General features: G+C 55.0%; 52 protein-coding genes and 1 tRNA gene (1 of these 53 only partly in view). 36 read left to right on the top strand and 17 right to left on the bottom strand.

Annotated features, from left to right (window positions below; translation table 11 throughout):
- From JSO19_RS03960 to JSO19_RS03945, 4 genes are all read left to right on the top strand, one after another.
- On the top strand, window positions 1-659 hold the 3' portion of the coding sequence (locus tag JSO19_RS03960; RefSeq protein ID WP_270909890.1) for a hypothetical protein. Its footprint begins 124 nt before the window's first position; only the last 659 of its 783 coding nucleotides appear in the window; its start codon lies off the left edge, out of view; it ends in the stop codon at window positions 657-659.
- A gap of 138 nt (window positions 660-797) precedes the next feature.
- A complete protein-coding gene (locus tag JSO19_RS03955) occupies window positions 798-1,592 on the top strand; it encodes a DUF2637 domain-containing protein (RefSeq protein WP_270909889.1) in 795 nt (264 codons plus the stop codon).
- Window positions 1,593-1,690: 98 nt separating this feature from the next.
- Window positions 1,691-3,202, top strand: coding sequence for a hypothetical protein (locus tag JSO19_RS03950; RefSeq protein ID WP_270909887.1), 1,512 nt, complete (start codon window positions 1,691-1,693; stop codon window positions 3,200-3,202).
- A gap of 189 nt (window positions 3,203-3,391) precedes the next feature.
- On the top strand, window positions 3,392-6,613 hold the full coding sequence (locus JSO19_RS03945; protein WP_270909885.1) for a hypothetical protein: 3,222 nt from the start codon (window positions 3,392-3,394) through the stop codon (window positions 6,611-6,613).
- Window positions 6,614-6,666: 53 nt separating this feature from the next.
- Here JSO19_RS03945 and JSO19_RS03940 read toward each other — a convergent pair whose 3' ends face one another.
- Entirely contained in the window at window positions 6,667-7,143 is a 477-nt protein-coding gene (locus tag JSO19_RS03940) for a hypothetical protein (protein ID WP_270909884.1), read from the bottom strand.
- Window positions 7,144-7,491: 348 nt separating this feature from the next.
- On the opposite strand from JSO19_RS03940, the gene JSO19_RS03935 reads away from it, so the two are divergent.
- The 18 genes from JSO19_RS03935 to JSO19_RS03850 all read left to right on the top strand — a co-directional run bounded on the left by JSO19_RS03935 (window position 7,492) and on the right by JSO19_RS03850 (window position 27,069).
- Window positions 7,492-7,899, top strand: a complete 408-nt coding sequence (locus JSO19_RS03935) for a hypothetical protein (RefSeq protein ID WP_270909883.1) — start codon at window positions 7,492-7,494, stop codon at window positions 7,897-7,899.
- Between the two features lie 75 nt (window positions 7,900-7,974).
- Entirely contained in the window at window positions 7,975-8,178 is a 204-nt protein-coding gene (locus JSO19_RS03930; RefSeq protein WP_270909881.1) for a hypothetical protein, read from the top strand.
- A gap of 9 nt (window positions 8,179-8,187) precedes the next feature.
- Window positions 8,188-8,562 carry a hypothetical protein gene (locus JSO19_RS03925; protein ID WP_270909879.1) on the top strand — a complete coding sequence of 125 codons (375 nt, stop codon included), beginning with the start codon at window positions 8,188-8,190 and terminating at the stop codon, window positions 8,560-8,562.
- 22 nt (window positions 8,563-8,584) lie between these two features.
- Window positions 8,585-8,956, top strand: a complete 372-nt coding sequence (locus JSO19_RS03920) for a hypothetical protein (protein WP_270909878.1) — start codon at window positions 8,585-8,587, stop codon at window positions 8,954-8,956.
- 831 nt (window positions 8,957-9,787) lie between these two features.
- Complete coding sequence (locus tag JSO19_RS03915; RefSeq protein WP_270909876.1) at window positions 9,788-10,561, top strand: DNA/RNA non-specific endonuclease; 774 nt, start codon at window positions 9,788-9,790, stop codon at window positions 10,559-10,561.
- Between the two features lie 160 nt (window positions 10,562-10,721).
- Window positions 10,722-11,030 (top strand): hypothetical protein, encoded by a 309-nt coding sequence (locus JSO19_RS03910; protein WP_270909874.1) that lies wholly within the window; start codon window positions 10,722-10,724, stop codon window positions 11,028-11,030.
- The gene (locus JSO19_RS03905) at window positions 11,020-11,559 is read left to right on the top strand and encodes a hypothetical protein (protein WP_270909872.1); all 540 of its coding nucleotides are present in this window, start codon (window positions 11,020-11,022) and stop codon (window positions 11,557-11,559) included. The genes JSO19_RS03910 and JSO19_RS03905 overlap by 11 nt, the downstream gene beginning before the upstream one ends.
- Entirely contained in the window at window positions 11,556-12,467 is a 912-nt protein-coding gene (locus JSO19_RS03900; protein ID WP_270909871.1) for a hypothetical protein, read from the top strand. The genes JSO19_RS03905 and JSO19_RS03900 overlap by 4 nt, the downstream gene beginning before the upstream one ends.
- A 779-nt stretch (window positions 12,468-13,246) precedes the next feature.
- On the top strand, window positions 13,247-13,567 hold the full coding sequence (locus tag JSO19_RS03895) for a hypothetical protein (RefSeq protein ID WP_270909870.1): 321 nt from the start codon (window positions 13,247-13,249) through the stop codon (window positions 13,565-13,567).
- Between the two features lie 75 nt (window positions 13,568-13,642).
- Window positions 13,643-14,905, top strand: coding sequence for a hypothetical protein (locus tag JSO19_RS03890; RefSeq protein ID WP_270909868.1), 1,263 nt, complete (start codon window positions 13,643-13,645; stop codon window positions 14,903-14,905).
- Window positions 14,902-16,404 (top strand): SCO6880 family protein, encoded by a 1,503-nt coding sequence (locus JSO19_RS03885; RefSeq protein ID WP_270909867.1) that lies wholly within the window; start codon window positions 14,902-14,904, stop codon window positions 16,402-16,404. Before JSO19_RS03890 ends, JSO19_RS03885 begins: the two co-directional genes overlap by 4 nt.
- Window positions 16,405-16,406: 2 nt before the next feature.
- Window positions 16,407-17,891, top strand: a complete 1,485-nt coding sequence (locus tag JSO19_RS03880; RefSeq protein WP_270909866.1) for a hypothetical protein — start codon at window positions 16,407-16,409, stop codon at window positions 17,889-17,891.
- Window positions 17,888-18,382: a hypothetical protein gene (locus JSO19_RS03875; protein ID WP_270909864.1), complete on the top strand. Its 495-nt coding sequence runs from the start codon at window positions 17,888-17,890 to the stop codon at window positions 18,380-18,382. Before JSO19_RS03880 ends, JSO19_RS03875 begins: the two co-directional genes overlap by 4 nt.
- A complete protein-coding gene (locus tag JSO19_RS03870; protein ID WP_270909863.1) occupies window positions 18,379-20,166 on the top strand; it encodes a type IV secretory system conjugative DNA transfer family protein in 1,788 nt (595 codons plus the stop codon). The genes JSO19_RS03875 and JSO19_RS03870 overlap by 4 nt, the downstream gene beginning before the upstream one ends.
- On the top strand, window positions 20,159-20,557 hold the full coding sequence (locus tag JSO19_RS03865; protein ID WP_270909861.1) for a hypothetical protein: 399 nt from the start codon (window positions 20,159-20,161) through the stop codon (window positions 20,555-20,557). Before JSO19_RS03870 ends, JSO19_RS03865 begins: the two co-directional genes overlap by 8 nt.
- A gap of 80 nt (window positions 20,558-20,637) precedes the next feature.
- Window positions 20,638-21,438, top strand: a complete 801-nt coding sequence (locus JSO19_RS03860) for a hypothetical protein (protein ID WP_270909859.1) — start codon at window positions 20,638-20,640, stop codon at window positions 21,436-21,438.
- Window positions 21,439-21,634: 196 nt separating this feature from the next.
- A complete protein-coding gene (locus JSO19_RS03855) occupies window positions 21,635-22,237 on the top strand; it encodes a hypothetical protein (protein ID WP_270909857.1) in 603 nt (200 codons plus the stop codon).
- A 182-nt stretch (window positions 22,238-22,419) separates the two neighbouring features.
- A complete protein-coding gene (locus tag JSO19_RS03850) occupies window positions 22,420-27,069 on the top strand; it encodes a helicase-related protein (protein WP_270909856.1) in 4,650 nt (1,549 codons plus the stop codon).
- Between the two features lie 46 nt (window positions 27,070-27,115).
- Here the strand turns inward: JSO19_RS03850 and mobF are convergent, their stop codons facing one another.
- Window positions 27,116-31,045 carry a MobF family relaxase gene (mobF, locus tag JSO19_RS03845; protein WP_270909854.1) on the bottom strand — a complete coding sequence of 1,310 codons (3,930 nt, stop codon included), beginning with the start codon at window positions 31,043-31,045 and terminating at the stop codon, window positions 27,116-27,118.
- Window positions 31,046-32,168: 1,123 nt separating this feature from the next.
- Between mobF and JSO19_RS03840 the strand changes: the two genes are divergently transcribed.
- From JSO19_RS03840 to JSO19_RS03810, 7 genes are all read left to right on the top strand, one after another.
- A complete protein-coding gene (locus JSO19_RS03840; protein WP_270909853.1) occupies window positions 32,169-33,182 on the top strand; it encodes a hypothetical protein in 1,014 nt (337 codons plus the stop codon).
- Window positions 33,179-33,670 (top strand): hypothetical protein, encoded by a 492-nt coding sequence (locus JSO19_RS03835; protein ID WP_270909852.1) that lies wholly within the window; start codon window positions 33,179-33,181, stop codon window positions 33,668-33,670. The genes JSO19_RS03840 and JSO19_RS03835 overlap by 4 nt, the downstream gene beginning before the upstream one ends.
- A complete protein-coding gene (locus JSO19_RS03830) occupies window positions 33,670-34,797 on the top strand; it encodes a hypothetical protein (protein ID WP_270909850.1) in 1,128 nt (375 codons plus the stop codon). The genes JSO19_RS03835 and JSO19_RS03830 overlap by 1 nt, the downstream gene beginning before the upstream one ends.
- A gap of 116 nt (window positions 34,798-34,913) precedes the next feature.
- Window positions 34,914-35,552, top strand: coding sequence for a hypothetical protein (locus JSO19_RS03825; RefSeq protein WP_270909849.1), 639 nt, complete (start codon window positions 34,914-34,916; stop codon window positions 35,550-35,552).
- A gap of 97 nt (window positions 35,553-35,649) precedes the next feature.
- The gene (locus JSO19_RS03820) at window positions 35,650-36,000 is read left to right on the top strand and encodes a hypothetical protein (protein ID WP_270909847.1); all 351 of its coding nucleotides are present in this window, start codon (window positions 35,650-35,652) and stop codon (window positions 35,998-36,000) included.
- A gap of 14 nt (window positions 36,001-36,014) precedes the next feature.
- Window positions 36,015-36,839, top strand: a complete 825-nt coding sequence (locus JSO19_RS03815) for a hypothetical protein (RefSeq protein ID WP_270909845.1) — start codon at window positions 36,015-36,017, stop codon at window positions 36,837-36,839.
- A gap of 56 nt (window positions 36,840-36,895) precedes the next feature.
- Window positions 36,896-37,579 carry an SOS response-associated peptidase gene (locus JSO19_RS03810; protein WP_256448957.1) on the top strand — a complete coding sequence of 228 codons (684 nt, stop codon included), beginning with the start codon at window positions 36,896-36,898 and terminating at the stop codon, window positions 37,577-37,579.
- 526 nt (window positions 37,580-38,105) lie between these two features.
- Here JSO19_RS03810 and JSO19_RS03805 read toward each other — a convergent pair.
- From JSO19_RS03805 to JSO19_RS03795, 3 genes are all read right to left on the bottom strand, one after another.
- Complete coding sequence (locus JSO19_RS03805; RefSeq protein WP_270909842.1) at window positions 38,106-38,477, bottom strand: hypothetical protein; 372 nt, start codon at window positions 38,475-38,477, stop codon at window positions 38,106-38,108.
- Between the two features lie 93 nt (window positions 38,478-38,570).
- Window positions 38,571-39,113 carry a hypothetical protein gene (locus JSO19_RS03800; protein WP_217132328.1) on the bottom strand — a complete coding sequence of 181 codons (543 nt, stop codon included), beginning with the start codon at window positions 39,111-39,113 and terminating at the stop codon, window positions 38,571-38,573.
- Between the two features lie 122 nt (window positions 39,114-39,235).
- Entirely contained in the window at window positions 39,236-39,916 is a 681-nt protein-coding gene (locus JSO19_RS03795; protein ID WP_270909841.1) for a response regulator, read from the bottom strand.
- Between the two features lie 348 nt (window positions 39,917-40,264).
- Here JSO19_RS03795 and JSO19_RS03790 point away from each other — a divergent pair, with 348 nt between their 5' ends.
- Entirely contained in the window at window positions 40,265-41,386 is a 1,122-nt protein-coding gene (locus JSO19_RS03790) for a sensor histidine kinase (protein WP_270909840.1), read from the top strand.
- Between the two features lie 103 nt (window positions 41,387-41,489).
- Here the strand turns inward: JSO19_RS03790 and nrdH are convergent, their stop codons facing one another.
- On the bottom strand, window positions 41,490-41,720 hold the full coding sequence (nrdH, locus tag JSO19_RS03785) for a glutaredoxin-like protein NrdH (RefSeq protein ID WP_217132323.1): 231 nt from the start codon (window positions 41,718-41,720) through the stop codon (window positions 41,490-41,492).
- Window positions 41,721-41,932: 212 nt separating this feature from the next.
- Window positions 41,933-42,862 carry a tyrosine-type recombinase/integrase gene (locus JSO19_RS03780; RefSeq protein WP_270909837.1) on the bottom strand — a complete coding sequence of 310 codons (930 nt, stop codon included), beginning with the start codon at window positions 42,860-42,862 and terminating at the stop codon, window positions 41,933-41,935.
- A gap of 91 nt (window positions 42,863-42,953) precedes the next feature.
- On the opposite strand from JSO19_RS03780, the gene JSO19_RS03775 reads away from it, so the two are divergent.
- Window positions 42,954-43,065: transfer RNA gene (locus JSO19_RS03775), tRNA-Ile, on the top strand.
- Between the two features lie 44 nt (window positions 43,066-43,109).
- On the opposite strand, the gene JSO19_RS03770 is transcribed toward JSO19_RS03775, so the two are convergent.
- Window positions 43,110-43,598 carry a hypothetical protein gene (locus tag JSO19_RS03770; protein WP_270909836.1) on the bottom strand — a complete coding sequence of 163 codons (489 nt, stop codon included), beginning with the start codon at window positions 43,596-43,598 and terminating at the stop codon, window positions 43,110-43,112.
- 291 nt (window positions 43,599-43,889) lie between these two features.
- On the opposite strand from JSO19_RS03770, the gene JSO19_RS03765 reads away from it, so the two are divergent.
- Both JSO19_RS03765 and JSO19_RS03760 read left to right on the top strand, forming a co-directional pair.
- The gene (locus tag JSO19_RS03765; RefSeq protein WP_270909835.1) at window positions 43,890-44,555 is read left to right on the top strand and encodes a hypothetical protein; all 666 of its coding nucleotides are present in this window, start codon (window positions 43,890-43,892) and stop codon (window positions 44,553-44,555) included.
- Window positions 44,556-44,649: 94 nt separating this feature from the next.
- Complete coding sequence (locus JSO19_RS03760) at window positions 44,650-44,868, top strand: hypothetical protein (RefSeq protein WP_270909834.1); 219 nt, start codon at window positions 44,650-44,652, stop codon at window positions 44,866-44,868.
- Between the two features lie 153 nt (window positions 44,869-45,021).
- Here the strand turns inward: JSO19_RS03760 and JSO19_RS03755 are convergent, their stop codons facing one another.
- Entirely contained in the window at window positions 45,022-46,683 is a 1,662-nt protein-coding gene (locus tag JSO19_RS03755) for an amidohydrolase (protein ID WP_270909833.1), read from the bottom strand.
- Between the two features lie 33 nt (window positions 46,684-46,716).
- Window positions 46,717-47,964, bottom strand: coding sequence for an MFS transporter (locus tag JSO19_RS03750; protein ID WP_270909832.1), 1,248 nt, complete (start codon window positions 47,962-47,964; stop codon window positions 46,717-46,719).
- Window positions 47,965-48,011: 47 nt separating this feature from the next.
- Between JSO19_RS03750 and JSO19_RS03745 the strand changes: the two genes are divergently transcribed.
- Window positions 48,012-48,713, top strand: coding sequence for a TetR/AcrR family transcriptional regulator C-terminal domain-containing protein (locus JSO19_RS03745; RefSeq protein WP_270909830.1), 702 nt, complete (start codon window positions 48,012-48,014; stop codon window positions 48,711-48,713).
- Between the two features lie 25 nt (window positions 48,714-48,738).
- On the opposite strand, the gene JSO19_RS03740 is transcribed toward JSO19_RS03745, so the two are convergent.
- Genes JSO19_RS03740 through JSO19_RS03720 form a run of 5 tightly spaced genes read right to left on the bottom strand, consistent with a single transcriptional unit; the run spans window position 48,739 to window position 51,953 of the window.
- The gene (locus JSO19_RS03740; RefSeq protein ID WP_270909828.1) at window positions 48,739-49,545 is read right to left on the bottom strand and encodes an ABC transporter permease; all 807 of its coding nucleotides are present in this window, start codon (window positions 49,543-49,545) and stop codon (window positions 48,739-48,741) included.
- Window positions 49,542-50,495 (bottom strand): ABC transporter ATP-binding protein, encoded by a 954-nt coding sequence (locus JSO19_RS03735; protein ID WP_270909826.1) that lies wholly within the window; start codon window positions 50,493-50,495, stop codon window positions 49,542-49,544. The genes JSO19_RS03740 and JSO19_RS03735 overlap by 4 nt, the downstream gene beginning before the upstream one ends.
- Entirely contained in the window at window positions 50,492-50,716 is a 225-nt protein-coding gene (locus JSO19_RS03730; RefSeq protein ID WP_270909825.1) for a helix-turn-helix transcriptional regulator, read from the bottom strand. Before JSO19_RS03730 ends, JSO19_RS03735 begins: the two co-directional genes overlap by 4 nt.
- Window positions 50,713-51,129, bottom strand: a complete 417-nt coding sequence (locus tag JSO19_RS03725) for a hypothetical protein (protein WP_270909824.1) — start codon at window positions 51,127-51,129, stop codon at window positions 50,713-50,715. The genes JSO19_RS03730 and JSO19_RS03725 overlap by 4 nt, the downstream gene beginning before the upstream one ends.
- On the bottom strand, window positions 51,126-51,953 hold the full coding sequence (locus tag JSO19_RS03720; RefSeq protein ID WP_270909823.1) for an ABC transporter permease: 828 nt from the start codon (window positions 51,951-51,953) through the stop codon (window positions 51,126-51,128). The genes JSO19_RS03725 and JSO19_RS03720 overlap by 4 nt, the downstream gene beginning before the upstream one ends.
- A 176-nt stretch (window positions 51,954-52,129) precedes the next feature.
- Here JSO19_RS03720 and JSO19_RS03715 point away from each other — a divergent pair, with 176 nt between their 5' ends.
- Complete coding sequence (locus tag JSO19_RS03715; RefSeq protein WP_270909822.1) at window positions 52,130-52,588, top strand: SdpI family protein; 459 nt, start codon at window positions 52,130-52,132, stop codon at window positions 52,586-52,588.
- Window positions 52,589-52,611: 23 nt separating this feature from the next.
- On the opposite strand, the gene JSO19_RS03710 is transcribed toward JSO19_RS03715, so the two are convergent.
- On the bottom strand, window positions 52,612-53,211 hold the full coding sequence (locus JSO19_RS03710) for a hypothetical protein (protein ID WP_270909821.1): 600 nt from the start codon (window positions 53,209-53,211) through the stop codon (window positions 52,612-52,614).
- A 160-nt stretch (window positions 53,212-53,371) separates the two neighbouring features.
- Window positions 53,372-55,504 (bottom strand): hypothetical protein, encoded by a 2,133-nt coding sequence (locus JSO19_RS03705; RefSeq protein WP_270909820.1) that lies wholly within the window; start codon window positions 55,502-55,504, stop codon window positions 53,372-53,374.
- 328 nt (window positions 55,505-55,832) lie between these two features.
- Between JSO19_RS03705 and JSO19_RS03700 the strand changes: the two genes are divergently transcribed.
- On the top strand, window positions 55,833-57,401 hold the full coding sequence (locus tag JSO19_RS03700; RefSeq protein WP_270909818.1) for a helix-turn-helix transcriptional regulator: 1,569 nt from the start codon (window positions 55,833-55,835) through the stop codon (window positions 57,399-57,401).
- Window positions 57,402-57,671: the final 270 nt, after the last annotated feature.

Below are 57,671 nucleotides of genomic sequence, written 5' to 3'. Positions count from 1 at the left end.
ATGCAGAGGGGCTCGTGAAGCGAGCCCGGCGTTGGGGGTATTCTTTTGAGCCCGATGAAGCGGTAAACATGTTGGTCGTGAACCTCCTCGAAGAGCTGGATCCTGATCGCTATGTTGCAGACTATGTGGCAGAAGCGGATAACCCTTTCGCGTACCTTGGCCGTTGCGCATTTCGTTCGTGGCTCCCAAAGGAATTTGGGGTGCGGGGCAACCAACTTGAAATACCTGAACTGTTACCAGATAGTGAAGCCTATGAGATAACGGAATTTGATTCTGGGCTTACTGACATTGGTGAAGTTGTTGAGCTTTGCCTGGAAGTGCTGCTGCCTCGGACCCCAAAGAAACTACACGGACAACTTGGTGATCTGGTCGCTTTTCTTGCGGTAAATCCGCCGCAGAGGCTCTCCTATGAGCACTTCGAGCGGCAAGCTGCGGCGAAATATTGCCCAAGCTTTAATGAAGCTCAGGTTTCGGCTGTGATGAACATCACCTGGGGTGGGCGGCCTAATCGGGCAGAAACGAGCCTCATGGGGCAGTTCTTGCTTGATGAGGAGTTCAAACCAGAAGACTCGCCCTCTCATTACCGGGCGCTGCGTTACTACCAAAAAATTATCGCGGCCCGTACTGACGGTTCACGATTTTTAGGGAAGGGAATCTAACATGACTGACTTCGAAATGTACCCCATGGCGATGACGCTCCTTGCAGGAATCCCTTTGCTCTTATCATTCGTCGTTGTCACCGTAACGGTAGCAGGGGTTCTTCCCGCGTCCACGGCAGCTGAGGAAGGAAATGAATCATGAAGAAGCCAGTCCGCACGTGGGCGACGCTCTTGACTCTCGGGTTACCGCTTCTCATTGTCGGGCTTGCCGCAATGATGATCACTTTCGCCACACTCATTGATGTTGCGCGAGTGAACGGCCTCCCATTTCCAGAGGTTTTCCCAGTGGTTGTCGATGTGGGCATGATCGCTTCGATGATCGTGGCAGCACAATTTCGACTCAAAGGGATTGACGGTAGGTGGCTTGCGTACTTGGCGTTTATCGTGCTCTCTTTGGTATCAGTTCTCGCGAACGCTAACCATGCACAACAAACCGCAGACATGGCCCTTACAACGCCTTGGGCCGCGTCACTCATCGGTGCAGTGCCGTCGGCTACGTTGCTTGTGATTACTCACTTGGTGATGAAACTCATTCCCGATGAGAAGGAACGGCAGAAGCTTTCCACGATTCGTGAAAAACAGCATCTTGCTCCTGCCCGACCACCTGTACAAGCTAAAGCCGCCGAACCAGCCTCTAAGCAGCCGTTACCGACGTTGGAGTCGGCAGCTGACTCAACTGAAGTGAAGGCAGAAACACCAGGTGGTGAAATCACTGTGCTGAGGCCATTGCCGTTAGCTGAAGAGAAAACAGATGAGGAAGTCGAGACGCTTGTACTTGAGTTCATCGAAACGAACGGAACTCGCCCTACCGGAAAAGTAGTCGGTGAATGGCTGGGTGGGAAATCTGCGAAAACAGGCCAACGGTTCATGCAGAAGATGGAACAGAACAATGTACTCAACGAAGGAATTCATCTTGTCGGTAGTCGCGCCTAGTCTAGAACTGGGGGAGTGGCACGACGGTTATCGAAGGGAAGAGCAGGACTAGTAATATGCAAACGCAAGTCGAGAAACGGCCCCAGGGAAAAGGGATCATGAATACCAAAGGCAAGAAACTCGTTGCGAGTTTCGCGGCAGCCGCCCTGGTACTCGGTGGTGGCGGTTGGTCGGCCTGGGCGATCACCGACTCGAACCGCACGAAGGCTTACGATGAGAACGTCGAGCAGGCACAGGAGCTTGCAGTCGAAGCGGACGCCCTGAATCAAACGCTTACGGAACTGACTTACCTCACGGTTGACGGCACCAAGAAGTTCGAGGGCTCTCACGTCAAGCAGATCACGACGCTCTCCAAGACCAGCGACAAGCTGATCAAGAAGGACACCCTTGAACCGGTCGTCAAAGCGGTGAAGGAACTCAACGAGCACTACACCTACACTGAGGAGAAGCCCGACAAGGGCAAGAAGTCTGACGAGAAGGCGGGTGCTGAGAAGTCGGATGACAAGTCTGACGAGCAGAAGCACCCCTTTGTCACAAACGATGTCAACGTTCTCTTCGATGAACTGAACAAGCAGTTCAAGGAGGACAAGAAGGTCACGTTTGCGTCTCCCGAAACCGTTGTCCCACCGAAGTCCTCGACCCAGCTTGATGCTCGCCCCACTGACGCGCAGATCGCTGAAGCTGAAAAGGCTGTTGAGTCAAACCAAAAGACGGTCGATGAACTGGGCGAGGCGATCAAGGGCTACGAGGCTCAACTCGATGAACTCGATGCTCGGGTTATCGCTGACGCTGCTCTTCTTGAGAAACCTGCTGAAGAGGCGCTGAAGAACGTCAATGATTTCATCAAGGGCTGGGACAAGGCCGATGACAAGACCAAGAAGGCGCTGAGCGCAACTACCAAGAAGTTCCAGGAAGTGCTGGGGCAGTACCAGTCTGGCGAGCTTGCCAAGCCGGAGAAGGACGACAAGTCCGACAAGAAGGACACCAAGAAGAAGGACGAGAAGGAAGAACAGCCTGAACCGACCATCTTCGATGAGTTCACCTACAAGCACGAGCCCACTGACGCGGTTCAGCTCGAACTGTCGATCGATCTTCGTGAGCAGTTCGTGAAGTTCATTAACGACATCGACGCATACAAGAAGTCGCACGACGAAAAGGTAGCGGTAGAAGCAGCGGCAGCGGCCGCAGCGGCTGGAGCAGCTGAATACCAAGACCCTTCGACCGGCACCTGGGTTCCGACTCCTGCTGCACCGAACTACGGTGGTGGCGGTAACGGCTACGCCGGTGGTAACACCTGGGGTGGCGGTGGCGGCTCTACTTGGGGCGGCGGCTCGACCGGCGGCGGTGGCGGCTGGTCAGGTGGAGGTAGCTCAGGCGGTGGTGGCGGTGGATACGTTCCCCCAGCTACTGGCGGTGGCGGCGGTGGGGGTGGCGTTAAGCCTCCCGCCGGTGGCGGTAACGCCGGTGGTGGGGGAGGCACACCTCCGCCACCACCTCCAGTGGCAACTTGCCCTCCACAACCTCCGAATACCTACTGGGGTGGGAGTACCTACACAACTGGTGGCATTACTTGCAAGAACTGGATTCCGAACGGTGACATTGAATGGTAGGTAAATGACCAACTAAGAAAGCCCTGCACGACATGTGCGGGGCTTTCTTAGTGCGCGGACCTTTGGTCTTGGTAAGTGGACAGGAAATCTTCTGTCGGTTTATCTAGATGAAAGGTATACAAGGTGAAAGCTACACCTTCTAGCCAACTGCCAAGACGGGAACGCCGAAAGCGTGGCACCCGTAAAGCAGTGGCATTGACTCTCGCTGGGCTCATGCTCGGCGGGACGTATGTCGGGGTCGATGACCTCATCAACGGCCTACCGCAAGCCGAAGCGCTTGAATACGGCCCGGGAATTCATGAGCCCTCCGTCGGAGGCTTTGCTGGCGGGTATACCCACGGCAATGGCACAACTCTTTACTGTCTTGAACTTGGCAAGCTGCCAGACATGGGCAACTCATCACCTGCGTTGAATCAGATGGGAACTATACCTGCGTACCAGGCTTCGTGGATTCAGCAGGGCAGCCAAGTTTTCAATAACGTTGGAGCCGGGGCGCTCAGCGCCGATTCAAGTCAGTACAAGCGACTGGCGTTCCTGATGGGCAAGTACGGCCAGACGAATAATAACCAGCAAGCTGCCGCACTCGCGTTGGCAATTTGGGAGATTCGTGGTGAGGTAGGGAAAACTGGCGACTACGATGCCCTCCTGAACGCCGAACGGCAGATGGCTGGATCAGGAGCAGCCTCGCAGGCCACGCAGATGGTCGCCGAGGCCGCACAGTGGCTTGCAGCCGGTGGAAACAACACTGGCGGTGCTACAGCGCAGCCAGAAGCCCCCGTATTTACCGGCACAGCCGCCTACAAGGGCGAACTCAAGGTGAAAAAGGGAACCACGAAGTTGACCCTCACGAACGCCGTTTTCACCCAAAACGGCAAGTCAACTATGACGTGGGGCGAAAACGGTCTTGAAGCTGACGCGACTTTTGCATGGGAGGGCACCCCACCAGCGGACGCTGAATGGAACCGCTATTACCGTGTGACTGCATCAGGTGAATACGTATACTTCACCCCAGGTTCATCGGTGATTTACGCGACACAGGGCAACCTGACTGACCAATCGACTGGTTACGCAACACCAGGTGAGCCTAAACGCAACACTGGTAAGTTCAAAGAGATCTATGTGGACCCTGATGCTTTGTGGGCGCCCACTTTGACTACCGAGGTTCCCTCAGAGTTCGTCAAGAAAGGCGAAGCGTTCGGGGACTCAGTGACGTTCAGCGCGGCCAAGGGTGACGCATTCAGTGCTTGGCGTTGGTACCTCGACTCGAAGGGCGATAAGAAGTACGCCCCGATTAAGGCAAAGGGTACCTTGTATGGCCCGATGCTGAGTGACCCTGCATTGAACCCTGCTGCCGATGCGCCTGCGGGGACACCGGTCGCGGGCACTGCCGAAGTGACGACTGACCTCAGCAAAGGCCCTGGAACTTATCAGATCAAGACGGATCTGAAAGCGAAGGAGTCGGGCTACTACACCTGGAAGTGGGATATCGATTGGAAGGACCAGTCGAAAGCAGTTACGAACCCTCCGGGAGAGCACCCCTCGATCCCCAAGGATTACTTCTTCACTGACGGATATGGGCAGGCCAAAGAAGGGCAGACAGTTCCGACCTCACTGGAGCTCTCAACTCAGCTGAGCGCTCCAAAGGTGGTCATCGGTGATTCGTTTACTGATGAAGTTGAGATTTCACTGGTTGACGGTGGCTGGCTTCGCGGAGCTGATGGTAAGCGACTTCCCTACGAACTCGTTGGGACCATCTATCTGCAAGACGGCAAGCCCGTCCAACAGGCGACTGCCCCGGCTGAGGCTACTGAGATGGCCAAGGTCAAGATGACGGCCGATGATACTGGAAAGTTTAAGTCGGAGACAATTGATGTCCCTTTGACAACTAAGCAGGATCATTTGACCGTGCAGTGGTGTGTAAAGGGTGCAGAGCAGCCTGGTGCGTCGAAGCATAAGGTCGAAGATTTCTGTGATGACTACGGGGTGCCCTCGGAAACAGCAAAGATTCTTCGCCCTGAAGTAACCACTCAGGCACAAGAAAGTGGCACTACGTACGGAAAGATCAAGGACACCGCTAAGGTCGACGGGGCGATGCCCAAGCTCCCTGCCAGCGTCGGCTTCACGGCCTACTTGAAGCCAGAAGCTGGTCAGCCGAAGTACGACACTGATTGGAATCCAGTGCTGGACGAGGACGGTGAACCTGTCCTTTGGACGGAAGCTGAAGTATCGAATCCTGAAGCCGTTTGTGAAGCACAGCCAGTCGCGAAAACGAAGCGTGTCAAGGTTGACGGAGTAGGGGAGTATGACTCGCCTACGGTCCGGGCTAAGAGTGAGGGTACGGTTTACTGGGTCGAAGACCTCGAAGTTGAAGACCCGAAGACCAAAAAGCCAGTCGAGCTTCACCGTGGCAAGTGTGGTCTTCCCAACGAGACGACCGTGGTAGAGAAGCCTAAGGTTACCACTCAAGCGCAGGAAATCGGTGCAGTTAAGGGTGACATTAAAGACACCGCTCTTGTTGAAGCGCCAGTGACTGAGCTTCCTCTTGAGATCGACTTTACGCTCTACCTCAAGCCTGAGGCAGGTCAGCCGAAGTACGACGAGAACTGGAAACCGGTACTCGACAAAGAAGGCAACCCTGTGCTGTGGCAGGAAGATGAAGTAGACGACCCAGCGGCAGTGTGTGAAGCGCAACCAGTCGCAAAGACTGATCGTGTTGAAGCCAGTGGCCCTGGCGAGTACGACTCGCCTACCGTTCGAGCTGAAACTGAGGGTACTGCTTACTGGGTAGAGGAACTCTTCGTTGAAGACCCGAAGACCAAGGAAAAAGTTTCCTTGCACCGTGGAGAGTGTGGCCTTCCTAACGAGACCACAGTGATCGAGAAGCCAAAGGTGAAGACGAAGGCTACGCCTGAGGCTAACGTTGGCGACAAGATCGAGGACACCGCTATTGTGACCGGCCCGCTCTCGGAACGTGAAGAAATTTCTTATGAAGTTACGTTCGAGGCGTACCACCGTGGTGAGGGAACAACTGCCAAGGTCGATGAGAAGCTCTGCACGGCAGGCACTAAGGTCTGGGAATCGAACAAGGCAACGCCCGTCACCACAGAGGGTGAGTACAAGTCAGAGAAGTGGAAGCTCAAGGAAGACCACATTGGTGAGATTCTGTGGGTTGAAACGCTGACTGAAATCGAAAAGACCGATAAGGGTGAGAAGCGGACCGAGATCCACCGTGGTGCATGTGGCGAGGTTGACGAGATCACCAAGGTTTCCCCTAAAGAGCAGCTCGCCTTTACCGGTGCTGTCGGTACCCCGCTGATTGTTGGTGCAGGTGCTGTTCTTCTCCTCGGCGGAGCAGCGATTGCGTTTGCTGCCCGACGTAAATCAACTCCCCTGGTTGATACCGATAACTAACGCAGAAAGGAATAACGACTAAGAGCCCCGGCCCCCTCCGGGGCTCTTAGCATTTATTCGGCAAGTCCAAGAAACATGCCGATGTTCTCTTCCCAGCATGACGGGTGCGTTCCGTGGCTGATGTGTTCACGCTCCTGAACAGGGAGCGTAGGGAATACCTCTTGAACGGGAGCTGCTGCTTTGAGCGCTTGCTCTGCATCTGAGGGGATATTGAACGTTGAAGTCAGGTGGCAGAATTGGCATTCTCTGCTGCGGTACTTCACGAGGGTCGGGGCTTCCCAATCTGTGCAGTCTGCGAAATCGACGGTCACCCATTTGTCCCAGCCGGGATCGAGGTGGCGGTTGAAGTGCGAAGTTGCTTCATAAGCGTTCTGGAAGAAGCCGGCGCATCGGCAATTCTCTTCCTCTGCACAGCCCGGCTCTACGGGGTCTGCTGCGTCTGAGCAGCCTGACTCGTGCGCGATCACTCGAGTAAGTTCGCCCTCTTCGTTGGTCTCGGCTTGTGCGAATACGATCTGCTTGAACATCATGTCTCCTTCTCAATCTCCCCTCACGTTTTTGCCGTGAAGGCACTTTGTGCCTCGGAGGGTGGAGCGATGGAGTGCAACTAACCGTGGAATACCGGAGCGAGCGTAGTGAGTGAGGATATGCCGCGAAAGTGGTTGCGCGGAGTCGCGGAGCCCGTAGAATGCCGCAGGCTTCACGGCGAAAGCGTCGGCGGCTTTGCCGACGAATAACAGTGTGGCCAGAGGCCACTCTTTGAAATCTTTTGGTCTGGCTCTGCGCGTTAGACCGCTTCTTGAAGATGAGCCAGATATCTGGAAGCGGCATAGGTATAGGGGAAAGCAAGAACTATGCCGTATGGAAGGAATTGAAGAATGATTTGGGAACTGCTCATGAATGCACCACGTCTCATCTTCATCCCAGTTTTTGGGCTTTTGTCGTTAGTGCTTTTTGTCCTTGCAGGGATAAACATCATGATGAAGTCGCGACGCGGAGAATCACGCCAATATCTCATCTCAAATCTTCGGGTCGCTCTTTGGAGTTTCTGGGGAATGGTATTGGCGCTCTCCTGCGAGTCTTTCTACACCAATGAAACTCCAGGATGGGTACAGGACGTTGCAACCGACATTCAAAGCCTATTCGCGACAGGCGGGTTCGTGGGCACCGCTGTGGGGCTAATGGCTCTCATAGCTATCCCATTCGTGGTGGTTCTCTTCTTGCTCCCGCTTGTGGAGGTTCCGGCACGCCTTCTGTCTCATGCTTTGGGCGGCGAAGGCAAGTAAAGCAGCGGGGCGGAATACGTTGAGGTATTCCGCCCCTTTGTGGCAGCGTCAGAGTCATGTGTGAAAGTTGTGAATATGGTTGAGGAATTGTTCGGCACGGGTCTTGTATGGCTATTTATCGGGCTTGTGCTGGTTATCGTCGTACCTTGGGGAGCGGGCGCCCTCGCTGACGAAATTAAGCACAGACGAGAGCAGCGGCGCTACGATGCCGAGGCCTACGAGCAGCTGCGCATTCGCCAGGAGTTTAAGCGCATCGTCGCTGAGGAAGAAGAGGGCTAGGTAGCAGGCATGAAGACCACTGAAATTCTTGCTAAGCCGGTAGTGACACTCCCCACTATTGGAAGTGTGGGAGGGCTCGCACTCTGGTTCGCATGGCCATACATTGCGTCTCAGGTGGCGCACTACCCGGCAGCATTCGGGCTTAGTTGGTCAGATACTGAGGCATCTGTTGTGTTCACAATCGCAACTGTACTCATCGCGGCTCTGGTAATCGGATCTCTCTTATCTGTCTTGATTAACCTTTGCCAGTCACTCAAGGAAGACTATGTTTTTCCCTGGATTATTTTTACCGTCAGGGCGTTAGCCGCGTTAGGTCTGTTGGCAGTGATTCTCTATCTTCCTTGGGTGCTAAACGTGAAATTAGGAATGCCTACGGGGCTTTAGCAGCCGTTTGAAAGGAACGAAAATGACAAACAGTGGAGAGAGAACAAGGCAGAAGGTTATGGGAAAGACACGAGGTTACTACGACGAACTGCGTCTCATGGGTAAGCCCGTTATTGTCCAAGGTGAGCCGCTACGGACTCCGTGGCCTATGACAGCGGCCGAAGGTTGGATGTTCTTCGCAACAAGCCTTCTGATCTTGATGGGCGGTTTCTGGCTGGCTTTTGTCGTCGGCGCTGAATTCATCGAGCCGTCGTTATACCGGCTCCTGCCGCCAACTCTCTTCGTGGCAGCGCTGTTCGTGGGGGCGGGGGTAGGCGGCCGGTTGCTTCGTCCGAAGAATATGCGTGAGCGTGAAGAATCAGCCCGCCTGCACCGGATCGACTCCGGCAGCTAACGCCCATTTTTGAGGGCAAAGAGAGGTAATCCGTCTCGGTTGCGCCGGTGTCAGAGGTGCAGGAGACAATAAGAACTATGACTCCTAGAAGGAATTAAGAATGATTATGGAATTGCTCATGAAGGTATCACCCGGTCTTTTTATCTATTCTTCTGTGATCGCATTATCGGTTTTTGTTTTGGCAGGGGCCTGGGAAGAAAAGATAGACATAGTTCATGGTGAAAAAGGCGAGTCTCTATTTCTCGTCGAAGCGTCTGACTCTCGCACCGTTAGAGGTGGTGACTCGGTGTCTACTCACGACTCGTTATTCACGGCACGCTGGCAGGCATTCTGGGCCGTTGTGCGGGGCGACAAAAACGTATCTATTAGAGGCACGCGATTCATAGAAATGCCTACGTGTCTTTAACGCCCACTGGACGGGAACGAAGCTGTGCAAGGCTTCAAAGATGACGCATCGGAGTGGCGACGCATCTTCACTGCAGACTTTGATTCCTAAAGGTCAGAACATGCGCGTTTGAGTCATTCTTTTCGGTATGGAAGATCTATTGAAAGGGGAACCCGCCCCAGCTAAACAAATTCTCCAGTGCGAAACGGAGACATGGAATTGCGCACCGTGTGCACCTAATGTTGGTGATCGAGTCGTGATAGGAGAATACGGTCGCAATTCTTCACGGAAGTTTCGCTTAATCGAACGTGATATGAGAACCGGAGACTGTACCGTATTGGACCTCGATACCGATGAAACTCAAAGCAGGGACATCTACGAGCTAGCGAAAGTGGGGCTTGGCGAGCCGCCCTTGTTAGGAGCTGATACTGGAGACGGTAGTAACGATGGTTGATGCCAAACACATTTCAGCGGTTAAACAGCTCAAGCTACTCCTGTCGATAGCAGCCCTTTGCGCTGTCGGAATTGCTGCTTATTGGAGTCCAGAGCTTCTCGGGGACGACCACGCTAGTGAAATAAACCATGGGTCTATTCGAGCGAAAACTGCTCACCTGAGTGAGGACTATGTGACAGAGATTGGACCGGCTGAACGTAGCTATGACCCCCTTACTCCAGGCGTGGTCGAGTATTGCCCTCTTGACCGGCTTACCAGGCCGGGGTGCGCGTTTGCCGACCTGACTTTGTCTCAGAGGCGTTTCGCGCAGGAAGAAGGGCGCCTGCCTATTCAAGTCGACCCTCCTGGCTGGCAGGGCAACAGAGAAGTGGCGATCCTCGCCCTAGAAAGCGTAGAAGGCTCTCGTGATTATCGAGGCTGGTTTTGGAACCGGTCTCATCTGATCGCAGATTCACTTGGAGGGTCGGCCGGCCCAGAAAACCTAATTTCTGGCACAAGAATGCAGAACGTTGGTTCCACGCAGACGGGTGGCATGTCATACACCGAGACTATTGCAAGGTCCTGGCTTGACAGCCAAACTGACGATTCGTGCCCCTTGTACTACGCCGCGACCCCTCAATACATAGGCGATGAGCTCGTGCCGCGCTCGGTGAAGGTCGACATGCGTTCATGCGACGGAACTATTGACATTGGCTTAACCGTTCTGAACATAGCGAATGGTTATGCCATTGACTACTCGACGGGAGAATTCACGGTCGACCAGTAGTCAGCTTTCGTTTGAGGGGAAGGGGTGCGCTTCGTCTTGTTTCTTTCGGTTGTTAGCTATCGAGAGGAAAGCCATGAAGCCAAGAAGGTGGCACAGAAGAACCAGGCGGCGTAAGGAAGCCAGACAATGGCTTGCTGAGGAGCTTCGAACACTTGATGTAGTGGAAGAACTGCGCAGCGCGGTCTTGCGGCGGAACGATTTCATGTCGGAGAACGTGTTGGAACGCTTTGAGAAGTATCTAATCGAGCCAGAGTCCGTATCCTATGCAGAACTCTCTGAACTCATGATGAATGTCCTCGGTTTACTTGTTGCGAGCGAAGTCTCCATTGTCCATCAATCGCGGTTGCTCGTTGTAGCGGATTTCACCAATGCTGTGGGGCTCGCTGGTATTGATCTTTGGCCAGCAGAACTAGCAATGCTGCGGTGGAGGCAGCAGCACATCCTTGGGAGTTGTGGCCGTGATTCGTGAACGCGGTGCGCGCCCGGCTGAGCCCGTATTCGATGAAGCAGGGCCGTCTTTGTCGCCTGCACCGGTTGATTGGTGGAGCTTGTCTGACGAAGAACGGCACGCTGAGCTACAAAGTCTTGTCCCATTTGTGTTGACGCTCGTCGAGCAGTTCGTGATTCCTGAAGCCGAGATTCCACGGTGCTGGTATCAGCATCAAGCATTGGTGCAAGAGCTTCTGGCAGTCAAACAATACCGCGAGCAGCAGTTTGATACCGTGGCCGCCCCACAAGGCCCCATCGACTTTCATTACAACCTTTACGCAATGGTGAGGCCACGGTTGAGGGCCTTTGTGCAAATGGTGGGATGCAACGCCGCGAAGCATAAACCGGACGAAAACATTTATCCGAGCTGGATGGTCCCTGGCAGCACAGATGTTGCTTCATGGCTTGCCGAAGTTCAGGAGTATTTCTATTCCGTTGAGATGAATCATGTCGGTGGTGCCACTGAGGATAAAGCAGGGGCTGAGATCAAAGGAGAACAAGCTCTATGAGCATTCAAGATAAGTGGCGATCCATGCCGAAGGGAAATCGTAGACTGCTCACCGTTGCGGTAGTCATGGTGGTCGTGGTCATGGTTGCTGGTTTGATCGGTTTAGGCGTGAAAAGTGGAAGCGAAGGAACGCCTAACGCTGATCCTGGTAGTGAACCTGCGAAAGAATCGGTTCCACAAGAATCGGAATCTGATGAGCGGCCCGCTGAAGACGATGAACCAAAGGAAGACACAGTTGCTGGCTCCGGAGTGAAAATCGATGACCGGGGTCTCGGGATCATGCCAGTAACGACAGACCCTGCAGAAGCAGCAGCTGCAGCGGCTCAGCTCGCATTTACTGTGAACCTCGCGAAAAATACCCGAGAGGAATTCTTCGACGAGGTGATTCAGCGTATGACACATCCAACCCCAACGTATAAAGGTGCCGAGGGAGAGGTACATACGATGGTGGTAGCTCAGCCGTTTGAAGAGACTCAACGAATGTACTGGGCCCCTGAAAAAGCGCTTCATGAGTTAGTTAATGGGGCTGGGCTGCAAGATGACCCGGAACGCTGGTGGTGGATTCTTGCAAACTCTACGGTGTACGAAAACCTGTCTTGGATCCCTGATCTTCAGATCACAGCAAAGCCTCTCGAAGTTCTCAGCGAGGCAGAGATGCTCGAGCTTTATCCAAAGGCAGTGCCGAAAATCAAAGACGAGACCGATATGACTCCAGACACACCTGGTGCAACGTTGTCGCAGTGGTGGGTATTACTGGAAGTCGACGGTATCCAAGGCGAAAGCGCGGCGCCTCGTTACCAATACCCGGCACATTTCGCTATCTACTGTGATGCCCCTGATGACGGAGGGGTATGCGGCGTCGCATACTCCATCGTCAGCGACTTTCCAGCAGAATGGCTGCGCCGGTAGCGGTAGCTGCCGCGTCGACGGCAGCTAAACACTGGAAAGCGATTCTCGGGATCATCGCTGTACTTTTGCTGGTCCCGGTCATCCTAATAGGGCTTGTAGTCACAAGTGTGTTCGCGGCTGAAACTGCCGCAGAAGAACAAGCCCCTGAGCAGAGCGTCAGCGCAACCGGTCCCGCAGTTATTGGATCGTGTGCACCGGACTGTGCTGGGGCAGACGGGCCGCAGACGCACGTGAGCGTAAAAAGAATGCTCGAAGTCGCTATGAGCGAAGTCGGTACCTCCCGGGCCACAGGACACAATATGCCTGGGGAGTGCATCGTGAGCGTTCGCAGATGGGTCGGAGCCGCTGGAGGTAACTTCGGGTGCTGCGGTGCGAGGGAAGGGCGAATCACGGCCGGGCTCCTCGAAGTGTCAGATGGTTCACTCCGTCCTGGAGATGTCGTCCAGTACGAAAGCTACGCGACTCCAAATGGGTACCCGTGGGGAGTGCACACCTATATGGTGCTTGCGGTTCATGGCGACGGTACACACGACATCATTGAATCAAATGTGCCTTTCGCTTCTGGACTGGTTGGCATCAGACAGAACCAGCGGTTAAACCCGCCACCAGGGTTCAGAGCAGTGGTGTGGCGAATCGCTGGCCAACCTGATGTGTGACAGAGGAACTCGCTCTGGAGGGGTACCACCTAAAGGTGGTGCCCCTCTTTCGTTTAAGTGGGTTTGTGCTGCGCGGTACCTCGCATCTTTCGGTGAACTCACTCACTGAAAGAAAGGTTCAATATGGACAAGCTTGTTCATGCACTCGAACGACAAGGAATTGTGGTTACAGCCGACGAGATGCCCGATATTTCACCAGATTTTGGTTTCCCTGGCGGTACACTCCTGAACCAAATTGCGTCTTGGATACTTGGTGGCGGGCTCGTTCTCGCATTTATCGCCCTTATCGTCCTTGTACTCCTGATCGTGTTCAAAGGCTTCGGAAACCAAGGTGCCCAACAGAAAGCAAGCGGGTTAGCCGTTCCGGTGTTCCTTGGGCTGGTCGTTTTGGGCAGCATCACCGCCGTGTACCACTTCATTATCGGCCTGGACTTGGGGCTGTAAATGTTGAGGGCTGAGGAACAAGACGGCTTAACAGTCGATTTCGACTGTGGGTTCGCCGACCTATGGTGCAAAGGAATGCAAAAGACCGGAAACGGGCTAGCCGACATGATCAACTGGCTTGCTGAGATTGTTCTTGTACCCTCAGCCCTCGATAACGAAGGCGGGATGTGGGAAACCGCTATGGGAGAGGCCGGCGTTTGGCTAGGGCTGTCCCTGATGCTTTCGTTCATGGTCCTCGTCGTTGGCCTTTCTATCGCGTTAGTCAAGCAGCGGAAAGATCTCATCGGGCGAGCTATCTTCGGTGGTCTGGGAACTTTCCCTGCAACGATGTTCGCATGGTGGCTGGTGTACCAGGCTCTCGACTTCGTCGACCAGTTCTCGGGTCACTTTACGAGCACACTGACCGGTGAAGACGGAGACGGAAGCATCGGGACACTGTTCCAAATGTTCGAGGGAGAAGCGAACTGGACAAACGGCCTAGTGTCCACCCTCGCTCCAGTTGGTAGCCCGATTCTTCGAATGTTGCTTTTGATGGTGATGCTCAGCATCGGACTGATTTTTGTATTTGTCGCGCTCGCATTTCGAGACTTTGTCTTGTTGCTCTTGATCGCATTTGCGCCACTGGCTTTCGTCGTTTTACCACTGAAGAACGGTGATGTCTGGCTGAAACGATGGGCATCTGCGGTGATTGCGATGTTGCTGGCAAAACCCATAGTCCTTGGCACTATGAAACTGGTGGTAGCTGGGTTCGGGAACGTCGATTCTCTTTGGTCGCCTCAGGGTATGAGCCTGTCAATCGGGCTCATCATCGTCTCGTTTATGCCGCTCATGCTGTTCACCTTCTTCAACTTTGTTGGAGGTAGTGACGCAGGCGATCAAGTAGGTAGCCGTGCAGCGCAAGGCACTAAGCAGCAGGTGCAACGAGTGCAGCAGATGGTGCCTACTAGGTTCCGTTCTCCAGGAGGCGGAGGTAGCGGAGGAACACCAAAGGCCGCTCCAACTGCTGGCGGCGGACCCGCTGGGGGCGGAAAGTCGAGCCCCAAGAGTGATTCATCGAGCAGCGGTTCGCCACAGGGGAAGAAAGAAACGCCTAAGGCCGCTGGAGCACAGGGTGTTAAAAAAGACTCTCCCAATGGGCCAAAGCCGCCAAGCGGCAGTGGCAGCGGGCACAGAGTCCCAGAGCAGCCAAAACACGGGCCTGGCGGAGGATCTACACCACCCCCTGCGCCGACGAGGCCGCAAAGCCAGCCCGCATCACCGCCACCACCGAAGGCTGCGCCAGACCAACCTCGTTGGACCCCGCCTGCAAACCCCAACCAGCCTGGAAATAAACGATGACTACTAATTACACCTCACAGCCGATGAGCTTTAGTCGGCTGCCGTCACAAGGCCTCGTTTATGGCATCAGTGCAGCGGGGTTTACCGGGCTGACGGTTGCTGTCTTGTGGACAGGGATCATGGTTATCGCGAAAGGCTTTCTCGTCGCTTTACTGTTTCTGCCACTGACTGGCGGGCTGGCAGCTTTATCCCTTCTGAAAATGCATGGAGAAGCGTTGATTACGCACGTTGGACGTGAACTTGGAGGAAACATGCGAAAACTACTTGGAGCCACGAAATACCGAGCGAGACCGGAAGCGAAAAAGATTGAGCCTGAGGCTGCTCTCGATATTCCAGGTCGCCAAGGTCGGCTTTTTGTGTATGAAACCGATACCGGAGCTTGTGTCGTTTGGGACGCTCTAAAACAGACAGCAACGATAACTTGTCTTATCGCCACTGCTGGTATGGGGCTTCCACAGGTGGGGGTTCCATCGACCCTTGAAGAAGGGGAAAGAGATTGGCTCATCTTTGAGTGGGCTAAAGTTCTTGGCTCCTTTACCCAAAAAGAACACATCGTGCGAGTAACAACGCTCGAGCAAACAAGACCAGGAACCGTCGCGGCCGAGCAACGTTATTTCGATGAACGCGGAAAACAGGGCACTGCAGCACAGGCGTCTTATTTGCATGCTTTGGAGTTAGCACGGGAACAGGTGGTGCTGCACCGCACGCAACTTGCGATCACTTTTCGGCTTGCAGGACATGTCAACGACCTCGTGAAAGGGTACGGCGGAGGCAAACGTGGCATGTTGAAACTCGCCGAGCTCGAAATGCAGACTGTCCACGAAGCTCTTCTGCAAGCAGGCTTTAGCCGAGTTGCGTGGATTAATGCTCGCGAATGGGGAGCCTGGGGTCGCAGCATCATTGACCCTGCTTCGCAAGAAGCTGTGGACGTTCGAACCGGCACCGAGCATGAAGGGGTCGCACCGCACGCAGCAACCCCGATGCTTCTTGAAGAGCATCGAAACTATGTTGAAACTGACTCAGGATGGCACCGCACCTTTTGGATTCATGAGTGGCCACGATACGACACCTATCCAGGTTTTATGTCGAGACTCGTGATGAATCGTGCCCAAAGCGGGAGGCCGGTGCGGCACACTCTCATGCTGGTTGCCTCTCCGGTACCAATTGGGAAAGCAATGAAGCGGCTCGAAGACGAAAAACGCACCTGGTTGACAAACCAGAACCTCCGGCACAAAGCAGGAAAGCCTGAGTCAGCTGCAAATGAGGCTGACTGGCACGCGATTGAAGCGCATGAGCGGGACCTCGTTGCAGGACAAGGAGAACTGAGATTTTCAGCGTTCATCACTGTTACGGCCACAGACCAAGACTCACTCGAACAAGAGGCAGCATCCATTGTGAGCGCGTGTGCTGCGACCGGACTCGAAACAAGGCTCGTGCCTTGGCAACAGAGCGAAGCTCTCATGAATATCGCATACCCGTGCGGGGAAGGGATGAAATAAGCATGGCGAAACAGGCGATTACTTTCGCGCCAGCAGGATTGTCGAAGAAGGAACGCAAAGAACTCGAAGAATACCTGAAGAGCCTTTCTGGACCCCAAGCAGAGGACGATGCCGCTGCTACTGGCATTGTCGATCCGCTCCCAACGCTGCACAGAAAGTTGCCCACTCTTCCATCTTTTTGGACGCTTCCACTCAGGCGACCATTTCATCGAGCTACTGGTTTCCAGATCGCGGCCGCAAATCCATTTGCTGCCGCAGATATTCACGACCCTGCTGGCCCAATTATTGGCATCGAGATGATGTCTGGGGGCGGTGCTTTCACGTTTGATCCTTGGACTCTCTATTCCTCCGGGCTTGTTAGTTCTCCGAACTTGCTGATTGAAGGGTCATTGCGGCAAGGGAAAAGCTTCTGGATCAAACGGCTTGTCGCCCTCCTCGTTGAGGTTGGTCATTACGCGATCAATACCTCAGATTCTAAAGGTGAGCATGGCGTGGTCGCCCAGGCGCTAGGCGGAGACGTGTTTGAGCTGGGTGCGTACGGTAGCGACATCCGCATTAACCCGCTAGAGAAGCCAGAGCGTCGAAATGGAGAAACTGTTGACGCGTATCAATCGCGTGTGAAAGCGGGACGGAACGCTGTGCTTCAGCAGATTGCGACTTTGCTGAACCCAGGAGAGAGAGCAGTAACCGCTCGAGAAGCTTCGCTCCTGGACTGGGCCGTCGATGAAGTTGTGCGAAAGACCGATGACAGGCCCGTTATACGTGACGTGTGGCAAGAGCTTAGCCCAGAGAACATTGTTCAGGCCCAGGGCGGCAACCACTACGAAAAGCGAGACGCTGACGACTTGTGGGACGGACTTCGAAGACTTGTTGAAGGCGACCTCGGTGAAATGTTCGACGTGCATTCCTCGGTAACATTGCGACCTGATTGCCCGTATACGGTGATCGACACGTCTGCCATTAGTCAACGTGGATCTGGCGCTCTTTCAGTAGCTCAGGCGGTGTCGAATGCTTGGGTGCAAAACACGATCTCGAACAAGAGTTCAGGGCGCCGGTATTTCGTGATTCGAGAAGAAGGCTGGCGAGATATGAAAAGCGTGGCCGCGCTCGAAGCTCACCAAGAACAGCTGAAACTCTCTGGTGAGTACGGCATCTCAATGGTCCTTATTGTGCATGAGGGCGGTGACTTTGATGCGGTGGGCGCGGAAGGCTCCAAAGAACGTGAGCTCGCGAAATCATTGCTGCGCGGTTACGCCAACCGAGTGTGCTTTAACCAGCCTCAGTCGGCGCTTAATAACGCGGTGAAAGACGGCACATACACCACCGCAGAAGCGGCCGCTATTGGCGGCCTGCAACGTGGTCAATTCCTCATCAAAATGAGAAACCGCTCCTACGTGGTCGACGGAAACCCGACAACGACTCCATGGGAGCGAGAAGTGTTCAACACCGATAGACAGATGGTAAAGCAGGAGGAAGATGCTGCATGAACGGCGTCGAAGAAATCTATACATCCTTTTCGCGCGGAATGGATCTCCCACCGACTCCTGACGACCCCACTTTCGCCGAGGTGTGGGAAGTGCACACCGGTGTGCTGCACATGGTAGGACTCAGGCTTTTAGAGGCAGATCTAGGACAGCATTTGGACGCAGCGAATGAAGTTCGTCTACAGCTTGAACGACACCACAGGGTGGCAAACATGGCTGACGGAATGCCCATCACGGTGCCCGCGGCAGCAGTGAGGGGGCTCCGTACATTCGGAAACTACCTTGAGAACAGCAACCAGCTCGAAGAGATAAGAGCTTACCTATCTTTCAACGCCGGCATCGCCGATATTTTCAGTGAATATGCGGTGAAACATCGAGGGAGAGCCGCGCTACCGGTGAAGTATGCATTATCTGTGGTCGCGAAGTCAGCCGCATTGATGAGCGATTGTGTTGGACACGAATTGAAAATCTTTACCTACCGAGGTATCTCATGAAGCCGAAATACACTTGGTCAACGCTCCCAGCAGGCCTTGCTTTTGCGGGAGTGATCGCCGCAGTAATTGGTTTGGTAATGGTGCCACAGCTCTTCGCGATCGCTGTCACAAACCCCAGCCTCTTCCGCGCAGAAGACAAACCCGCATTGATTGCTTTGGTGAAGCTATGGGGCACGTCTACTCCGACACAAGTAACGGGAGGACGATCTGATGCGGCTCATTGGGCAGCCGTTCTGGGGTTGATTGTGGGTTTTGTTGGAGGAGTTATTTTCTTAATGGTTCTGCATTTCAAAAGGAAGAAGAACCCACAACTGACAGAAGGGCTTGCGAAACCCAGCCAGGCTAGAAAGCAGCTCGGAGAGAAAAAATTACTGGAAGCAGGTGCTCGTTTTCGGCCTTCATTAGACCCGGCTTTGATGAAAGCGAGTCACGTTGGCTACCGGCTTGGTGAATTCCAAGGCGTTGAGATCTGGCTGAAAATTGAAGACCCGATCATCGTCATTGGCCCCTCCCGTTCAGGGAAAGGCTGGCACATTGTTCTGAATTGGCTTCTCGATGCGCCAGGCGCAGTCATCACCACGTCATCGAAGATGGATAACGCGACCATGACGATTGAGGAACGTCAACGTGGCGGCCGCCGTGTTTGGGTATTCGCGCCAGGCGTCATAGGCGGAGAGAGCCTGGGCCATGTTTTACGCTGGAACCCGATAGAAGGGTGCGAAGATGAAGAAACTCTGATTCGCCGTATCAAAGCGCTGATACCTTCAGACTCGTTCTCAGGGTCAACGAGCAACGGTGGCCACTGGGATACGCTCGGCCAGCAACTCGCCGCCCATCTCTTCCACGCGGCCGCGCTCGGCAACAAAACAGTTGACGATGTGTGGGAGTGGGTATCGAACCCGCAAGAAGCAATGAATGCGGTGAAGCTGATCCGTGAACACGAACGAGGGTTGAGCGAGCATGCTGCTCACCTTGAGCAAATCATTACGCAGCCTCCGGAGCAGCGTGTGACTTCTTGGGGAACGCTCAGCACAGTTCTTGCCTTTCTTGAGTCTGGGTCAGCCAGAGCCTGGATGAAACCGGGTAAAAATGATGAACAGTTTGACCCGGTGCGGTTCGTGTTCGAGAAAGAGACTCTGTACCTCGTTGGCGATAAGCAGACAACCGGTGGTTACGTTCGCATTATCGACGGGCTCCTGGCCGAAATGGACTTCGTTACTAAGGGGATCGCAGACGCGATGCCTGGTACGAGGCTTGACCCTCCAGTGACGTATCTGCTCGATGAAGCGGGCAACTTTGAGTATCAGGGACTATACGAGCTGATCACTGCAGGCGGTGGCCGTGGCCGTGTCGGTGTCGTCGTGTTCCAGTCGAAGGGGCAGCTTGCGCAGTGGGGTGCTGAAAATGCTGAAACTTTGTGGGACGCGGCCGCCGCAAAGATCATCCTTCCAGGAGGGTCGAAATCTGATGATCTCAGAGACATGGAGCAGCTCATCGGAGATATGTGGGTCCAACGGGATTCGCATAGCTGGGGCAAAGGCCAAAATTCTGTTTCAGTGAGTAGAGAGAAACAAGCGATCCTCACCGGCAAGCAGATTCGCGAGCTGGAAAACCGATACTGCCTGTTGTTCTACAAAAACCTCCCAGCGGTGATCCCAGAGATGCGGCCATTTAACGAGCACCGCCGTTTCAAGGACTGTCAGGCGAACGCATCCCGTCTCAGCCAACAGATTGCGGCTACTTCCCAATTCGCTGAACAGATTAAGGAGTACAGCAATGCGTGAAATGAAAAGGGGAACTCAGCGGTCGAGAAAGAGGAATAACCGCCGTGCAAAGTATGCCAAATATATTGAATCTCCTGCTTGGTTTGCCCGCAGAGCGGAGTGGGAACGTGAAGAAAAGCAGCGCACAGGGCAAGCAACAATTTTCTGTTTTGGCGGTTGCGGTAAGGAATGGTCGTTGGATGATCACCTGCACCATGTGTTCTACGACCGGTTAGGTCAAGAAACACACACTGATCTAGCGGGCATGTGCGCAGAATGCCATTATCGGCTTCACGCGATAGTTGAATCTCCCACCTACCAGCGGATGCCCCGTGCCACGGCTCAGCGACAAGGTATGAAAGCACTGCGGTGGGAGAACAAATCTAATGACGTTCTAATTCGAGAGAGATGAATGATGGCACAAAGAGTAGTGACTGCGCAGCACTCAACATCTTGATCTTGAGACCCCAAACCAGGCTCAAGGAGGACACCATGCAAGCAATCCAAGGAAACATCGGTAAAGAGATCAAGTTCTTTCCACAGGATAAGGAAAGCGGGCGTGCTGCGCTCGCGATTATCTCGGTGGCAGAGAAGAAATACGCACCACCGACGCGCGACGTCGACGGCAAGACAGTGTGGGCGGAACCGGAAACGATTTGGCACAACGACGTGATGATTCGAGGTAACGCAGCACATCGCTTCAAGGATACGTTTCAGCCCGGAGACCCAATCATCGTGGGCGGGAACCTCGGTAAGGCAACCCAGAAAGAACTGCCGGATGGTCGAGTGATTGACTCCACACCGTTTTGGGTAGAGACCTTCGGGTTTGACGGAACGAAGGTGAAAGCCGAAATCGACCGTGCGCCCCGGCAAAGCCAGTCGCATGACCCGGCACGAATCGTCGCGCAAAGCCACCAAGCTAGTGCAGCGCAACAGTCGGTGCAAGAAAAACCCGAGGAGACAGACATGACGAACTATCAGGTCGTCTCTGACAAACTCGAACACCGGCTCAGCGAACTTGTCGACGCGCAACGAGTTAGTGAGACGACAAAGAACGCAATTATGACAGCCTTTGCCTCTTCGTCTACGCCAGAAGAAGCCCAAATCTCTGTAAACACCGCAGTAATGCAGGCGCGGCTTCCAATGACGGAAAATTTGTACCTAACGAGCGTCGTGGGGGAAGCAGCAGGCGACGGGCCGGCTCTTTCGTGGCGTGAGGCTGAAAAGCTCCACAATCCCGACAATAAGACCCTTCTGAGGCCACAACCGGCGCCACAAACGTACGCGCAGTAACTACAAAACATTCGAAGGCGGGGCTCAGCTTCTGAGCCCCGCCTTTTTCTATGTGCGCGCCGACCACGTTCTGAATATCACGTTGACCACGTGATGTCGGAGGTAGTGGCCATAATGGCAAGAAAACCCAAAGTTGCGAGCACCCAACTCGCTTTTGACCTGTTCGGTTTGTTTGAAGAAGTAGGAGACGAGACCAATGATGCAGCCGCTACGAGACCGCCGGCATTGGCCGGAGACCAAGAACTATCTGGAGCGAGTGGGACAAATCAACAACGATCTGATGCTCGCAAGAGAGATAGCGGCACGCGAGGAAACGGTGCCGGACTGGTTGGAAGATCTGACGATCAGCACAGAGGACTTGACGGAGAAACCCGAAGCAGTCGCTCTCTTGAAACTCTTGCATCGGCACCAACTGAAACTGCACTCTCTGGAGCAGATGGAAGCGTACAAGGAGCTGGCGGAAGAACACGCGAAGAACTGCCTGGAGAACGGGGAAGCCGTAAGCTCGCTCCTGGAAGCGACAGCATTCACAACGATGGGGCCGAAAGCGGACGAGCAACTCTACGCATCACCCGAGCTGGAGTCAGTGCTGATCCGGTGGGCGGAGATGACACTCGAGGACAGCAACATTCAGGCACCGCAGCCAACGATGGTACAAGCTTTGATGCTCGCGAAGCTCAGTTTGTTCCTCGAGCAAGAACCGGGAATGAATCCCGTGTGGGAAGCGGAGTCGAAGCGGTCGCTACTCTCCAGCAGCTTCTACTCGAGCGGAGGGAACCGAACGAAGAAGAGCGACTAGCTCTCCGCCGTTTCCCTGGGTGGGGAGCCATCCCCGAACTCTTTGACCCTAGGTCAAAGAAATTCGAGACAGAGCGTGCGACTCTTGAGAAGCTCTGGACCGGTGCAGAATGGGGCGCTGCAAGACGCACTGTGCTCAACGCCCACTACACAGACCCACTCTACGTAGACGCGATGTGGTCAATGTTCGATCAACTTGGCGTTCCAGCCGGAAGTACCATTTTGGAACCAGGTTGCGGTACAGGTAACTTCCTTGGAAAAGCACGTGACGGAGACAACCTGGTTGGGATCGAGCTCGACCCGACCACCGCGCAAATTGCTACGCTGCTCCACCCCGACGCAATCGTCAAGAATGAGTCGTTCGCGGAAACACGGCTCGAAGGAGACGGTTTTGATGCAGCGATCGGTAACGTTCCTTTCTCCCCGGTAAAGCCGTTTGATCCGGCTTACAACGCAGCTAATCTTTCTTTGCACAACGCATTCATCGTCAAGTCGTTACGGCTGACTAAGCCTGGTGGAATCGTCGCCGTGATGAGTTCACGGTGGACGATGGACAGCAAAACCAGTTCAGCCCGGCGCCATATTGCACAATACGGCGAACTGTTGGGTGCAGTGAGAATGCCGCAAGGTGCACACGGTGCAGTAGCAGGAACCGAAGCGGTCATCGATGTGCTCGTATTCAAACGGCACGAGGGAGAACCTCCCCACACCGAACCTACGTGGGTTAAAACAGTGCCGTTTACAACCGCAGACGGTGAAGCGTTCGTGAATCCCTACTTCATCAATCGTCCCGAGCACGTCCTCGGTGACCTGCGCATCAGGTCTGGGCAATTTGGGCCAGAAATAACCGTCAGAACGCCCAACACCGCTCCAGAGTCAGTCGCGGTTCAACTCGGCACAGCGCTCAAGCAGATCAGTGCAGAAGCTCTCGAAGCTGGAAAAGGCTGGAACGCGACGAACCGTACGGTAACGGATCGGCCGGTCGCAGCAGCAGTGCAGGACCCAGAGAAACTGGTGGGCCGAATCTACGAAGACGAATCGGGGCACCTCATGCAAGTCGGTATCGAAGGGCCAGATGCACTCCAAATACCTAAGAACGCCGAGGCCGAAATGCGCGCGCTGTTGCAGATGCGCGATGCTTCGGTGGCATTATTGAATGCTGAAGCAGCAACGGCGGAAGACACCCCTCAGATCGCTTCTTTGCGGGCAGAACTTAACCGAAACTACGACAGCTATCTCGCTCAGTTCGGGCCTCTTGGTAGATTCAGCGAAACAGTCAGAGAACGTCCCGGAAAAGATGCTCTCATTACACGAAAGTATCCAGCAGCGCTGCGCGCTTTTCGCGTCGACCCGCACTATGCGACGGTGGTGGCTCTCGAGCGATACAACGAGGACACGCACGAAGCTCGGAAAGCGACGATCTTCTTTGAACGCGTTGTCGGCGCGCAAACACTTATTTCACACGTTGAAACTCCTGAAGACGCGATTCAGGTAAGCCTCGACAGGCTAGGCGTGATTGATGTGGCTCTTGTGGCTGAACTGCTCGACCTGGACGAAGATGCTGTTCCCGAGGCGCTTGGAGATCGCGTGTTTCTATCTCCCAAGGATCGGTCAACATATATCTCACGTGAAGAGTATCTATCCGGCAATGTCCGGCAGAAACGATACGAAGCAATGGATCTTGCTGAAGAGGATGACCGATTCAATGTGCACGTTGCAGCACTTCAAAAAGTTATTCCGGTCGAGCTTGGGCCCGCCGAAATCGACACGAAACTTGGGGCTTCCTGGGTCCCCCGCCGGGATGTGAAAGAGTTCTTGGAACACGTTCTCACCACTGACATTTCGGCAATAGAGTACATCGACGGGAAATGGAATTTCAGACAGCGCGGCCGAACAGGTTCGGTGAGCGAAGCGCGGTGGAGCGTGCGGAGCGATATCACGGCAATGTCGGCGTATGTCGTTGTGAAAAAAGTATTGAACGGCGAAAAACTCCAGGTCACGTATACCGTCGATGACCGTACCTTCGTCGACCAAGAAGCCACTGAGATGCTGCAAGAAAAAGCGGGCGAACTTCATGAGACTTTCCAAGACTGGCTGTGGAGCGACGCAGCTCGAGCTGAAGAACTCCAAACTCGGTACAACGATCTGTATAACGGAATCGTGCTGCGGTCATACGACGATATAACGCTGTCACTGCCAGGGAAAGCCGCAACGTTCACGCCGCACCCTCACCAATATGCTGCGGTGGCTCGCATGCTTGCAGAACCATCTGTCGGTCTCTTTCACGAAGTTGGCGCAGGTAAGACGGCCGAGATGGTCATGGGCGTGATGGAACTCAGACGGTTGGGGTTTGTTCAAAAGCCTGCAATCGTGGTCCCGAACCAGATGCTAGAACAGTTCACACGGGAATTCAAACAGATTTACCCTCGAGCTAAAGTTCTCGCTGCGGGAAGCCAAGACGTAAGCAGTGCCGGCGGCCGCGACGCACGAAAATTGTTTATTGCCCGTGCTCAGACCGGTGACTGGGATGCCGTGATCATGACGCACACAGCGTTTGAGAAAGTTGGACTTGGGAAAGCTCAAGCAGAATATGCGAAACAGAAGCTTGAAGAACTGCAAGCGGTACACCTCGAAAAGTTGAACTCAGATCTTTCGAAGAACTCAGTGAAAACGATTGAGCGCCAGCTCGCTACCCAAGAAGAAAAACTCAGCAAAATGCTCGACATTGATCACGATGAAGGCATCTCCTGGGAAGAAACTGGCATTGATTATCTCTGCATCGATGAAGCCCATTATTTCAAGAACTTGGCAGTCAACTCGAGTATCGATGACTTGAACAGGGCACAAGGGGCGCAACGCGCTCAAGACCTCGATATGAAGCTGTGGTATCACCGAGACCACCTTAAACAGAGCCGAGTAGCTACATTGGCGACTGCGACACCATTGCCAAACTCGATGATTGAAATGTATGTCATGATGCGGTACCTAAGACCAGACCTCCTCGAAGATGCGCAAGTGTTCCGGGCCGATGATTGGGCAAAGCAGTTCACCGAACAGACGACTGCAGTCGAAGCAAAACCTGAGGGCAACGGATTCCAGATCAAAACCCGTACGACGAAGTTCCGAAATCTTCCAGAGCTTTTGCAGATGTGGCATACGCCCGGTGACGTTAAAACTCAGGCAGATCTGAACCTTGCTGTACCAACTCTTGCGCTCAACGAGGAAGGAGAACGCACACCAATAATGGTGGCCGTAGAACCTACGGAAGCGCAGCAGCTCGGCATGGAAACCATTGTGGAGCGTGCCGTTCTCGTGCGAGACCGGATGGTCGAGCCTGAAGAGGACAATATGTTGAAAATCACCTCTGACGGCCGAGCAGTCGCTTTGGACCCTAGGCTCCGAGGAGGTGACGGGCCAACTGAAAGCGAGACTACAAAAATCGAAGTCGTTGCAGACACTATTTTTGAAGAGTGGGAGAGGAACCGAGGGAACGAATATCTCGATGAATGGGGGGAACCGTCTGAAGCGCTTGGGGGTCTTCAGATCGTTTTCTCTGACCTTGGTACTCCGAAGCAGGGCGGCGCGTTCGATGTGTACAACGAGCTTCGCCGACTGCTCGTGGACAAAGGCATGAAGGCAGACCGTGTCCGTTTCGTTCATGATGCAAGTAACGATCAAGCGAAAGCTGAGTTGTTCCAGCAATGTCGAGACGGCCGCGTCGACGTACTTATTGGATCAACCGACAAAATGGGTATCGGGACCAACGTGCAGACCCGTGCTGTTGCCCTGCACCATATAGATGCTCCTTGGCGGCCTGCTGATGTGACGCAACGCGAGGGGCGGATTATTCGGCAGGGAAACCAAAACTCTGACGTACAGATCTACCGTTACTCCACCGAGGGGTCATTTGATGCCTATATGTGGGGAACGCTTGCGAGAAAGGCTCAGTTTATCGAGCAAGTTTTGTCACGTCGTCTTGATGTCAGGGAGATCGATGACTCTGGCACGCAAGCGCTCCAGTTCTCTGAAATGCAGGCTGTGACGCTTGGAGATATGCGAATTCTTGAAGTAGCAAATCTTAAACAAGAAGTGCAGAAGCTAGGTCGCCAGCACCGTTCTCATAACCGAATGCTTACCGCCGCAACCGAACGGCAAAAGGCTGCTGAACAGCAAATGGCTATGTATCAGCGTGACCTCAGCCACCTAGAAGACCTTGTTCCAAAGTTGGTCAGTACCAATGGTGATTCGTTCCGTGGAACACTGCAAGAAAATGTGTATCGGCACCCTGTAGTTATGACTTCGAGGAAAGCGTTTTCTGAACGGTTATCTGAGCTTGTCACGCAGGCTCGTATGAAACGGCAGCATCTGTCGGAGCATACGGCACGTTACCCAGCCCCTGTCGAGCTGACGGTTACCGTGGGCGGTGTTGAATGGGCGACAAGGCTGAAGCATAATGTCGCGAAAAGAGATGACCCGATAGTGGTGTTTGAAGATCCTGGTGCTCCTTCTGCGTTGAGTTTCGAAGTGAAACTATCCGTCGTGACTGGTGACGCTACGGGGTCAAACGCAGCAAGGTTCGAAACGCGAGCTCAATCCGTTCCCCACTTGGTTGAGAAGTATCGAGATCTCGTCGTTGCACGGTCCAACGATGCGAAAGAATTGCGGCAGATCTCGGAGGTACCCTGGCCGAAACAAGCGGAGTTCAACACCAAGAAGACACGTCTTGACGCGTTGGAAGCGCAACTTCAAGAGGAGGCAACTCCGAAGCAAGCCGTTCCTGGAACGCCGACTGTTCATAAACCGTTACCGCAAACTCCTCGGGTAGGTTACTGAGAGGAAAAGCGGGCCGTAACTTTTGTTCGGCCCGCTTTTTCTTTGGCTAGTAGCGGAGTTGTCGTGACTGCTGTTCTTCGTGGATAAAGTGCCCTGCTGTGCTCTGCTGCTGTCTAACGGCTTCAAATGAGTCACGGAAAGGCGCAAACGCCATGTTGCGATGTTCAGTCCGTACATGGTTTTGTGGCTCTGGAGCCCCAACTAGGTGGTGGCTATCGACACCGTAAAGGTCGCGATAACACGCAACCCGAACCGCATCCTGCCTCCACTGGGCTTCGCCTCCTGGCAAAGGCTCTCCGAGAGCTTTCACCCACGGTTGGTCTTCTGCGATGGCTGTATCAAGAATCAGTTCAGCTCGAAGCTGGATCGCTTCTTCTCGATCTTTCAGAGCGGCTAAGAAGTCGTTATCTCGAACCTGCGGTGCAACGTCGAGCAGACCAGCAACCTTGAGTTGAACGTTTGCATGGCTCTTCAGAGAGCCAAGTGACCCGTGCTCGTCACTGACTCCGAGCCGATTTATGCGTGAGCTGAGATAAGTAGTGAGATTCGCGATACTCGCCCGATCGGTAGTTAGCAGAATTTCGCGAAGTTCCTCTTCAGCATCTCGTCCTGAACGTTCGAGCAATTCGAGCGACCGGTAGAAACGGCGCTCTTGTAGATGCGTTGTGCCTTCATTGAACTGAATATCGAACTGATCGAGCAATGGCGCGAACCGGTGTCCATGCAAACTGTTCTCTGCAGCGGCATCGACAAACTGTTTGGTACGCCAATGCAGAACTGAAAGGGGATCGTGGCTCGAGCTAATCTCTCTCGTTGTGAGTAAGTTGTTCAGTGTTTCAGGAACGTCATAACCCAACTTCTCGATTCGGCTCATGTTTGCCATGAGGGGACCGAGAGAGGGGAGATCAATTGACTCATCTGTCGCAACATTGAGTTGTTTGAGGACGTCGAGCCATTCCTCGGCAAAAGCGTGGCTCATGAGCGTTTGGTATTCGGCATACAGTTGGGTGATGGAGCCCAAGCGTTCTGCTTCGAGTTTCTGTGTGTCGTGTGCAGCGAGGTCTCCCCCGCGCTGCTTCAACACTCCATCGAGTACTTCCCTCCAAGTTTTCACCATGCCAGTGTTTTGCTTTTCGCCAAGGGCTCCTTCCTCGTCGATGATGACGTAGGCCTTGTTGAGTGCTTTGCCTCGCGTCATGGAGACATAGAACGTTTCTCGTGACGCGCTGCTGTCAACGATGGTGTGGGCTGTGTCGACGGTTCGGCCCTGAGAACGGTGCGCTGTTGTCGCGTAGGCGAGCTGTACATGCTCCCGGCAATATGATGCAGGAAGCGTCACTGTCTCTTCTCCAGACGACACAGTAATGTCGCCAGTTTTTTGATCGACGGCCTTAATCACCCATTCGTCGTTGTTCTTGACCCAGCGGTCATGGTCAGTTTTGAGGTGTCTAGCATTTTGTCGCGTCACAATTCTGTCGCCTGGTGACGCGACACCCGATGCAATCTCTGCAGTTTCTGAAGCGTCAACAGCACCGATACTGACGCGCCATTGGCGTGCGATGTCGTTGAGTCTTTCGACCATGTCGTTTGTTGGCGCGATGAGGAGCGACGTGAGTGTCGCGTCACTGTCGCTCTTCGGTGTCGTCTCGTCATGTTTCCACGCGTCAACGGCGGCAGTAATGATTGTTTCGTCGAGCCCCCACTCGATACGATCGTTTTCAATATACGCTTCGAGACCATCGCTGCGGCCGAGTCGGAGAAGCCTGGAGGCGTCCGCTTCCCAGTCAGCTTTGAACCGATGGATTGAGGAGAGTTCTGCGACGTCTGGACGGTCAGCTGCAAGGAGACCAAAAGCTCCGCCTGCGTCGATTGCTGCAAGCTGTGCCCAGTCGCCCACGAGAAGAAGCTTCGCTCCAGCCTCTTCGGCTTGGGACCGGAGAGTATCGAGCGCGATGGTGCCTGCGATAGATGCTTCGTCTACGATAAGGAGATCGCCAGCGTTCAGCGAATAGTTGAACCCCTCACGGCTGCTCGTTCCCTGGTTCGTTTCGTGCAGCCACTTAGCGGTGTTCTCGGTTGCGATGCCGAGAGATTCTGCGAGGACTTCTGCTGCGCGAGCAGTCGGGGCAAGACCGCGAACACTGCCCGGTCCGTACTGGGTTTCCCAAATCTCGCGGAGCTTTTCAAGGCTTGTCGTCTTCCCTGCGCCTGCCGGTCCCACGAGAACGTCAACGAGCCTTCCCGACTGCGTGATGTTCGTGACGGCTTCTGATTGGTCGGCCGAAAGAATGAGCTGCTCTTCGCCAGTGGGTGCGGTTATCAGGCCCGTCACGATCTGTTCGTCAACGGTGATCCAGTCAGTTCTTCTTCCGGCTTCCAATAGTCGCTCCTCTGCGTCCCAGACCTCTGTTGTGGTGTAGAGGTCGTGAGCCGTTGGCTGGAAATGGGTGGCCCCATCCTGTGTCTGGAACCTGGTCGGTGTTCGTCGGGTGTTTGTAGGGGTAAGCGGTACAGCTTTCGAAAGTACCCGCTCAGTGATGCGTTTCACAGTCTCGCGCCGGTCAGCGTCAGAGCGGAATCTCCAGTGCGCGGTGGCGTCATACACTGCCTTTTCTGCGTTCGTGCGTCGCCAAGTGGAGCGTTCTTCTGCAAGCACACTCAACGCAAAGGATGCCGCCTCCTCTTCGTCTTCGATAGAAATATCGTCTTGACGGAAAGACCAGAGCGGGTAATCTGCGAGTCGTTTTTCTCCTTCTTTGACGAGCCGGTCTGCTGCCAAAAATGAATCACCGATATGTGGTTTCGCGCGTTGACGCCAGCTTTGCGTGAGGTCTTTCAACGAATGGATAATCTTCGCGCCTCTGGTACTGAGCGTCGCCTGTTGCCTGAACTTGATGATCTGCTGGGGGGATGGAGCGTGTCCATGCTTTGCGACATAGTCAGCTATGCGTTTCTCTTTCGCCTCTCGAATGGCCTCAGAGCGTTGTGAAAATTCTGCATTGAGGCTGTGAGGGATACCCGCTAGTTGCCATTTAATAGAGCCGCGTTTCGTTCCTCGGTCTAGAGAAAACTGGAACCGTCCGGCAGGCGAATCTACTCTCCGTTGACGAGAAAGCCATGCTTGATATTCCTGAGGGTGCTCAAGCACATCTTGCGTGGTCCAATCAGCCCCAAGCCGCTGAGACAATTCATCCATGAGTACAGTGTCGTAATGAGCCCCAGCCGTGGACACAGCAGGATAAAGCGCACGAGAGTCTATGGTTCTCCATTTTCCGTCGGCAGCCTGTACTTTGTTCGACAAAAGCATGTGTGTGTGAAGTTGTGGGTCTCCTTCACGGGAATCCCAGTGGTCGAAGAGGGCAGCAGTGATTCCACTCGTTTCGACTTGGGCGATACCTTGCATCCCAGTACGAGTGCGGACCACATCTGTTTCGAGCATCGCTACGGCTGACGCGATAGCCGCGCTATGCGCTTCTTGAATCGTCGATTTAAGATCCGGGTCAGCTATAGCCCACCATGAAGACACACTTTTAGGCGGGGAGAAAACAAACTCAAAACCGGCGACCGACTCTTTTTGCGGTTTCTGGAGTTCTTCTTGAGTAATTTCTGTTGCCAGCTTGTCGACGTCGACGGAAGCAATGTGCTCCGATGCTTCTGTGAGGACTTGCGTGAGCCGGGCTTGAACGCGCTCCTCGAGCGAGGTGGATACGTCAAAGCCGCGACCAAGAGGTACTTTGGTGACCGGGTGTGCACCCTCACCAAACAATGCTTTGAGTTCACTCTCTGAGGCTGGGTGAGCTGCCGTCAGCCCGAGCGTAGCCGCACCTTGGCCAATCCAACTTCCCGGTGGTGTTCCATCCCCTGTGTAGTAAGAGCTTTTTGAATGAGCACGTTCTTCGCCCTGAGCATCGACGACCGTGTTGAGGAGGTAGCCCCACGCGTCACGGCTTGCCCCTATTCGAGTCATTGTCATCATGAGTTTGCTCCGTTCTGCTCTGCCGTGAGTTTTCTGTGTGCATCGCGTCTGCACTTGTTGCTGCAATACCGATGCGAGATACGTACTGGAAGAAAAGGTTTCCTGCACTCGGCGCATTTTTTCGATGCTGCAAGAGCGCCCTGGGTTCGCCAATGCGCAGAGCGGCACTTTGGGGAGCAGAACCGATGCTGACGGTTCACCGGAGTGAAATCATTTCCACATTTTTCGTTGGCGCAGTGTGTGACAAGACGGCTGTTAATCCATGCGCTGATGCCCTTTGCTATTGCCTCGCTTTTGCGTCGACAAACAGATGAGCAATACAAGCTCTGTTTCGCTGGAGTGTTGAACTGTGTATCGCAATGCGCACACCGTTTCACCCATTTCCCGTCTTTGAAATACACCACCTTTCCGCGTTGACGAGGGTTTCGTCTGTGAGGCGAAGGAGACAGCTTGGGGCTGTTCGAGTCTGCGTAGTTGTTCGTCATTTCGCTTCCCAGAAGTGAATCGCTGCGCAGTGCATGGGACGCGAGCACGAACGCACTTTCCGCGAGTGCCAGTCGTGTAGGGAGAAGTTCCGGCGAAGAATGAGACGGAAGAGAGGCAGCGAAAGATGCCGATAGAGAAAGAGAGCTGGTGGAGAGATCGGGCATAAGAGAAAAGTCGGTGTAGGGGATTTGGTGTGTGGCGTTGCGGTTGGTTGAGAGCGCTGGTTGAATGCGGCTGACGACCGAGGCAGGCTATTCGTCCTCCTCTCTTGCGCAGCTATCCACATCTCACTGGTGTGGAAACAACAGAACTGAGAGTCGTTGAACGCGGCTATTACTGCTCCTTTTGCGATGAGACAACCTTCGCCCCAGATGAAGCTGAAGGGGTGCTTTGCCGAAACTGTGGCCTCGACACGAGTAACAGTGGCCCGGACTCGCCACGGCGCACATTGCAAACCCCTGACGAGCCAAACGAAAGATCAGAAAGCGACAGACCGGGTAGAAGCGATGCTCACCGCCGAGCGCTCATCAAGGCAGGTGTTGCTGTCGCGACACTGACTTGCGTCACGCTCGCTGGCGTCGGCGTCACACACTTCACCAAAGCGACACCGGCCCCGTCTGTCGCGACAGCTACGCCGGTGACCCGAATCTCTTTAGCGCAAGCAAATGCGCGACACATCACCGTCGACGTTGAAGGATATGACGCGACACCGGCATGGGCTATCGCCGGGGAAGCGACACACGTTATTGCGAGCGACACCGGCGACGCGCTGCTCTTGGTGACGCCAAATGACGCGACAGTGTATGACGTGGAGACAGGCGACATGCGTGACCGACACGCGATGTCGCCTGGCGACACGGCCCAGGTCACGGCTGTCGCGACATCGACCGGGTTCGTGGTGAAGCGACACGACACCTTGTCCGTATGGAGTGACGACACCGGGTGGCGACATGGCGACATCGACGCGAAAGCGACACTGTTGTCGCGAGGCGGCATTGCTGTCGCCGTGTCCCCGAAGGAGGAATACTCGCTCGTCAAAGACGACGCGACAATGATGGCAGTGACGCGACCTGGGAACGAGGCGACACTCATCACTGTGACGCCAACCCATGTCGTGTGGGAAGAAAAACGTCGCGTCACCGTGACCGCACGCGGTGACGCGACACCAGGTGGACGCGACGTGCCGCTCACTAGCGACGGCGACATGAAGCTCGACCGTGCCGTCGGTGCTGACGAGAAACATGTGTACGGGCTTTGGCGACAAGGCGACACCGCGTCACTTTCCAGTCACGACATTACGACCGGTGACCTTGTCGATAGCAACTCAGTGACGCTGGGCGATGACGAACACCCTTTCCTCTCTACCCACGGTGAAACGTTCCATGCCTATGCAAACGTCACCATAGACGCACTGGCAGGTGCCATCACCCCAGTCCCGACCGGACAACCGATGACGATAGCGGCCGGGGAAGGGTTCGTGACAGCGACCGAAACCAGAGCGACAATCCTGCACCCAAAGAAACAGATCGTGGAAACGATCACGGTCCCGAAAGGCACGGTCGTGACGGCGGTCAGCAACAGGGGCTTAATTCTGACGACTCCTCAGGGTGTTATCGCTCTCACCCCTACACAGAAAGAAACGAAGAAATGACAGAGATGAAGGCGATCACCTTCGCGTGCGGACATACCGAAGATCGAGACCTCTCGAACAAAGCGCCAGAAGACCGGAAAAGCTTCGCGAAATGGCTTTCTAGGCAAGACTGCGGCACCTGCTATTACGAAGCCAACAAGGGAAGACTCCAGGCTCAATCGAAGCGTGAATGGATACGTGAACAGAACAAAGAGATCGAAGCGGACATTCAAGAGCAACGGCTCCCAGAGCTTGGTGGTTCAGCGAAACAGGTTCCGTGGGCGAAACGGATCAGGTTCGAAAAACTGCGAGCAGCCTATGAAGAAGCCGTCGAAACCGAAGGGGCCTCTGAAGACGCATTTGAGACACGATTTGTTGAGCCCGCACGACTCATCACTTCAGCGAAATGGTGGATCGATCACCGCGAAGAAGACGCAGCGGCAATTCCCGAGCTCATCACGGAAGCTCTCGGCAATGAAGATGATGCAGTCAGTGAGAACCCGTTCTGATGAATACTGAAATCGTTGAGCAAACCAAAGAACAGCTCACCAAAGAATCCAGAACGAAAAGCATTCTCTTCATCATCGGGGGTGCCCTGATCGCTCTGGTGATTGCAGTCATAGCCGTCGTGGTGTTCATGCGAGCTTTACCCGGTGGCGACATAGAGGCGACGCCTGAAACAGTAAAGCCCCACATCGTCAGCGACACCAACTGGTCGATTGACGCGACACCAGGGGCGCGACATGTCGTGACCCCTGACGCGCTTGTCGTCCTCACTGATGACACCGTGACGCTCCTATCAAGCAGTGACGCGACACATGTTGCGACACTCGAAGACGCTCGTGGCGCGTCAGCGGCGACAGCGTTCGATGGTGGCGTAATTGTCTTCAACGATGACGCTATATGGACGTGGATACGTGAGGCGACAGAGTTCACAAAGCGCGACATCCCCACAGGTACTCACGTCAGAGTTTTAGGCGACACCGCGTTCACAATCAGTGACGACAGAACAAAAATCAACGTTGTAGAGCATGACGCGACACTCACCGAAGTGACGCCACCCAAAGAAGGAGCCGTACCGTTGACATCGGTAGGCGACACGATCATGTGGGTGACTGCTGGCGACAACTCGATCATTACGCAGCGGGGAAGCGAGACAGTCTCAGAGACAAAACTCGTAGCGCCAGCTGACGCGACAGGGGTGCTTCGTCGCCTCGCCGCAACTGACGCATTTGCATATGTTGTGTGGGAAGCCGGGGAAGTGGAGCTGCTTGCAATCCATGACGTTATGACGGGGGCGTTGCATGCTGTGACCGAAGTCGTTGATGCGGCCGAGCAAACCTGGCGGCTCAGCACTGACCGATCGCTCGCATACTTTGCGAGCGTCCTCATCGACACCAATAAGGGCGAAATGTCGTTGCTGACATCAGAGATTGCTGACCCAGTTGCTCTTCAGAAAAGCTTCAGCGGACACACTACAGAAACCGAAATTTTGACGTTCTCACCCAGTGGCGCCTCAGTGCTAAGCGGAGACGTGACCCAGGTTCTTGGACAATTCGCAAACGGTCTGTATCTCATCGAAAAGGGTAGCCAACTCCACGCCTTAGAGACGCTGCCATATCGAGACCTGAGTTGAACTGCGCTGTAGCTCACTTCTGATGGCGCAATTGCAAAAACGAAAGGAACGTAATGTTCAAAAAGATCGCAGTCAGTGGAGCAGTCACCCTCGGGTTAACGTTCGGTGGTGGGGCTATGGCAAACGCTGCAGAGCAAACTCCCGAAATCGACCTTGAAAAAGCGTTCGTCGCGCTTTGCGAGCTCGCAGACGCTGATGGCATCACGCTCGAGACTGACGAAGGAATTGTCGAGTTTAATGACGGCACCGAACTTACCGAAGCAGCAGAAGGAAACCCAGAACTCATCGATGATCTCCTCAAAGTGCAAGAGCCTGTGTTTCTGCAAGCATTGATGATGGACGAACCTACCGACCCTGTCGAGCCAGTGGAACCTGTGGAACCTTTGGAGCCCGTCGACCCGGTCGCCCCTGTAGAGCCGGTAAAGCCGGTAGAACCGGTAGAACCTATTAAGCCCGTGGAACCCGTTCAACCAGTGCCCCCTGTTGCACCGGCTCCAGCCCCAAGCCCCACGCCTGGCCCAGTAGCTCCTGCACCCGCACCTTCACCTGCGCCTGCACCTCAACCCATCTATTCGGGCGATTGGGGCGTGGCTGCACCTGTGGCCTACAGCAGTCCACGCTATGCCGGTACAGGCGACCAACTCGCGTTCACTGGTGGAGCTGGCCTAACCGGAGTCGTGGCGGCGGCTATCGCCGCTCTAGGGGCGGGTGGCCTCTTGCTCGCGCGAGGCCGCAAACCAGAGATAGAACTGTAAACGAAAGACCTGTGAAAGGGGAGCGGCATTCGAAGCTGCTCCCCTTTTTATTCACCAAGCAACAAAGTTGTTTAGTTATTCAATCGGAGACGAAAAGATGGATGAACAATGGCAAACGGTTTTCGAAGAATGGGTTCCTACCTACTCATGGCGAGTTGAGGCTGAGCGCGAACAAATCAAGCCGGGAGGCCTCCACTCATGGAAGCTCTTCTTCTGGAAAGTGTCTGATGAAAGCGAAGTGCTGATGAAGGCTGGATTGCAGTTCCTAACCAGTGAGCCTTTGCCTACTGATACATATGCCTGGGACTTTATAGCCGGTATGCAGCCGTTCTCGGACGGGGGCAGGTTAGAACTCCGAGAAGACTTTAGCCAATACGTACGGTACTGCTTGCTCTTGCTTGACTCTCCAGATGTTGCCGAGCGAATCTACGAATTAATTGGGAACTGATATATGCTCGCTGCATGATCACAGTGTGGTGTGAAAACGAGAACAGATCATTCGGTGCTGCCGCATTCCAAAATCTTGACCCCGAACAGAGGATGAGTCTCAGCTCCTCGCTTCAGTGTGAGCTCTGCGGCGCCTTTGCGTGGTTCGTGAAGGCATCTAGGAATGGTCGGGCACCCTGTTTTGCAGCGCGCCACGAAGAAGGCTGTGACAACAAGACTGAACGTGCAGAAACTCTTCTGCTGCCTGGAGAAGAGGAAACGTCGTCAATCAATGCGTTGTTCAATGAGTTCAGGTTGGTGCCAGTCCAGCAGAAGGGCCAGGTGAATGCTGAGGTTGGTGGAATAGAAGACGGGTTGAATAATCGGTCTTCACGAGTGCGCCGGCACGTTCTGGACGGAGAAAAGTCAAGTGTGCCTCAGAGGAATATGAACTCACTTCTGAACGGAGTTGTTTATAGGTTCGAAGAAGTAGCTGATGTGACACTTCGTCTTCCAGATGGGAAGAAAGGTAGCATTCGTCACTTAGTAGTGCCTTTGAACGAAGCTGAGGGAAACCACCTTCACAGAACCCGGCTTTATTGGGGAAAAATAAAACAAGTCAGAGAGAGCCACGGTAATTATTACCTCAACGTTTCGCACTTCCCAAGTGACGCATTCCATATTGAGGAGGCTCTATTTGAACAAGTACTTGCTCATTATCGTTTTTCAACCATGGACGATTTGCAAGAAACTTATGTGATGTATTTGGGTGTGCTCTCCCTCAACTCCACAACTTCTGCTAAAAAAGTGGAGATTGAAGATTTGTCCTGGCTTGGTATTTTGCGTGGTAATGAGGAATAAGTGAACAACAATATTCCCGTTCGTATAGATGTATCAATCGTTTTGAAAGGATAGACATGTGCGGCCGGTTTGTGATGGGAATGAGCTACGAAGAAGCAGAAGAGCACTTCAAGCTTTATTCGTTCGCGCCGGAGTTGCCGATGCCTTCTTGGAATATCAAGCCCACGCAGGACGTCACTGTCTTCTTAGAGGATCACAAAGAGCCGGGGCATTTCCGTGCTGAAGCTGCGCGGTGGGCGCTCACCCCGGTCTGGTCGAAAACCCTAGCGACCAAAACGCCGCTGTTTAATGCTCGGGTTGAGACGGTGCTTGAGAAGCCGAGTTTCAAGGCGTCAGCGAAGTCGCGCCGCTGCCTGATTCCGGCGACTGGGTATTACGAATGGACTGGTGAAAAGACAGCCCGTAAGCCTCATTTCATTCACCTGGCCGAGGAACCCATTCTCTTTGCTGGACTTCATTCGTGGTGGCATGAGCCAGATGCGGGGAATGATGAGGGCTGGCATCTCACCACAACGATTCTCACGATGGATTCCTACGGGCCGATGCAGCCCATTCACCATCGCATTCCTGTGTTCATGACGCCCGAGATGCAGGCTGACTGGCTTTCACCCGCGGTTGAAGGCGTGCCGGAGCTGTTTGAGATGGTCGCCGAGACGGCACGCAGCGTGGGGGAGCTTCTGGTTGAGCATGAGGTCGCGCCTTTGAAAGGCGACGGGCCCGAACTGCTCACAGCAGTTTGATGAGTGCCCGTTTCTTGATGAAATAGGCGTGCTTTTCAATATCGCCGCGTTCGAGCATTGCTTCGAGCTCTTGAATGTCGTCGAGAATGATCTGCTGCCGTTCTGGAGTCGTGGTCTACCGTATGGCTTGCTGTGCTCTGATATTCATGGACGATGAAGGCATCGGGTTATTACTCCCCAGATTGTGAAGTCTGCAAGCGGCGTACAGCTTTAAGATTTTGGGTTGGCTGATTTCTGTAACGAACATGGCGATTCCTCGTAAGTATGTTTGATGCGATAACACTCCTGGCTGAATTCTGGGAGGTGTTATGGGGGCAATAAGGTGATCCCGAGGGATAAGCGTTACGTGAATCGTGTGGTGGTGAAAGGTCATGAGGCAGGGCGCTGATATGACGATTATGATTTTTGTGAAAAGCAGCACCCCCGGCAGTAGCGCAGTGCTATGTCGGGGGTGCTGCTGGGGAATAAATTGTAGTGTCGATTTTGTCAGACACCTAGCCGTATCGGAAAATCGTGCATGAGTAGATTATCCATCTTTGGATTTTGTGTTGAAATCCTGAAGCTCGTCTTTCGCCTGGTTGAAGACTAGAGCCCCGCCACCGATAGCGCCAATACCCATCAACAGAAGGAGTTGAGGCAAGACACCTAGATCAAGAATTAAGGTGATCAGGCCTGCGATAGCGCAGATAGCGCCCGTGTAAATAACTGAAATACCTGCCTTTCTTCTCTTACACGCGGTGTCATCTGCGAACGTCGTATTTGTGTTCCTTGACAGCAGAATTGCGAGTACGCCGAGGACGGGAAGAGCACTTCCGCAGACGAACGCAATAGTCAGAGGCTGATCTAGAAGAGCAAATAGAAGGCTACATAGAATGGCAATGCTAGATACCGTCACCATCGAGATTTTTAGTCCCCGGTTCGACCGTGACGCGTTGCTCTTTATGTTTCGCATAGGACGCATACCCTTCCACTCATTTCGCCTACAACTGACTTAGCACTTAGTCCCGACCCAAATCAGGAACCCTTCTGTGCCCACAGCGTACACAACAGCCAGAGCCACCGCTCCGGCTGCACCAGCTGCTATCAAAGCGGCAATCATCGCTCCAAGTCCGTATGTACGCAGCAAGCTCACTGCATAAAGAATCACTGAACACACAATGTTGCTGTCAGCTGCGGCTACTGCCTGTCCGTCAACCTCAAGAGCGGATCCACCGCTAGCGATCTCAGCGAGGTCAACTGTCTCGGTTACCCCACTCTCAGTAGTCACGGTCATCAACTGCGTTTCGTCGTCGATCGTCACTGTGGTGGTACTACCCTCCACAGTCATTGCAAATGAGCCGTCTTCGAATTCTTCTACTTGGACACCGTAGAAGTCTTCCGCTTGTTTAATCTGCGGACTTGCGGCCTGGGCACCGCTCTGAGGCATCATTGCTAAAGCCAGCGCCATGACTATCGTCACGACTGCGGCGATTAGGGCTTTCAAACCAGAAAACGCCTTTACTTTTTTGTCTTCACTTAGAGCCAAAACGCTCATCGTTCTCACTCTCCTCGGAGTAATGTGAAGAGATCAAAACAGTGATCTCAACTGGAAAAGCGCCGGAACCGGAGTGGCCGGCTTCCCTAGTCTTAATGCACACAACATGCCGCGGTAGAAACTTAGGTACTTGGTTTTGTTTCGTCAAAGATCTCTGCGAGTGAGATAGCTCCGATCCGCGTAGCGTAGATCAGTACCTGAACTCTGTCGCGAACATGCCATTTGGCCATAATTCGACCAAAGTTTGCCTTAACAGTTGTCTCTGCCAGGTTGAGCTCGTCCCCAATTTCAAGGTTAGACATACCTTTCGCTAACAATCGTACGATTGAGAGCTCCCGCTTCGTAAGCCCCTGTCCCTTCACTAATTGCCGGTTCTCTGGGTTCTGCACAGCAGAAACGAGAGCTCTCGATATCTGGGGTGAGAGTGCCGACCGGCCACTATGTACGTCTACGATGGCTTGGATCATCGCTTGTGGCTCCGTATCTTTTACAAGATAGCCAGCAGCCCCCGCGCGCAACATCGAAACAACGTGACGCTCGGAAGAAAATGTCGTTAGGGCCAGGACTATTGTCCCCGGATACTTTGAAACGATCTCTTCTGTCGCCTCGACACCGTTTGTGCCTGGCATTTGAATATCCATGAGAATAACATCGGGATTAGCAGACTGCATAATCCCTAAGGCGGTCAGGCCATCATGAGCCTCACCGACGACGGTAGTCCTTGGATCGGCTTCTACAAAAATGCGCAGAGCATGTCTAACTAATGCTTCATCGTCTACGATCAGTACCCGAATAGCGTCCATCTTGAAGAGTTTAACCTGGTCGGCAAATTGCGCACAGGCACGAAAGGTCATCAATCATAGAGACTTAGGTATCTACTCTTTTGGTGACTCTACCTGGAACATGAGGGGTGACAACCTCATTTTTGACGATCGGATCGCTGCTCTATGTTCTCTGGCACTAAAATTATTGCTCCACTGCAACTTTCGTTCTTCGAGTGGCTCTGCCAAATGTTTGGAATTTGTTCCTGAACCACTTACTCAGCGCGTGACAAATCTGTTTTTGTAAGGCCCAGAGCATAATAGACAGAGAAACATCAATAGCCTTGAGCGGGGAGGTTTTCCCTGCACAGAAAGATGGGACTGTCTAACGTGGTGGCTGATGACAGGATGTCGAGTTCGGCGCGCGCCATTTTGGTCGTTGTAGTGATTATTGCTTTCCTAGCGAATTTGGTTCTTTTCCTATTTTCAGACGGTGAGCCTTCACCAACAGGCCAGTTGGACGTTCTCGTGTTTGTGGCAATTTTGCTCTTTGCCTGGCATCCGCTAAGCGCTGCAGTTTCTCTAAGTCTTCTCGCTTCAGCTGCTCTCGTGCTTAACGTAGGGGGTCCCTACGTTTTTGTTCTAGCACTTGCAACTGGACTTGTTTTCTTTTGCTGCAGGCGCTGGGTGGCTACCGTTTACAGCTCATTGACCATTGGGTTTATGGTCATTGCAGAGGTACTTGAACAAGGAATTACTCCTGGCGCTTCTCTCGGTTTGTTTGCAATTGGTGTGACTTCAGGACTTATCGGTTGGGTGTTACGTCTGCAGAGAAACAGAGTTTCTGTTCTGAATGCTGATGTCGATAGGCTGCAGCGTGAACTTGAACAAGCGGTTGCAAACGAACGCGAGAGAATTTCTGACGAATTACACGATGTAGTCGCGCACGACATAACCGTTCTTCTCATGCATACACGAGTGCTTACCCTCCCAGGCAATGAGAACGACCGAGACATCTCCGTACGAGCGATCACAGAAGCAGCTGTTCAAGCTATGACTGATGTGAAACGTATGATGCGTGTTATGGACAGTAGTCAGGACATTGCACAAACGATAATTCCCAATTCTTTTAGAATTCAAGAGCGTATTGAAAAGATTTCTGAAGATTTCCGTATTGCAGGAGTTCAAGTGGAAACTAAGAGTTTGGGCGAAGTAAGACTGTCGCGAATTGTGGAGTCCACTCTTGGTCATGTATTTAACGAATGTGTGACCAACGTCATGAAGCATGCTCCGGGGACTGAGACGGTCCGAATTGAGTTAGAAGCCCTGGACTTTGAGGTGAGGCTCGGGGTGTGGAATGCAACAGCCACAGAAAAATCAGGTGTTGCTTCCAACTCGTCGGGATATGGACTTCGTCGAATGGAAGAGCGGGTTCAGCTCCTTGGGGGTGAATTCAAAGTGACTGTAACGAATGATGGATGGTCGGTTGAAGCCATTCTTCCCAAATCATAATGAAAAGAAGCACCCCAGGGCAGGGGAAAAGCTCCTCGGAGGGTACTGCCTCTGGGATGTCGTAGACAACAGAGGGTGGTGGGGTGGTCGTCGTTCGATCAGATCAATAATTCGGGATACCCGCGATTTTGTCTGGCTGAAACCCTGACCAATGATCTGTGTTAGTTAGAACGACAGGGGCAGCTGAATATCCGAGGCTTCTAACTTTCTCCAGGGCTTCAGCATCTTGTGCGAGTTCTACAGTTTCAAATTCGATACCGCGTTTAGTTAATGCGAGTTTGGTCATGTCGCATTGTGCACATCCGGGTGTGGTGTAGATCGTTACGGTTTGCATTTAGTCCTCCAGTCTCTTGAATACGCTTTGTGCGCACTCCCTCTCCATGTTTTTGCCGGAAAGGCACTTTGTGCCTCGGAGGGTGTAGTGATGGAGTGCAACCAACCGTGGAATACCGGAGCGAGCGCAGCGAGTGAGGATATGCCGCGAAAGTGGTTGTGCGGAGTCGCGGAGCCCGTAGAATGCCGCAGGCTTTCCGCAAAAACATGGCGTTATGCTGTCAGTAGTTGGTTTCTCGAATCAGTATTGTGAGAATCGGGGATTCGCTGACCGATTGTCGGAAGCTGGCTCACGGCTTGCTTCAGCTCTTCTTCGCCGACCTGTATGTATAGCTGGGTCGTGGCGAGTGAAGCGTGACCTAGAAGTTGTTGAACAACGTGCAGCTGCGTACCCTGTGCCAGTAAAATACAAGCATAAAAATGTCTCAATGAATGCGTTGTCAATCTTGTGTCGGTTATCCCGATTCTTCGCATCGCTTTAGAGATTGCCGTACTGGCACTTTTCATGAGGACGTGTCCGCCGCCGTTAGGAAATTGACTGCTTGTGTACGGTGAAGGAAACCACCATTCAGACCGTTCTTTGGCCTTTCGTTGAGCGACCTCTTGCACCGCGCTATTTGCGTGGATGGTTTGGATGAGCCCGCCCTTGCGGGATGAGTGGAAAGAGTTTGTATGCCAGTCATAGTCGCTTTTCCTAATTCTCACGACTTCCCCGATGCGCAAGCCGGTGTTCGCAAGAATAGTTACCTTGTCCCGGGTCGCCTGTCGAATATCTGAATTCATCAAGGCGTTGATGTGCTCAATGCTGAGAGGTCTGGCTTGTCTCCTGGGTACTTTTACGCGTGGAAGACGTGAGCCCGGATCGTAAGCAATATAGCCAGATTGATGCATCCACCGTGTCCAGTTTTGCAAATATGAACGTTCCACCTGCTTGGTGCCGGGAGATAAAGGGCCGCCAGTCCTGTAATGGGGACGATTCAAGAAATCGAGCAGGTCCTCAGTGGTTATTAATTGTGGGCGTCTGACTTTGCTAAAGCTGATTAAATTGCGTAATAATTCGTCGCGCCCAGCTATGGTTCGTTCGCTTAGTCCTGCAGCGGCCTGATACTTTGAGTATTTGGTTAGGGAAGTCTCCCACTCCACGTTTTTCTACTTTCTATCTGACGAGAAATTAACCTCCCCGGCTAAAGATCATTCCTTAATTTCGTCGAGAGCTATGCATGAAAGCGTCAGCGGGCCAGGTGTGTCGTCGGTTCAAGTGTTTTCTGTTGGAAATCTACAAAGATCACGTCAGATACATCGGACTTATAATCCGCGGGTCGCCGGTTCGAGCCCGGCTGGGCCCACATCAAAGAAACCCCTGGTTCTTCGGAGCCGGGGGTTTCTTTCGTCAATATGGCTTCGCGGTTCCTCTGAAACGCGAGAGCACGTGCCCGAGGTGCCACGTTTCGCGGGCAATGCGGTCTGCGATCTCGTCGCCTTTTGCGAACCATGAACGCGGGAGCATAACGTATTTGTCGGGATGTGGGCGACTCATATTGATGTTTGCAGGGGTTAGCCACTCTTGCATCCAGGAGGAGATGTCGTCGGTTAGTGCTTGGCTGAGGCCGTAGACCTCGGGCGAGGAAGTCCAGCCCGCAAGGGTGTCCCAGAGTGGCCACTCGTTTCCGTGCTCAGGGTAGAGGATAATTTCGTGCAGTCTGCCTGCGCGAGCTCTTGCCGCGCGTGAGATCGCATCTTCCGGAGAGTAGGACGGGGGATACAAGAGTTGTTTGCCGTTGAAAGGATCCGTCGTCTTTTTCCAGCTCTCGTTTGGAGTCAGGACGTGAAAGAAGTCGTTCTTTGCCCTTCTTCTGGCCTTCCAAAACTTGTCAAGCATGCTCTTAGACGACCAGCCATGCAAGCCTTTGTCAAGGCTTCGCGGGTTGCGTAAGAGTATTTTGCGGCTGTTTCCCGCGCGGCAAGGAGCGTACTTTGGGCGTGCGGAGTCGGAACGGACCGCAGAGGTTTGAGTCTGGTCGGCTGCCTATCCCGGCTCGCAAGTGGGTAGAGATGTGTTGCCAGACGATAACTAAAGCCTGATTCTCATTGTGAGTGAGGGCAATGTGTGCAAGTCTCAAGACTAGGCGGTTGGGACGGGCCCGATGCTCTGTCTCGAGAAGGGTGCGTGATGACGAAGAAATTTCAACTGGCTGCTACGGCGGCCACAATACTTCTTGGAGGGTCACTGGGCTTTGTCGGTTTGACCCCCGCTTACTCGGTAGGGCAAGAAACGGATGCCGGCAAAACTGCCGTGAACTCAGACCGGCTAGACCCTGAAACGCAAGCAATCGTTGACGAGATGACTGACCTTGCGACGTCAGACACCATGCAGATGATTCAAGACGCTGGGCTGAACGACTTAGACCCGAGATATCAAGGCTTGACCGTTGTCGATGTCGAACTTCGAGGGCAGGTCAGACTTCGTTTCTATGAAGAAGCAGATGTGGCGAATGAAATACTCGCCATCGTTGATGAACTGAACGAGACGTCACCGTTGCCGATCATTCCGGTCCCGTCGCAAGCTGATATTCGGAAGGCCAGAGAACTGGGCGAGCACTTCACCGACGGTGGCGAAGACTCGATCGCGGCCTCGCTCGGCATTCATGGCGTGACTGGTTTTTCGCTGGATCTGTTCACGGGGGAAGTCGTTGTTGCCACGAATGACCCTGACAGTCTCGCTACCGTTGTGAAAAAGAATGGGAAACCCTTCGTGACCTACGATGGGATCACGATTGAGGTTGTGTTCAGCGATTCAAACCCGCTCGATGGTTTTCAACTGCTTTTGGGTTCGTAACGCTCAGCACCACAGACATCGGCCTGCGTTATGCGTAGACCAGCGAGATCAGCCATCCTTTTCTTGCGCTCTTCGCCTTGCTAGGGTCGCAGGCATGGACAAGATGATTCCTGATGTCCCTCGCAGTGGCAAGAAAGTGGCTCGCAATGCAGCGATGTTCTTTCTGTGGGCCATGATTGCGTTCTTTACGACGAGCCGTATGGCTGCAGGGCCCCTGTACTTCGTCGTCATGGTCTCAGCCTTTTTGCTCCTTGTCTTCTCTGTTTTTGAGGTGGGGCAGTGGGCCTGGCGAAGAAGGCACCAGCACGATTAAGGCAGGGTGCGGTTGCCGGTGTGAAGGAGTACTCAGCACACCTGCCCCGCCTATGTCTGCCCTGTTTTCGCCTAGTTTTACGCCGCGATGGCAGCTCTGAGACGTTGCCGGGTGTGTAAGCGCCCCGCAACGTCTCGCGCTAATGATGACTTTTTAAAGACGCGATGCGGCATCACGGGTATCGTGCATCACTACGCCGTCGACCAGCGTGAGCGTTGCGGCGCTGCCCACGAGATCGCGAGGCGTTCCATGAAGCGGATCAACGCCCCATACCGTGATGTTTGCTCGGTGACCCGTCGCGATACGACCGAGCGTTTCGCCTTTGCCGGTTGCCGTCGCTGCCGCAGAAGTGAGGCTTTCGAGCGCTTGAGCGGGAGTAAACACGCGCTCTGGATGGTACGGTGAGCGACTCGCATCGAGCGCCGACTCCGCGGTGAGTGCGATGAAGAGATTATCTGGTGCATAGTGCGGGGCAGTGGGCGCATCAGTGCCCAGGACGAGGGGCACCCCTGCGGCTCTGAAGCTATGCCACGGGAAGCCGCTCTCGGCACGCTCGCCACCAAGCACAGCCTGCCAGTTGTCGAGAATTGCTGGGTCGCAGTGCACTGGCTGAACCGAAGCCGTGACGCCCAATGCTGCCATGCGTGCGATGGTCTCGTCGGTTACTGATTCTAGATGCTCAATGCGTGCACGACGATCATTTCGAGGGCCATTCTCTGTCATGCAAGCCTGCACCATGTCGAGCGCAATTGCGCTCGCCTCATCACCGATTGCGTGAAGCGCGAGCTGAAGACCCGCGGCATCGGCAGCAACAGCCACAGGAATAGCGTGTTCACGGTTCCAGATGGGGGCCGGGTGTGAACCGTTGACGAAGGGCTCTTGCATCGCGGCAGTGCACGCATCGATGACACCGTCGAGCACGAACTTGACGCCGACGATCGAGAGCCATTCGGCGCCATGGTCTGCATGCAGGCTGTCACGCACTTCGATAACCTCTTCGATCTGTGCGAGGTCTTGGGCAGTGTCGCCGGTAGCGGTGAGCATCCAATGGGCAGTGATGGGAAAGGGGAGGCGTCCGTCGCGGGCGAGCCTGCGACGGTAAGCGGCAAGCTCTGCGTGGCCAAATGACATTTCTGTGGCGCCGGTGACGCCGCTCTCGAGATAGGCAGTAAAGGCCGCATCGAGGTACCGGTCTTCGTCTTCTTCTCCGCGAAGCGATTCAAGGTATTTCCACGCGAACGAAACCGCGGCAGTCTCGAGCAGGAAGCCCGTGGCGTTCCCTGCGCTGTCGCGCACGATCTCGCCGCCCACGGGGTCCGGGGTTTCTCTGGTGATGCCCATTGCGTTGAGCGCTGCAGTGTTGACCCAGACTGAGTGGAGATCGTTTGCGTCGAGTACGACGGGCACGTCAGCAACGGCGGCTTCAATCTGTGCCGCATTGGGACGTTCGCCCTCGTCAAATATGTCGAACCGCCAGCCTGAACCGAGCAACACCTTGGCATCAGGGCTCGCAGCACGGGCGGCTGCGAGTCGGTGCTGCACCTCAGCAACGGTCTCTGCATCGCGCAGGGGTACTTTTGAGAGGGTCTCTCCGAGCATCAGCATGTGCGCATGACCCTCGATAATGCCGGGGGTGACAACGGAGCCACCAAGATCCACCTCAACTGCTTCATTACCGGCGGCAGCCCGTACGACGTCGAGGTCGCCTGCAGCGATGATGAGCCCGTCGCGGCAGGCGAAGCTCTCACGAGGTGCATCGCTGGCTACGCCGGTGAAAACCGTTGCTCCGTGGTAAATAGTGGGTGAGGAAGTCATGTGGCAGATGCTTTCTTGTGTGGAGGGGCTTGGTTAGTATGAGGGACGCTCTGAGGCTCGGGCGAGTGCTTTTTCAGCGCCTACTGAAACGCGTGCGATTGCGTTGGTTGGTGCAATTGCGATGAAGCTCACGAGGCCAGCAATGAGGGTGAACGTGCCGGCACCGACGAGTTCGATGAGCCACCCACCGAGCAGCGGTGCGAAGCTTGAACCGATGAGGTAAGCGCCGATCAATGGCCCAGACCATCGACCACGCGCATCAAGCCCAGCGGCAGCTGCGATGAATAGCGCAAATGAAAACGCGTAAATCGTGTTGATTGCAATGATGAGCGTTGCGAAGACCGTGGGGTCGTCGACGAAGCCGACCGTAATTTTCAATGCACCGCCGATGACGAGGGCAATTGAAAGGGGGAGCGCGCGGCCGATGCGTTCGCCAAAAATTGTGACAGTAAGCATGCCGAGTACGCCACCGGCGGCCGCGAGGCTCAGCGCGAAGCCGAGTGGTTGCTCGCCGAGGCCGACTGCTTCTCCGAGCACCGGGGCCATGGTCCAAATTGCGTCTTCACTCGCGCCCCATACCGGGAACACGATGAGAATTGCGATGCCCGCAAGCGTGATTTTGCGTGGCGCTGCGATGCTCAGGCTGGTGGTGACATCGACGGGTTCTGCGTGGCTTGGGGCATCGGGAAGCCATTGCGCGAGCAGAAGCGCAATGAGCGAGAGTAACGCGAGCGATCCGAACACGCTTGTTTGAGCGATGCCAAAGATGGGAATGATGCCGAGAATGATGGCGATGAGCACCCGGTTCACAAGCCCGCTGGCTGCTGAAATGCGGTTTGGGTTGCGCAGTGCTGCGAGGGCTGCACCGGAAGTGGAGATCGCTGCACCGATGCCAGCGCCGCCCAGGATGAGGCCTGCGACAACGACGCCTGGAGTGGGCGAAAACGTTGCAACCGCGAAGGCGGCGGTGGCGATAAACAGGCCGGTTGTTGCGAGGTTCCGGCGGTGCTTTCCTGCCGCGAGTCGCGAAGTTCCCAGGCCGATAATCGCCGAGGCGAGTAGGGCCCAAGTGAGAATGTTGCCACTGCTAATGACATCGAATCCGAGTCGGCCAAGCGCGGTCATCACGAAGGGGGCAAGGTTTGCCATCATCAGGCTTGCGAGGGCGATGACAAAGGTTGCGCTGCCGTTGCGAAGCGTCAGCGGGCGACGCGGGTCACTGTGTGGCGGCTGTGCGAATTCTTGCGACAGTGCTGATTCGGGGGTGTTGGTGTGGGGCATGCGGTCTCCGGCGGCTTTGGCGGTGATTAAAAGGAAGTCGTTACTCAGTGAACGAATTAACCGAAACTATTTCGGTTATTGTGATTATCGTCGCCCGTATGGCAAGATTTGTCAAGACCGTCAAAGGAAGGGGCACCGTGGCGAGACCTTGCACGACACTGCTGAACCGCGAGATCATTGGCCGTGCAGCGGTTGAATTCGTAGACTCGGGCAATGAACTTCAGCTGGTGCCTCTCGCCACAAAGCTCGGCGTGAGTGTTTCTTCGCTTTACCACCACGTCCAAGGTCGCGAAGGCGTTATTCGTGCGATGAGGCACGTGCTCGTGACCGAGTACTTCGAACAGGGGCCGACTGAGGGAACCTGGGAAGAGCGCATTCGTGGCGAAGTGCACCGCAGCTGGCGCATGTATGCCGAACATCCCGGCGTGCTACAGCTGATGTTGACCGTTGTCATCGATGAGCCTGACCTTATGCACTATTACGGGGCGCTCGCGCAAACGCTCGAAGAAGCGGGTCTGGCACAGTCTGAGATTCTCACCACGATTGAAGTCATTGATGCGTTCTCGTTTGGGGCTGCGCTCGATGCGCTTTCGCCCGCGCGCATTTTTGATGCCGAGCGGGCCTCAGCACATCTCGTGACGCTCATGAACGATCACCCGAGCGGCGACGAACGGAGCTCTCTCGTGTTTGAACGAGGTCTTGATTTCATCATCGCGGGTATTCGGGCGAGGGTCGACGCAATCAGCTAGAGAAAGCGCTTGGGCGATCCACTGGTTATTGATTCTTGCCAGGGAAACAATGGAGCGTTGCTGCGGCAATCGAGAGCACGGCGGCAGCCGCGGCGACGAAAGCGAGGGCTAGCAAGGGCGATGCGGCGGATGCTTCGACTGTGGGCGTCGCGAGTTCGGCCCCGAGCGCGTTCACGAAGAAGGCCGTGGGCAGCCAGGTGAATACATTTGCGAGTGGCTGCGGCAAGAGCGCTAGCGGGACCGCTGCACCTGAGGTAGCGATGACGAGCATCGTGGCGATGAGCGCGAAGCCCATGGTGCGTTCGGGGCTGCGAAATCTCGCTCCGATAAGGCACCCGAGCGAGAGGAAGAAAGCGAAGCCTGCCGAGAGTACGAGCGTGAAGCGGGAGAGCGCTGCTGGCGAAGGGGTGGCGAATCCAAGAGCGAGGCCAACGATGAGAGCGACCTGTACGGCGCTGACCGGCAGACGGGCAACGAGGTGGGCGGTGACGAGCGGTACACTGCGGATCGGCGTCGTGCTCAGATGTTGCAGCACGCCTGTCGCGCGATAGGTGACGAGCGGGGTGGCGGTCGTGACGAAAGCGAGGGAGCAGCATCCGATGAGGGCGAGGGTGGGAAGTGAGGCTCTGACGATTCCGAGTGTTGGCAAGTGTGCTGAGCCAGCTGTCTCGGAGTGGCCCACAGCGAGCACGACATCGCAGAGCGTGATGGCGACGAGGGCCCCGGCAAAAGTGAACAGCATGGTGAGCATCGCACGCTTGTCTCGGAGCGCCTCACGACCGAACGCCAGGCAGAGCTGCCGAAACTGGGTGGCGTTGCCGAGCGGCCTCATGATGATGGGGTCCAGCCGGCTTCGCGCTCGCCAGCCAGACGCATGAAGACGTCTTCGAGCGAGGGGGCCTCAACGCGCATAGCCGAGGCGTGAAGACCACGATGAAAGGTGACGCGGCGCAAGAGCGCGTCGGGGTTGGCCGTTTCGATGCTGATGCGCAGTGCGTCGGGCACCTGATCGACGGTAAAAGGGGCTTCGCCGGCGAGCTCTGTGATGACGGCCCTATCGGTAGCCTCTGGCACCGTGAAGTGAACGGTGCTTCGTGAACCGTGCTGTTCGATGAGCTTTTCAGGCGTGCCCTCGGCGACCACTTTGCCGGAAACCATGATGGCGAGGGTGTCGCAGAGTTCGAATGCCTCGTCCATGTGGTGTGAGACGAGAATGACCGTAACGCCCTCGTCGCGCAGGCCGCGTATGAGCGCCCAGAGCTCACGCCGCGCAGCCGGGTCAAGCCCCGCCGAAGGCTCGTCGAGTATGGTCAGCTGTGGCCGGCCAATGATGGCGATGCCGATGAGTAGGCGACGTAGCTGGCCGCCAGAAAGCTTCTTCACGCGTGTGCCGAGGCAATCGTTGAGTCCGGTGATCGCGATGACCTCTTCGAGCGGGCGAGAGCCGTCGTAGAACGAGGCGAAGAGGGCCAGCGTCTCTCGCGTGGTGAGCGTGGGAAAGAGGTTTGCCGCCTGTGGCTGCACTGAGACACGCTTCGTCAATTCGTCACGCTGGGCCACGGGGTCAAGCCCCAAGACTCGCACCGTGCCAGCGGTCGGCGAACGGAGTCCCGCGAGCATTTCGACCGTGGTTGTCTTGCCGGCTCCGTTGGGGCCGAGAAGGCCAAACACCTGGCCTTCTGCGACCGTGAGGTCGATGCCGTCCACGGCTGTGCGCTCGCCATAGTGTTTCTCGAGCGCACGAACGTGCACAGCGGCAGGAGGCTTGGCGTGAGCACTCATGCACGGCCTCCGGTCGGTGGTGAGTCGCTGTCAGACGGAAAAAAGATGCGCTCGATTGGGAGCTCGAACACCGAAGCAATTCGGAATGCGAGAGGCAGCGAGGGATCGTAGCGTCCCTTCTCGAGCGTGTTGATCGTTTGGCGCGAGACCCCGAGGGCCTCGGCCAGCTGTACCTGCGACCAGCCCTGCTCAGTGCGGAGCTCTCGAACCATGTTTTTCACCGGTTGCCCCTTGCAAAGCTAACCGGCAGAGCAATGCCCCATGCTGCCATGCCGACCGTGAAGATCACCATGCCGCTCATAGGAATCGAGAAGCCTCCACCCTCAAGCAAGCCAATCGTGACCGCGGCTACCATCGCTGCCGCAAACCCAAATGACATGCTCCGTGAGAAGAATTGCCGCTGCATTTCATCCATGCGGCGGCCATGACGCCAGATCGCAAAGGGAACCCAGACGAGTGGCACGAGCGGCAACAGGGTTCGCGTGAGGTGCTGCCAGGTGCCGTGCTCGGTATGCCAGAGCGCTGGCAGCGCAATGAAGAGCAAGATGAAGAGCAAGAGACCACTCGTCATCTCCCAGACATAGGTGATTGCGGATCGCTTCTCGCTCGAAGTGTATTGAGATGCGCCGTTCATGGTGTCACGGCCTCCTTTGCTCGGTGATCGTGAGTTGGTACGTGCGCGGGGGAGCCGCCGGTGCTCCATTCGAATCGCCGTAGCGCCGTGACTCCCGCGACGACCGTCATCACGAGCATCATTGCCCACAGCAGCGGCACTGGCATGAAAGCCTCACCGCCCGTAAGATCTGGGGCGAGCGCAGAAGCGAACCAGGTCGTTGGTAGCAACCGCGGAAGCGATTCGACGAGGGGCGAGAGTGTTCCCGCTGCGATGGGCAGGAAGGTGCCCGAGCACATCATTGCTCCAAGTGCTACCGCAACACTTATGTGGTGGCTTGACTCGGCGCTTTGCCCTCGGCCCGCAACGAGGAGCGCGCATGCGAAGAGCATTGCCGACCCGATGAGCGTCGTGGTGAGTAGCCGCAGAAGGTTGCTTGTTTCACCGGTGAAGCCCGCGGTGATGGCGACGCCGTAGCCGACCGCTACTTGAACGCCGACGAGCACGACGCGAATTGGCAGTTGAGCCAGCACGAAGGTCGAACGTTTGAGTGGTGTCGTGCCGAGTAGCCGTAAGAGGTCACGTTCTCGCATTGCGACGAGTGGAACCGTGGTCGCCATAAACGCGGTCGCGGTGATGCCGGTCATGACGATGCTCGGCAGCGCGAGACGCAGTGGGTGCGTGCTCGCAGAGTCTGCTGCGTTTGGCAGCATGATCGTGAAGAGCCAGTAGATCAAGAGGAGCCAGCCAAAGAGAAAGAGCGGGGCAAAGCCGGTGAGCTTGTCGCGCATGAGGTCGCGGGTGCTCATTGCCGTGAGCTGCCATAGCGCGGTGCGACTGCTCATGTGTCTGTCCTGACTGTAAAGGTAGCTTGACATAAGGATAAAGTTTTCATCCGGCGTATGTCAAGCGTGCTTTACGTTCCGGTGAGAGACGTGGCGAGGTTCACTGGTAAAGCCCTGGTCGTGAAAAAGATTGGGCTGGCTAAGCTGAGCAGTATGTCACACACGAGGATGCGTGAATGAGCGAACTCACCAACTGGTTACTGAGTCTCACGACGCTTACCTTCTCCGCCGCGCTCACCGGCGCGGTGACCTACTTTGCCTCGACGGGAGCGCTTCCGCCCAACGGGTTTATTGGTATTCGAGTCGGCCGCATCGATCGCTCAGAAGAGGTCTGGCAGCGGGCGCACCGAAAAGCTTTGCCCTTCATGCTCGCTGCCAGTAGCGTGGCGCTGCTCAGCGTCATTGCGTCTGTGATCGTTATGGGCGACCCCGAAAAGCGAATCACGTGTATTGTCTGGGGCTTCTTCGCTCTGCTCGGAGTCGGCATGATCGCCGCCCTTATTGCCTTTCTCGATGCTCGAAAACCGGCTATTACCGACGAAGAGTGCGCAACCATCGTCGATGACGTCGGTGGCACTGAAGACGATCGCAGCGGCCATGAGGTGCAAAGGAACGATGACGCGAGCGATGCTTGAAGCGCTGCTCAGCGCGTGCGCCCCTAGGCCTTGAGTAGCTGCCGCACGACCTCTGCAGCCGCGGGGCCGTCGAGAGCGGGCATGTTGGCCCAGGATCCGCCGCCGATGATGGCCTCAACCGTGGGAACCCAAACCGTCGTGGTCGTGGCCCCGGCAACCGCCGAGCCGAGGTCGAGAGAGAAGGCGACACCGTCGTGCTGTGTGATCCACTCGGCTTCGACGACTGAGCCGCCCTCGGCGTTTTCAATCATGCTGGTGTCGGGCTTTTCACTGCCGGGCTCGACCGGTGTGAGGCTCACTGAGACCACGCGAATATTGGCGAGAGCGGTCTCGCCCTCGGCGGTCTCCCAGAGGCAATACACGCCCCACTCGTCGACACCGTTATCTTCGGCGGGAACGAGACCCTCGATGTACGGCGCGACGACCGCCTCAACTTGGTCGCACGACGTGATGTGAGCGATCGACGCGCTGTCGGTAGGTGCGTCATTCACGGCTTCGTCGGTGACCGTTTCGCTCGCCTGATCCCGAGGTTCGTTGTCGTCGGTGACGGTGGGGTCGCCCGAGCAGCCGGCGATGAGAAGCAGCGTGCTGGCGGTGGCGAGCAAGGTGAGGGCTGTGCGCATATCGATCAGTATCAAAGGTTGGCGAAGGCGCTTGAGGCAACGAGGAAGGCCCCGAAGCAGAACCGCGTGAGGATGGGGGAATACGCGGGCTTCGGGGCCAGGAACTCAGAACCTCAGTTCTGAGCTTTGTTCCGGATACCTCCGGAACAAATCGTGTTTGCTAGTCGAGGCTTCGCTCTCGTCGTGCAAACAAGGCAGTTGCTACACCGCTGAGCAGCAAGAGAGCCGCAGCACCCGTGACCCAGAATGGGAAGCCGGTGCCGCCCGTTGTCGCCAGGTCGTCGGTTACGGGAACCTTGGGAACCGGCTTAGGGGTGGTTGGTGTTGGAGGTGCTGGGGTGACGGTGGTGTCGCAGTCGGTGGCTTTGAGTTGGTAGCTCCAGGTTGCGGTGCCGTCGTCGTTTGCGGTCCAGCCTTCTGGCAGGGTTCCGAATACGTGGCCCTTGTCGAGCGTTGCGGTGATGGTTGCGATGTGCTCGTCGTTGGTGGTGACATCGCTGTAGGTGATGCCGTTACCGTTGTCGGGTTGTGTGACGGTTTCCCAGATGGTGGTTCCCTCGGTGTCAACGGTGCATTCTGCGGGGTTGATGGTGGGGGTGTTGGGGGTGACGGTGGTGTCGCAGTCGGTGGCTTTGAGTTGGTAGCTCCAGGTTGCGGTGCCGTCGTCGTTTGCGGTCCAGCCTTCTGGCAGGGTTCCGAATACGTGGCCCTTGTCGAGCGTTGCGGTGATGGTTGCGATGTGCTCGTCGTTGGTGGTGACATCGCTGTAGGTGATGCCGTTACCGTTGTCGGGTTGTGTGACGGTTTCCCAGATGGTGGTTCCCTCGGTGTCAACGGTGCATTCTGCGGGGTTGATGGTGGGGGTGTTGGGGGTGACGGTGGTGTCGCAGTCGGTGGCTTTGAGTTGGTAGCTCCAGGTTGCGGTGCCGTCGTCGTTTGCGGTCCAGCCTTCTGGCAGGTCGCCATTGCTGAGCGTTGCGCCAGGAACCGGCGTCGCGATGACCGTTGCGAGGTGGTTATCGTCGACAGACTGCTCGTAGGTGAAGAACCCGCCCTCAGGCAGTACAACTTCTTCCCAGATCTTGCCGATATCACCTTCGGTGCACTCAGCAGCGTTGATCGTGGGTGAGGTGGGGAGCGCGTTGTTCATATCGCCGCCGCCCGATCCGCCTGCCATCTGTATTTCGTGAGCGACCTCAATGCTGGGGGTTTCAACACCATTGATCTTGATATCAGCAGCGTTCTTCAGCGTTTGCTTGCCACCGAGTTCGTGGTTGCTGTTATTGAGTACCCACTCGATGACATAGATACCGCCCTCAAGCTCGTAAGGAGCGGGCGCACTTTCAGGAGCTCCCGAAGAGTTTTTCACGCCTTCGCATGCACCCGAGGCCGGGGCTTTCGAGGTAAACGTAACCGACTTGAAATCATCGCTTACCGTTGCATTCACATCTTCTGTGACGTCACGCCAGCCAGCGGGGTATTCATAACCCTGCTCTGAGTGCGCCATGCATGAGAGCTCGTAGATGTGGGGACCGGAAACATAGGTTTGAGGTGCTTCAAAGTGGTCGGTGACCGTGACCTTGAGACCCTCTTTCAGCGTCTGGTCTGAGTTGCTCATCCAAGCCGCACCACTTGAAACGGTTGGCACCCAAATATTCCACTTGACATTGCCGTTTGAATCGTTGTAACTGCCGTACTTCGCGCCCTTGTCGCTGTAAGGACTCCATGCACAAGCTTCTCCCTCGCAGACTGGCCCGGGCTCACCCTTTGGGGCCACAGTGAACGTGTGGTCTTTGCCCGCGATTCGAATGGTGCGTTCCTGCGGCTCTGTGACGGTTTCTTCGTCAAACTGTAGAGCGCCTCGCATGCTAAAAGTGCCCTGAATATTGTTCGGGTTTGCGACGACGTAATCGTTGTCAAGGCCGCAGGTGACAGTCTGCTCGGTAACGGTGCACTCGCCTGAAATCGCGCCTGCTGCGTCGCGAATAACAAACGAATCAGCGATGCCGCGGATTTCATTTGGTAGATCGAACTGCACCGTAACCGGAGGCGTAGCCGCGACCTGCTTGACGGCACGCCAAGAGACATCAAGCCAGTAGGTGTTGCCGTTGGTCAGTCCGTCTGAACGCTGGAAAGACCATTCGGTGATTTCTGTTGGTGTGCCCTCTGCGGCTTGGGCAGGTGCCGTGGCCGTTGTCGTGAGACCGAATGAGAGGAGGAGGAGTGCGAGAGCGCCCCCAAGCGCATCTCTTCTCTTCTTTGCCCTCGGCGGGGATGTAATTGTGTTTGCCATTAAGTACCCTTTTCTCCTGGCTTGTGTTGCGCAGATATCGGCCGGTTCTTGGTGAGCAAGGCGGCGACATAGAGTGTGCGCAGGCATGTTTCATGCAGGAACCGAGAAACCTGAAGAACGAGTGACGGTTTTTGGTGAAAATGTTCGGCACGCTCCGAGCAGACAGTCTTGCCGAAGGAAGCCCCTACAGAAAGACTTTTTCACCCCTTGGGCAGGTAAATCACCCTTTGTTCACCCCTGGTAAATTCCCCTCGCTCAGCCGCCGTCATGTGAGTATGAGAACTAGAAATGATCTATTAGGGGACGACGATGAGGGGAATAGATGGGGATGGGTACCTCGAACCATGCTGCTATTCCCGATCTGGCGCCAAGCCTTTATACAGATGATCTGGGTCTCCACGAAGCTGTTTCGGCGCAGGATTGGGCACAGGTTATTCGCATTCTTGAAGATACCTCGCTGTTGCTTGTGCGCAAACCCGGTGGAATGGCTTATGCGAGGCGCGCTCTGGAAGCTATGCCTCCAGAAGTGAGAGCGTTGCACCCTGAACTGCAACCGCACTTCGAATTTGTGGGGCTGTCGCAAGTTGCAGATATAGACCCCAATGCCGCGAACCAAATTTTACTCGAGGGTGGCGAGACTTCTGCGAGAGCAGTGAGAAGGCTCACGGTTTCTATCGTGTCTCTGAGACTTAACCATCACACCGAGAAAGCCCTTGAAGTTGTCAAAGCCGTTGAAGAACAGGTGTTAATTGCTGCCGATCGAGTAGGCGCTGCTGCTGAAGCAGCAGCCTCAGGGTTTTTCGCTCAAGCTGCCAAAACATATTTGTTGGCAGGCGACATCGCTCATGCACATGCTGCTTATATGCATGCTTGGAGATGGCGTCATCAAGATGAACTGGGATTCGTTGCTCACGAAGCCGCAAGCACGATTGCGGCCATACATGCGGCTTCTGGGAGGCTGGATCAGGCGGAGGAATGGCTTGCAAGAGCCGCAGAATGGCCAGTATCGATCAGCCCGGATTATGCCGCAGTCGTTGATTTTGCCGAGCCGCTCGCTTCATTCATCGTCGCTTTCGAACGTCTTGATTTTGCCCGTGCAGCCGAGTTTCTACCGAGTCTTGCCCAGCCAACACAGGGCTTCGAATTCTTTTACTGGGTGATAGAGATGAGGGCGCGTTGTTTTTTGTTCTCGGGCTTTCCCAACCGCGCGTTGCAACTGATTGATGAGACCGAAGAGTACCTCGAGCCTCATACGGCGCAGCGGTTGAGAGCCGGGGCTCTATTGCAGTCTGGTAAACGTGAACAGGCTCTCTCGCTGTCACGCACCCTGAACGAGCCGGTCACGGTGGCACTCATTGAAGCACGGGCTGCTGCGTTAGAGAATGACTTCAAGACTGCGCTTGAAACGATTGAGACCGCAATACCGCTGGCTTTGTCGCGAAAACGGCTTGATCTTCTCGCGCTGCAAGCAATGTGTTTGCTTGCAGTTGGGCGGCGTGAAGCCGCTCGTGCTGTCTTCAGTGATTTACTACTTGGGCTGAACGGGTGTCTCTCGGTGTTCACGACAATTCACCCGAGCTCGCTCAGAGCACTTTTTGAGCTCACGGTTTCGCACCCTCTTTCGGCAGAAGTCGAGAGGGAATGGCTTTCGCGCTCCGCTGGGCCGCTGTATCAATTTACGCCGGTTCTGAACACTGCTGAAGTGACGACGCTTACACCGAGAGAGCTTGTCATCTTGAGGTATGTTGTGAGCGGCTTGAGTCGAAAAGAGATTGCGCTTCGCGAGACAGTCTCGATCAATACGGTCAAAAGCCAGGTCCGTTCAGCGTTTCGCAAGCTCGCCGTAACGAATACGCAAGAGGCCAAGGTTCGATGCATCGAGCTTGGGCTTTTCTAATGCGAAAGTACGTGGAATGTTTGTTCTCGATACATCTTTCCTGGCACGCTCGGTGAGTCTTATCGCCCAGCAGTCGTCACCCCGCTGCTGAGCTTGGCCCTGGCGATGTTCGCATGGTGAAGCAGCGTCGGTAGACCGGGCCAACTGAGTGTCATCGGCGGCCCTGGCTGAGTGGCTCGCTGTGCCGCGCACCCTTGAGACGGGCAATGAAACCTGGTTGCGTGGAGGGTAAGCACAGAGTGGTAGGGCGAACAGCCCGAGGGTTATGAG

It is taken from the genome of Leucobacter sp. UCMA 4100 (genome assembly GCF_027853335.1).
GTDB lineage: Bacteria > Actinomycetota > Actinomycetes > Actinomycetales > Microbacteriaceae > Leucobacter_A.
This window is presented reverse-complemented; position numbering and strand designations above follow the sequence as displayed.

Excerpts from the sequence above, each read along its gene's own strand:
- JSO19_RS03800 (WP_217132328.1), bottom strand. The coding sequence starts at position 39,113 with ATGAGCGTTTTGGCTCTAAGTGAAGACAAAAAAGTAAAGGCGTTTTCT.
- JSO19_RS03725 (WP_270909824.1), bottom strand. The coding sequence starts at position 51,129 with ATGAACGGCGCATCTCAATACACTTCGAGCGAGAAGCGATCCGCAATC.
- JSO19_RS03920 (WP_270909878.1), top strand. The coding sequence starts at position 8,585 with ATGACAAACAGTGGAGAGAGAACAAGGCAGAAGGTTATGGGAAAGACA.
- mobF (WP_270909854.1), bottom strand. The coding sequence starts at position 31,045 with ATGATGACAATGACTCGAATAGGGGCAAGCCGTGACGCGTGGGGCTAC.
- JSO19_RS03885 (WP_270909867.1), top strand. The coding sequence starts at position 14,902 with ATGACTACTAATTACACCTCACAGCCGATGAGCTTTAGTCGGCTGCCG.
- JSO19_RS03765 (WP_270909835.1), top strand. The coding sequence starts at position 43,890 with ATGACGAAGAAATTTCAACTGGCTGCTACGGCGGCCACAATACTTCTT.
- JSO19_RS03700 (WP_270909818.1), top strand. The coding sequence starts at position 55,833 with ATGGGTACCTCGAACCATGCTGCTATTCCCGATCTGGCGCCAAGCCTT.
- JSO19_RS03955 (WP_270909889.1), top strand. The coding sequence starts at position 798 with ATGAAGAAGCCAGTCCGCACGTGGGCGACGCTCTTGACTCTCGGGTTA.
- JSO19_RS03830 (WP_270909850.1), top strand. The coding sequence starts at position 33,670 with ATGAATACTGAAATCGTTGAGCAAACCAAAGAACAGCTCACCAAAGAA.
- JSO19_RS03880 (WP_270909866.1), top strand. The coding sequence starts at position 16,407 with ATGGCGAAACAGGCGATTACTTTCGCGCCAGCAGGATTGTCGAAGAAG.
- JSO19_RS03940 (WP_270909884.1), bottom strand. The coding sequence starts at position 7,143 with ATGATGTTCAAGCAGATCGTATTCGCACAAGCCGAGACCAACGAAGAG.
- nrdH (WP_217132323.1), bottom strand. The coding sequence starts at position 41,720 with ATGCAAACCGTAACGATCTACACCACACCCGGATGTGCACAATGCGAC.
- JSO19_RS03735 (WP_270909826.1), bottom strand. The coding sequence starts at position 50,495 with ATGAGTGCTCACGCCAAGCCTCCTGCCGCTGTGCACGTTCGTGCGCTC.
- JSO19_RS03870 (WP_270909863.1), top strand. The coding sequence starts at position 18,379 with ATGAAGCCGAAATACACTTGGTCAACGCTCCCAGCAGGCCTTGCTTTT.
- JSO19_RS03760 (WP_270909834.1), top strand. The coding sequence starts at position 44,650 with ATGGACAAGATGATTCCTGATGTCCCTCGCAGTGGCAAGAAAGTGGCT.
- JSO19_RS03815 (WP_270909845.1), top strand. The coding sequence starts at position 36,015 with ATGATCACAGTGTGGTGTGAAAACGAGAACAGATCATTCGGTGCTGCC.
- JSO19_RS03720 (WP_270909823.1), bottom strand. The coding sequence starts at position 51,953 with ATGAGCAGTCGCACCGCGCTATGGCAGCTCACGGCAATGAGCACCCGC.
- JSO19_RS03925 (WP_270909879.1), top strand. The coding sequence starts at position 8,188 with ATGAAGACCACTGAAATTCTTGCTAAGCCGGTAGTGACACTCCCCACT.
- JSO19_RS03835 (WP_270909852.1), top strand. The coding sequence starts at position 33,179 with ATGACAGAGATGAAGGCGATCACCTTCGCGTGCGGACATACCGAAGAT.
- JSO19_RS03770 (WP_270909836.1), bottom strand. The coding sequence starts at position 43,598 with ATGCTTGACAAGTTTTGGAAGGCCAGAAGAAGGGCAAAGAACGACTTC.
- JSO19_RS03850 (WP_270909856.1), top strand. The coding sequence starts at position 22,420 with ATGTTCGATCAACTTGGCGTTCCAGCCGGAAGTACCATTTTGGAACCA.
- JSO19_RS03890 (WP_270909868.1), top strand. The coding sequence starts at position 13,643 with ATGCAAAAGACCGGAAACGGGCTAGCCGACATGATCAACTGGCTTGCT.
- JSO19_RS03855 (WP_270909857.1), top strand. The coding sequence starts at position 21,635 with ATGATGCAGCCGCTACGAGACCGCCGGCATTGGCCGGAGACCAAGAAC.
- JSO19_RS03825 (WP_270909849.1), top strand. The coding sequence starts at position 34,914 with ATGGCAAACGCTGCAGAGCAAACTCCCGAAATCGACCTTGAAAAAGCG.
- JSO19_RS03740 (WP_270909828.1), bottom strand. The coding sequence starts at position 49,545 with ATGAGGCCGCTCGGCAACGCCACCCAGTTTCGGCAGCTCTGCCTGGCG.
- JSO19_RS03895 (WP_270909870.1), top strand. The coding sequence starts at position 13,247 with ATGGACAAGCTTGTTCATGCACTCGAACGACAAGGAATTGTGGTTACA.
- JSO19_RS03900 (WP_270909871.1), top strand. The coding sequence starts at position 11,556 with ATGAGCATTCAAGATAAGTGGCGATCCATGCCGAAGGGAAATCGTAGA.
- JSO19_RS03915 (WP_270909876.1), top strand. The coding sequence starts at position 9,788 with ATGGTTGATGCCAAACACATTTCAGCGGTTAAACAGCTCAAGCTACTC.
- JSO19_RS03715 (WP_270909822.1), top strand. The coding sequence starts at position 52,130 with ATGAGCGAACTCACCAACTGGTTACTGAGTCTCACGACGCTTACCTTC.
- JSO19_RS03820 (WP_270909847.1), top strand. The coding sequence starts at position 35,650 with ATGGATGAACAATGGCAAACGGTTTTCGAAGAATGGGTTCCTACCTAC.
- JSO19_RS03935 (WP_270909883.1), top strand. The coding sequence starts at position 7,492 with ATGATTTGGGAACTGCTCATGAATGCACCACGTCTCATCTTCATCCCA.
- JSO19_RS03930 (WP_270909881.1), top strand. The coding sequence starts at position 7,975 with ATGGTTGAGGAATTGTTCGGCACGGGTCTTGTATGGCTATTTATCGGG.
- JSO19_RS03805 (WP_270909842.1), bottom strand. The coding sequence starts at position 38,477 with ATGGTGACGGTATCTAGCATTGCCATTCTATGTAGCCTTCTATTTGCT.
- JSO19_RS03810 (WP_256448957.1), top strand. The coding sequence starts at position 36,896 with ATGTGCGGCCGGTTTGTGATGGGAATGAGCTACGAAGAAGCAGAAGAG.
- JSO19_RS03865 (WP_270909861.1), top strand. The coding sequence starts at position 20,159 with ATGCGTGAAATGAAAAGGGGAACTCAGCGGTCGAGAAAGAGGAATAAC.
- JSO19_RS03875 (WP_270909864.1), top strand. The coding sequence starts at position 17,888 with ATGAACGGCGTCGAAGAAATCTATACATCCTTTTCGCGCGGAATGGAT.
- JSO19_RS03795 (WP_270909841.1), bottom strand. The coding sequence starts at position 39,916 with ATGGACGCTATTCGGGTACTGATCGTAGACGATGAAGCATTAGTTAGA.
- JSO19_RS03750 (WP_270909832.1), bottom strand. The coding sequence starts at position 47,964 with ATGCCCCACACCAACACCCCCGAATCAGCACTGTCGCAAGAATTCGCA.
- JSO19_RS03705 (WP_270909820.1), bottom strand. The coding sequence starts at position 55,504 with ATGGCAAACACAATTACATCCCCGCCGAGGGCAAAGAAGAGAAGAGAT.
- JSO19_RS03755 (WP_270909833.1), bottom strand. The coding sequence starts at position 46,683 with ATGACTTCCTCACCCACTATTTACCACGGAGCAACGGTTTTCACCGGC.
- JSO19_RS03710 (WP_270909821.1), bottom strand. The coding sequence starts at position 53,211 with ATGCGCACAGCCCTCACCTTGCTCGCCACCGCCAGCACGCTGCTTCTC.
- JSO19_RS03950 (WP_270909887.1), top strand. The coding sequence starts at position 1,691 with ATGAATACCAAAGGCAAGAAACTCGTTGCGAGTTTCGCGGCAGCCGCC.
- JSO19_RS03860 (WP_270909859.1), top strand. The coding sequence starts at position 20,638 with ATGCAAGCAATCCAAGGAAACATCGGTAAAGAGATCAAGTTCTTTCCA.